Source organism: Roseovarius sp. (assembly GCF_030373445.1).
Classification (GTDB): domain Bacteria; phylum Pseudomonadota; class Alphaproteobacteria; order Rhodobacterales; family Rhodobacteraceae; genus Roseovarius.
The window spans coordinates 336756-390569 of the sequence record NZ_JAUCYU010000002.1; the positions used below are offsets into that span (position 1 = coordinate 336756).

Annotated in this window: 59 protein-coding genes, 1 tRNA gene and 2 pseudogenes (2 of these 62 running past the window's edge); 39 read left to right on the forward strand and 23 right to left on the reverse strand. The window is 66.6% G+C overall.

Going from position 1 to position 53814, the window contains the following annotated elements; genetic code table 11:
• Positions 1-781, forward strand: a pseudogene (locus QUV18_RS23550) (NAD(P)H-hydrate dehydratase) (its annotated part extends 62 nt beyond the left edge of the window); the annotation flags it as partial.
• Between the two features lie 65 nt (positions 782-846).
• On the opposite strand, the gene QUV18_RS05155 reads toward QUV18_RS23550, so the two are convergent.
• Positions 847-1347 carry a Hint domain-containing protein gene (locus QUV18_RS05155; RefSeq protein WP_300892364.1) on the reverse strand — a complete coding sequence of 167 codons (501 nt, stop codon included), beginning with the start codon at positions 1345-1347 and terminating at the stop codon, positions 847-849.
• Positions 1348-1499: 152 nt separating this feature from the next.
• On the opposite strand from QUV18_RS05155, the gene QUV18_RS05160 reads away from it, so the two are divergent.
• Positions 1500-1584 (forward strand) — tRNA-Leu (locus tag QUV18_RS05160).
• 51 nt (positions 1585-1635) lie between these two features.
• On the opposite strand, the gene QUV18_RS05165 is transcribed toward QUV18_RS05160, so the two are convergent.
• Positions 1636-3684 carry an ATP-binding protein gene (locus tag QUV18_RS05165; RefSeq protein WP_300892365.1) on the reverse strand — a complete coding sequence of 683 codons (2049 nt, stop codon included), beginning with the start codon at positions 3682-3684 and terminating at the stop codon, positions 1636-1638.
• Between the two features lie 492 nt (positions 3685-4176).
• Between QUV18_RS05165 and QUV18_RS05170 the strand changes: the two genes are divergently transcribed.
• Positions 4177-4437 carry a hypothetical protein gene (locus QUV18_RS05170; protein WP_300892366.1) on the forward strand — a complete coding sequence of 87 codons (261 nt, stop codon included), beginning with the start codon at positions 4177-4179 and terminating at the stop codon, positions 4435-4437.
• Positions 4438-4529: 92 nt separating this feature from the next.
• Here the strand turns inward: QUV18_RS05170 and QUV18_RS05175 are convergent, their stop codons facing one another.
• Both QUV18_RS05175 and QUV18_RS05180 read right to left on the reverse strand, forming a co-directional pair.
• The gene (locus tag QUV18_RS05175; RefSeq protein WP_300892367.1) at positions 4530-5177 is read right to left on the reverse strand and encodes a L,D-transpeptidase; all 648 of its coding nucleotides are present in this window, start codon (positions 5175-5177) and stop codon (positions 4530-4532) included.
• 149 nt (positions 5178-5326) lie between these two features.
• On the reverse strand, positions 5327-5776 hold the full coding sequence (locus tag QUV18_RS05180; protein WP_300892368.1) for a nucleoside deaminase: 450 nt from the start codon (positions 5774-5776) through the stop codon (positions 5327-5329).
• A 196-nt stretch (positions 5777-5972) separates the two neighbouring features.
• Here QUV18_RS05180 and tig point away from each other — a divergent pair, with 196 nt between their 5' ends.
• The gene (gene tig / locus QUV18_RS05185) at positions 5973-7304 is read left to right on the forward strand and encodes a trigger factor (protein ID WP_300892369.1); all 1332 of its coding nucleotides are present in this window, start codon (positions 5973-5975) and stop codon (positions 7302-7304) included.
• Between the two features lie 183 nt (positions 7305-7487).
• Here the strand turns inward: tig and QUV18_RS05190 are convergent, their stop codons facing one another.
• The gene (locus tag QUV18_RS05190) at positions 7488-8033 is read right to left on the reverse strand and encodes a hypothetical protein (protein ID WP_300892370.1); all 546 of its coding nucleotides are present in this window, start codon (positions 8031-8033) and stop codon (positions 7488-7490) included.
• A 182-nt stretch (positions 8034-8215) separates the two neighbouring features.
• Positions 8216-8662 (reverse strand): hypothetical protein, encoded by a 447-nt coding sequence (locus QUV18_RS05195; RefSeq protein WP_300892371.1) that lies wholly within the window; start codon positions 8660-8662, stop codon positions 8216-8218.
• A gap of 337 nt (positions 8663-8999) precedes the next feature.
• Here QUV18_RS05195 and QUV18_RS05200 point away from each other — a divergent pair, with 337 nt between their 5' ends.
• The gene (locus tag QUV18_RS05200; RefSeq protein WP_300892372.1) at positions 9000-9422 is read left to right on the forward strand and encodes a VOC family protein; all 423 of its coding nucleotides are present in this window, start codon (positions 9000-9002) and stop codon (positions 9420-9422) included.
• Between the two features lie 251 nt (positions 9423-9673).
• On the opposite strand, the gene rplI is transcribed toward QUV18_RS05200, so the two are convergent.
• Genes rplI through rpsF form a run of 3 tightly spaced genes read right to left on the reverse strand, consistent with a single transcriptional unit; the run spans position 9674 to position 10934 of the window.
• Positions 9674-10312, reverse strand: a complete 639-nt coding sequence (gene rplI / locus QUV18_RS05205) for a 50S ribosomal protein L9 (RefSeq protein WP_300892373.1) — start codon at positions 10310-10312, stop codon at positions 9674-9676.
• Positions 10313-10324: 12 nt separating this feature from the next.
• Positions 10325-10552, reverse strand: coding sequence for a 30S ribosomal protein S18 (rpsR, locus tag QUV18_RS05210; RefSeq protein ID WP_005608650.1), 228 nt, complete (start codon positions 10550-10552; stop codon positions 10325-10327).
• A gap of 28 nt (positions 10553-10580) precedes the next feature.
• Complete coding sequence (gene rpsF / locus QUV18_RS05215; protein WP_300892374.1) at positions 10581-10934, reverse strand: 30S ribosomal protein S6; 354 nt, start codon at positions 10932-10934, stop codon at positions 10581-10583.
• A gap of 241 nt (positions 10935-11175) precedes the next feature.
• On the opposite strand from rpsF, the gene QUV18_RS05220 reads away from it, so the two are divergent.
• Positions 11176-11676: a hypothetical protein gene (locus tag QUV18_RS05220; protein ID WP_300892375.1), complete on the forward strand. Its 501-nt coding sequence runs from the start codon at positions 11176-11178 to the stop codon at positions 11674-11676.
• A gap of 143 nt (positions 11677-11819) precedes the next feature.
• On the opposite strand, the gene QUV18_RS05225 is transcribed toward QUV18_RS05220, so the two are convergent.
• Entirely contained in the window at positions 11820-12239 is a 420-nt protein-coding gene (locus QUV18_RS05225) for a hypothetical protein (RefSeq protein ID WP_300892376.1), read from the reverse strand.
• Positions 12240-12510: 271 nt separating this feature from the next.
• On the opposite strand from QUV18_RS05225, the gene QUV18_RS05230 reads away from it, so the two are divergent.
• Positions 12511-13083, forward strand: a complete 573-nt coding sequence (locus QUV18_RS05230) for a YceI family protein (RefSeq protein WP_300892377.1) — start codon at positions 12511-12513, stop codon at positions 13081-13083.
• 138 nt (positions 13084-13221) lie between these two features.
• On the opposite strand, the gene QUV18_RS05235 is transcribed toward QUV18_RS05230, so the two are convergent.
• Together QUV18_RS05235 and QUV18_RS05240 are read right to left on the reverse strand one after the other, a co-directional pair.
• Positions 13222-14244 carry a TIGR00341 family protein gene (locus QUV18_RS05235; RefSeq protein WP_300892378.1) on the reverse strand — a complete coding sequence of 341 codons (1023 nt, stop codon included), beginning with the start codon at positions 14242-14244 and terminating at the stop codon, positions 13222-13224.
• A gap of 33 nt (positions 14245-14277) precedes the next feature.
• Complete coding sequence (locus tag QUV18_RS05240) at positions 14278-15501, reverse strand: cytochrome b/b6 domain-containing protein (RefSeq protein ID WP_300892379.1); 1224 nt, start codon at positions 15499-15501, stop codon at positions 14278-14280.
• A 159-nt stretch (positions 15502-15660) separates the two neighbouring features.
• Here QUV18_RS05240 and fabD point away from each other — a divergent pair, with 159 nt between their 5' ends.
• From fabD to QUV18_RS05285, 9 genes are all read left to right on the forward strand, one after another.
• Positions 15661-16602 carry an ACP S-malonyltransferase gene (fabD, locus tag QUV18_RS05245; protein WP_300892380.1) on the forward strand — a complete coding sequence of 314 codons (942 nt, stop codon included), beginning with the start codon at positions 15661-15663 and terminating at the stop codon, positions 16600-16602.
• Between the two features lie 32 nt (positions 16603-16634).
• Positions 16635-17372: a 3-oxoacyl-[acyl-carrier-protein] reductase gene (fabG, locus tag QUV18_RS05250; RefSeq protein WP_300892381.1), complete on the forward strand. Its 738-nt coding sequence runs from the start codon at positions 16635-16637 to the stop codon at positions 17370-17372.
• Between the two features lie 241 nt (positions 17373-17613).
• Positions 17614-17847: an acyl carrier protein gene (locus QUV18_RS05255; protein WP_057819526.1), complete on the forward strand. Its 234-nt coding sequence runs from the start codon at positions 17614-17616 to the stop codon at positions 17845-17847.
• A gap of 240 nt (positions 17848-18087) precedes the next feature.
• Complete coding sequence (locus QUV18_RS05260; RefSeq protein ID WP_300892382.1) at positions 18088-18831, forward strand: 1-(5-phosphoribosyl)-5-[(5-phosphoribosylamino)methylideneamino] imidazole-4-carboxamide isomerase; 744 nt, start codon at positions 18088-18090, stop codon at positions 18829-18831.
• A 117-nt stretch (positions 18832-18948) separates the two neighbouring features.
• The gene (fabF, locus tag QUV18_RS05265) at positions 18949-20208 is read left to right on the forward strand and encodes a beta-ketoacyl-ACP synthase II (protein ID WP_300892383.1); all 1260 of its coding nucleotides are present in this window, start codon (positions 18949-18951) and stop codon (positions 20206-20208) included.
• On the forward strand, positions 20208-21365 hold the full coding sequence (gene mltG, locus QUV18_RS05270) for an endolytic transglycosylase MltG (RefSeq protein ID WP_300892384.1): 1158 nt from the start codon (positions 20208-20210) through the stop codon (positions 21363-21365). The genes fabF and mltG overlap by 1 nt, the downstream gene beginning before the upstream one ends.
• Before the next feature lie 235 nt (positions 21366-21600).
• Positions 21601-21930: a hypothetical protein gene (locus tag QUV18_RS05275; protein WP_300892385.1), complete on the forward strand. Its 330-nt coding sequence runs from the start codon at positions 21601-21603 to the stop codon at positions 21928-21930.
• Positions 21839-23221, forward strand: a complete 1383-nt coding sequence (locus QUV18_RS05280; RefSeq protein ID WP_300892386.1) for a terminase family protein — start codon at positions 21839-21841, stop codon at positions 23219-23221. Before QUV18_RS05275 ends, QUV18_RS05280 begins: the two co-directional genes overlap by 92 nt.
• A 158-nt stretch (positions 23222-23379) precedes the next feature.
• Positions 23380-23742: a hypothetical protein gene (locus QUV18_RS05285; RefSeq protein ID WP_300892387.1), complete on the forward strand. Its 363-nt coding sequence runs from the start codon at positions 23380-23382 to the stop codon at positions 23740-23742.
• A 213-nt stretch (positions 23743-23955) separates the two neighbouring features.
• Here the strand turns inward: QUV18_RS05285 and QUV18_RS05290 are convergent, their stop codons facing one another.
• Positions 23956-24321 (reverse strand): hypothetical protein, encoded by a 366-nt coding sequence (locus QUV18_RS05290; RefSeq protein WP_300892388.1) that lies wholly within the window; start codon positions 24319-24321, stop codon positions 23956-23958.
• A gap of 159 nt (positions 24322-24480) precedes the next feature.
• On the opposite strand from QUV18_RS05290, the gene QUV18_RS05295 reads away from it, so the two are divergent.
• From QUV18_RS05295 to QUV18_RS05365, 15 genes and pseudogenes are all read left to right on the forward strand, one after another.
• A complete protein-coding gene (locus tag QUV18_RS05295; RefSeq protein WP_300892389.1) occupies positions 24481-25677 on the forward strand; it encodes a phage portal protein in 1197 nt (398 codons plus the stop codon).
• Positions 25667-25903, forward strand: coding sequence for a hypothetical protein (locus QUV18_RS05300; RefSeq protein ID WP_300892390.1), 237 nt, complete (start codon positions 25667-25669; stop codon positions 25901-25903). The genes QUV18_RS05295 and QUV18_RS05300 overlap by 11 nt, the downstream gene beginning before the upstream one ends.
• 95 nt (positions 25904-25998) lie before the next feature.
• Positions 25999-26553 (forward strand): HK97 family phage prohead protease, encoded by a 555-nt coding sequence (locus QUV18_RS05305; RefSeq protein ID WP_300892658.1) that lies wholly within the window; start codon positions 25999-26001, stop codon positions 26551-26553.
• A 37-nt stretch (positions 26554-26590) separates the two neighbouring features.
• Positions 26591-27772: a phage major capsid protein gene (locus QUV18_RS05310; RefSeq protein ID WP_300892391.1), complete on the forward strand. Its 1182-nt coding sequence runs from the start codon at positions 26591-26593 to the stop codon at positions 27770-27772.
• Between the two features lie 89 nt (positions 27773-27861).
• Positions 27862-28458, forward strand: coding sequence for a hypothetical protein (locus QUV18_RS05315; protein ID WP_300892392.1), 597 nt, complete (start codon positions 27862-27864; stop codon positions 28456-28458).
• Positions 28458-28796 (forward strand): head-tail adaptor protein, encoded by a 339-nt coding sequence (locus tag QUV18_RS05320; RefSeq protein ID WP_300892393.1) that lies wholly within the window; start codon positions 28458-28460, stop codon positions 28794-28796. Before QUV18_RS05315 ends, QUV18_RS05320 begins: the two co-directional genes overlap by 1 nt.
• Positions 28793-29203, forward strand: a complete 411-nt coding sequence (locus QUV18_RS05325; RefSeq protein WP_300892394.1) for a DUF3168 domain-containing protein — start codon at positions 28793-28795, stop codon at positions 29201-29203. Before QUV18_RS05320 ends, QUV18_RS05325 begins: the two co-directional genes overlap by 4 nt.
• Before the next feature lie 56 nt (positions 29204-29259).
• The gene (locus QUV18_RS05330; RefSeq protein ID WP_064258474.1) at positions 29260-29673 is read left to right on the forward strand and encodes a phage major tail protein, TP901-1 family; all 414 of its coding nucleotides are present in this window, start codon (positions 29260-29262) and stop codon (positions 29671-29673) included.
• Positions 29673-30005: a gene transfer agent family protein gene (locus tag QUV18_RS05335; protein WP_300892395.1), complete on the forward strand. Its 333-nt coding sequence runs from the start codon at positions 29673-29675 to the stop codon at positions 30003-30005. Before QUV18_RS05330 ends, QUV18_RS05335 begins: the two co-directional genes overlap by 1 nt.
• On the forward strand, positions 30002-30208 hold the full coding sequence (locus tag QUV18_RS05340; RefSeq protein ID WP_300892396.1) for a rcc01693 family protein: 207 nt from the start codon (positions 30002-30004) through the stop codon (positions 30206-30208). Before QUV18_RS05335 ends, QUV18_RS05340 begins: the two co-directional genes overlap by 4 nt.
• Positions 30195-30844 (forward strand): annotated as a pseudogene (locus QUV18_RS05345) (phage tail tape measure protein). Before QUV18_RS05340 ends, QUV18_RS05345 begins: the two are co-directional and overlap by 14 nt.
• Before the next feature lie 12 nt (positions 30845-30856).
• A complete protein-coding gene (locus QUV18_RS05350) occupies positions 30857-31486 on the forward strand; it encodes a DUF2460 domain-containing protein (RefSeq protein ID WP_300892397.1) in 630 nt (209 codons plus the stop codon).
• A complete protein-coding gene (locus QUV18_RS05355; RefSeq protein ID WP_300892398.1) occupies positions 31483-32370 on the forward strand; it encodes a DUF2163 domain-containing protein in 888 nt (295 codons plus the stop codon). Before QUV18_RS05350 ends, QUV18_RS05355 begins: the two co-directional genes overlap by 4 nt.
• Positions 32367-32810 carry a peptidase gene (locus tag QUV18_RS05360; RefSeq protein WP_300892399.1) on the forward strand — a complete coding sequence of 148 codons (444 nt, stop codon included), beginning with the start codon at positions 32367-32369 and terminating at the stop codon, positions 32808-32810. The genes QUV18_RS05355 and QUV18_RS05360 overlap by 4 nt, the downstream gene beginning before the upstream one ends.
• Before the next feature lie 3 nt (positions 32811-32813).
• Positions 32814-36815 (forward strand): glycoside hydrolase TIM-barrel-like domain-containing protein, encoded by a 4002-nt coding sequence (locus QUV18_RS05365; protein WP_300892400.1) that lies wholly within the window; start codon positions 32814-32816, stop codon positions 36813-36815.
• 105 nt (positions 36816-36920) lie between these two features.
• On the opposite strand, the gene QUV18_RS05370 is transcribed toward QUV18_RS05365, so the two are convergent.
• Positions 36921-37259 (reverse strand): TraR/DksA family transcriptional regulator, encoded by a 339-nt coding sequence (locus QUV18_RS05370; protein ID WP_300892401.1) that lies wholly within the window; start codon positions 37257-37259, stop codon positions 36921-36923.
• Between the two features lie 85 nt (positions 37260-37344).
• Here QUV18_RS05370 and cysE point away from each other — a divergent pair, with 85 nt between their 5' ends.
• Positions 37345-38151 carry a serine O-acetyltransferase gene (cysE, locus tag QUV18_RS05375; RefSeq protein WP_300892402.1) on the forward strand — a complete coding sequence of 269 codons (807 nt, stop codon included), beginning with the start codon at positions 37345-37347 and terminating at the stop codon, positions 38149-38151.
• A 111-nt stretch (positions 38152-38262) separates the two neighbouring features.
• Here cysE and QUV18_RS05380 read toward each other — a convergent pair whose 3' ends face one another.
• From QUV18_RS05380 to pdhA, 4 genes are all read right to left on the reverse strand, one after another.
• On the reverse strand, positions 38263-39030 hold the full coding sequence (locus tag QUV18_RS05380; RefSeq protein WP_300892403.1) for a hypothetical protein: 768 nt from the start codon (positions 39028-39030) through the stop codon (positions 38263-38265).
• Positions 39031-39217: 187 nt separating this feature from the next.
• The gene (locus QUV18_RS05385) at positions 39218-40558 is read right to left on the reverse strand and encodes a pyruvate dehydrogenase complex dihydrolipoamide acetyltransferase (protein ID WP_300892404.1); all 1341 of its coding nucleotides are present in this window, start codon (positions 40556-40558) and stop codon (positions 39218-39220) included.
• Positions 40559-40570: 12 nt separating this feature from the next.
• Positions 40571-41956, reverse strand: coding sequence for a pyruvate dehydrogenase complex E1 component subunit beta (locus QUV18_RS05390; protein ID WP_300892405.1), 1386 nt, complete (start codon positions 41954-41956; stop codon positions 40571-40573).
• Positions 41957-41972: 16 nt separating this feature from the next.
• The gene (pdhA, locus tag QUV18_RS05395; RefSeq protein ID WP_300892406.1) at positions 41973-42983 is read right to left on the reverse strand and encodes a pyruvate dehydrogenase (acetyl-transferring) E1 component subunit alpha; all 1011 of its coding nucleotides are present in this window, start codon (positions 42981-42983) and stop codon (positions 41973-41975) included.
• A 139-nt stretch (positions 42984-43122) separates the two neighbouring features.
• Between pdhA and QUV18_RS05400 the strand changes: the two genes are divergently transcribed.
• Together QUV18_RS05400 and QUV18_RS05405 are read left to right on the forward strand one after the other, a co-directional pair.
• Positions 43123-43932, forward strand: a complete 810-nt coding sequence (locus tag QUV18_RS05400; protein WP_300892407.1) for a crotonase/enoyl-CoA hydratase family protein — start codon at positions 43123-43125, stop codon at positions 43930-43932.
• Positions 43933-43952: 20 nt separating this feature from the next.
• The gene (locus QUV18_RS05405) at positions 43953-44777 is read left to right on the forward strand and encodes a hypothetical protein (RefSeq protein ID WP_300892408.1); all 825 of its coding nucleotides are present in this window, start codon (positions 43953-43955) and stop codon (positions 44775-44777) included.
• A 4-nt stretch (positions 44778-44781) separates the two neighbouring features.
• On the opposite strand, the gene QUV18_RS05410 is transcribed toward QUV18_RS05405, so the two are convergent.
• Positions 44782-45081 carry a septum formation initiator family protein gene (locus QUV18_RS05410; protein WP_300892409.1) on the reverse strand — a complete coding sequence of 100 codons (300 nt, stop codon included), beginning with the start codon at positions 45079-45081 and terminating at the stop codon, positions 44782-44784.
• Positions 45082-45217: 136 nt separating this feature from the next.
• On the opposite strand from QUV18_RS05410, the gene QUV18_RS05415 reads away from it, so the two are divergent.
• Positions 45218-46840 carry an acyl-CoA dehydrogenase family protein gene (locus QUV18_RS05415; protein WP_300892410.1) on the forward strand — a complete coding sequence of 541 codons (1623 nt, stop codon included), beginning with the start codon at positions 45218-45220 and terminating at the stop codon, positions 46838-46840.
• 3 nt (positions 46841-46843) lie between these two features.
• Here the strand turns inward: QUV18_RS05415 and QUV18_RS05420 are convergent, their stop codons facing one another.
• The 4 genes from QUV18_RS05420 to soxR all read right to left on the reverse strand — a co-directional run bounded on the left by QUV18_RS05420 (position 46844) and on the right by soxR (position 50916).
• On the reverse strand, positions 46844-47278 hold the full coding sequence (locus tag QUV18_RS05420; RefSeq protein WP_300892411.1) for a cytochrome c: 435 nt from the start codon (positions 47276-47278) through the stop codon (positions 46844-46846).
• Positions 47279-47399: 121 nt separating this feature from the next.
• Positions 47400-48938, reverse strand: coding sequence for a trimethylamine methyltransferase family protein (locus QUV18_RS05425; RefSeq protein ID WP_300892412.1), 1539 nt, complete (start codon positions 48936-48938; stop codon positions 47400-47402).
• Positions 48939-49181: 243 nt separating this feature from the next.
• On the reverse strand, positions 49182-50354 hold the full coding sequence (locus QUV18_RS05430) for a pyridoxal phosphate-dependent aminotransferase (RefSeq protein WP_300892413.1): 1173 nt from the start codon (positions 50352-50354) through the stop codon (positions 49182-49184).
• A gap of 91 nt (positions 50355-50445) precedes the next feature.
• On the reverse strand, positions 50446-50916 hold the full coding sequence (gene soxR / locus QUV18_RS05435; protein WP_300892414.1) for a redox-sensitive transcriptional activator SoxR: 471 nt from the start codon (positions 50914-50916) through the stop codon (positions 50446-50448).
• Between the two features lie 82 nt (positions 50917-50998).
• Between soxR and QUV18_RS05440 the strand changes: the two genes are divergently transcribed.
• From QUV18_RS05440 to cysS, 4 genes are all read left to right on the forward strand, one after another.
• The gene (locus tag QUV18_RS05440; protein ID WP_300892415.1) at positions 50999-51373 is read left to right on the forward strand and encodes a VOC family protein; all 375 of its coding nucleotides are present in this window, start codon (positions 50999-51001) and stop codon (positions 51371-51373) included.
• On the forward strand, positions 51366-52307 hold the full coding sequence (locus tag QUV18_RS05445) for a DMT family transporter (protein WP_300892416.1): 942 nt from the start codon (positions 51366-51368) through the stop codon (positions 52305-52307). Before QUV18_RS05440 ends, QUV18_RS05445 begins: the two co-directional genes overlap by 8 nt.
• Positions 52308-52372: 65 nt before the next feature.
• Entirely contained in the window at positions 52373-52750 is a 378-nt protein-coding gene (locus QUV18_RS05450; RefSeq protein WP_300892417.1) for a VOC family protein, read from the forward strand.
• A gap of 174 nt (positions 52751-52924) precedes the next feature.
• Positions 52925-53814 carry the 5' portion of a cysteine--tRNA ligase gene (cysS, locus tag QUV18_RS05455; protein WP_300892660.1) on the forward strand. It continues 505 nt past the right edge of the window, so the window shows 890 of its 1395 coding nt (coding positions 1-890); it begins with the start codon at positions 52925-52927; its stop codon lies beyond the right edge, outside the window.

Below are 53814 nucleotides of genomic sequence, written 5' to 3' on the forward strand. Positions count from 1 at the left end.
GGCGGCGAGGCTGGCGGCACGGGGGGCGTTGAGGATCGGGGCGGGGCTGGTGACGCTGGGGGTGCCGCCCTCTGCGCAGCAGGAGGTGGCCTGTCAGATCACGGCGCTGATGCTGCGGCGGGTGGCGGATGCCGAAGGCCTGGCGGAGGTGCTGGAGGACAGGCGGTTGAATGCGCTGTGCCTCGGGCCGGGGCTGGGGGTCGAGCGGGCGGGGGAGTTGGTGCCGGTGGCGTTGGGGGCCTCTGGTGAAGAGGTCCCAGGTCAGGCCCGGGACGGGGGGTGTGTTCTGGATGCGGATGCGCTGACGGCCATCGCCGGTGATCCGGAGAGGTTCTTCGGGATGTTGCACGGGGCTTGCGTGCTGACGCCGCATGGCGGGGAGTTTGCGCGGCTGTTTCCGGATATCGCCGAGAAACTGGATGCGGCGCCCACGAAGGGCCCAGCCTATTCCAAGGTGGATGCGACGCGGGAGGCGGCGGCAAGGGCCGGGTGCGTGGTGCTGTTCAAGGGGCCGGACACGGTGATTGCGGCGCCGGACGGGCGGTGTTCGGTGAACTCGGCGCAGTATGAGCGCAAGGCGCCGTGGCTGGCGACGGCCGGGGCGGGCGACGTGCTGGCGGGGTTCATCACCGGGCTGCTGGCACGGGGTTTTGCGCCGATGCAGGCGGCGGAGACCGGCGCCTGGCTCCACGTGGAGTGTGCGCGGGCTTTCGGGCCGGGGCTGATCGCGGAGGATCTGCCGGAGGAATTGCCAGGCGTTTTCAGGGGGTTAGGGCTCTAACAAGCAAAAACCCCGGGGAGAGCCCGGGGTTTTCACTTGGTTTGGAGGGTACTTTATTCGAGTGGTTAACGCTTGGTTACCGGTACTGCGCATTCCGCCATGTGGCTCGCCACCTCGAGACCGTCGACATAGAGCACGTGGGGTGTGTCGAACTCGATGTCGTATACGGTCATGGTGGCGGCCTCATGGAGGGTGACGAACTCGCCATCCACGAGCCGCGCGGCGGGTACGAGCGCCTGTTCCGCACCGAACAGGGCCTTGGCCCGCCAATCGCGCACGAGAACCGGTTGGCCGGCGGGCAGGGTCGCGTCACGCTCGGGGCGGTTGTGGCCAAGGGAGCTGGCCTTGATCCGCACCGCGCGACCCGTGATCCGGCGACGGCGGATCGATCGGAGGACCGCCATGCCAGTATCGCGGGTGATGACACGAGTGCCCGGCCGCAGGTCGGAGACACGCAATTCGCCGTCGAGCGTCATGATGAGGGCGCCCCCGGGGAGGCCCGTCTCGTCTGCTGCGACGGCTGGAGAGAGGTCAAACGTATCCTGCCGAGCCAATGCCGGTTTCATGTTCGTATCCTGCTGTAGTTCTGCCTCAATTTTTCCACTACAATATGGCAAGATTGCGTTAATGTCGCGTCCTTTCTTGGGAGGGCGGCGCGGCGCGGGCCGATTTTTTCGCTCGCATCGGCCTGTGGGCTTTGCTATTCCACAGCCTCGATGCGGGTGTGGCGAAATTGGTAGACGCACCAGATTTAGGTTCTGGCGCCGCAAGGCGTGGGGGTTCAAGTCCCTCCACCCGCACCACAGTGATCTGGCCTTGCGGTTACGTGTTTGCCGCGGCCCAGGTTCCCCTGGCTATTCCGCGGCCTCGAGCCTGTCCCGGTGTGTGGCCGGTGCCGCTCGCGACGCGGTGTCTTCGCTGGCCGGCAGCCTGAGGGTGAATTTCGCGCCTTTCCCGATGTCGCTTTCAATTTCCAGCGCGCCGTTCTGGATGGTGGCGAGACTGCGCGAAATGGCGAGGCCGAGCCCGAGGCCCGCGTGCTTGCGCGTGCTCGACGATTCCAGTTGCTCGAAGGCTTCGAATATGCGGCCCTGTTCCTCGGGCGGGATGCCGGGGCCGGTGTCGATCACCTCGAAGACGGCTTCGTCGCCGGACTGGTAGGCCTTGATTTCGACGGTTCCGCGTTCCGTGAACTTGATCGCGTTGCCCACCAGGTTGAGAAGGATCTGGGTGGTGCGCAACGGGTCGCAGTACACCTGGCCGCCCCTGGCCGTGACCTTGAACCCCAGGCCGTTTTCTTCGGCCCTGAGGCGGCTTTGTTCTGCGGCAGAAGACACGAGCGAGTCTATTTCCAGCACTTCGGGGTGGACCTTCACCTTCCGGGTTTCCGTCTTTGCGAAGTCGATCATGTCCTCGACGAGACCATGCAGGTGCTTGGCGGACCGCTCCTGTTTTTCCATCGTCTCGACGAAGTGATTGATAAGGGTGGAGACCTCGTGCCGGACCTCCGCGATATCGACTTCGGAGCCGTCGAGTTTCTCGCGCAACGACCTGGTCATGCCCAGCGTTTCGATGTTCTTGCCCAGGGAGGACAGGCCGAGGATGACCGTGATGGGGGTGCGCAATTCGTGGGACAGGGTGTCGATAAATTCCGATTTCGCGCGGCTGGCGGACTCGGCTTCGTCCAGTGCCTTCTTCAACTGGGTCGCGTCCGTCCGGACGGAGACACGCCCGCCATCGCTCAGGGCGCGGTCGGAGGCGAGAAGGTATCGGCCGTTCGACAGCTCCTGTTCGAATTCCGTGTCCGGGCCGAAGAACCCCTCGACGCGCTTCTGTATCCATTCTTCCTCGCAGCCAATCGCATCCGGGTGCTGGCCGCCTTCGACGCCCAGGCGAATGATGTCCTCGAACCTGGCGCCGTGGGTGATGCGCCTGGACGAGACCTGGTAGATCTCGGCGTACTTGGCGTTGAAGGCAACCAGCCGGCCGTCGGCGTCGAACATGGCGAAACCGTCGTCCATCGCGTCAATCGCGCTGACAAGGCGCATCTGGGCGCGCCGCTGCAGGACAGCCAGCGCCACGATGATCAGGACGACGGCAATGATCAGGATGGAGACCAGCGCTATCAGCAGGCGATCCTTGATGTAGGTGGGCGACGCCGCGGGCCACCCCCCGGCGGGGACCGCCATCATTTCCCAGTGGCCATTGGGGAAATCCAGTTCGAGGCTGACAGGCTCCATGCCCTCCACCGCGGGTTGCCCGTAGACGGTGCCGTGACGCGGGGCCTCGTCCGAGGCCGATTTGACGAGAACGTCGAAACCGCGGCTCAATTCCGACAGGCCGGTCGCAACGAGGAACCTGTCGTAGTCGGCGACCATCGACACGATGCCCCAGAGCCGCTTGCCATTCTCGGGGGACGTCCCGGGCACGTATGCCGGTTGGCGGAAGACAAACGCTCGGCCACCCTGTACGAGGCTGACAGGGCCGGTGATGGTGGCCGTGCCGCTTTCGGCAGCCCGCAAAACGCCTGGAAGCTGTTCCGGGTTGTCCCGGTAATTCAATCCGAGCGCGCGCTCGTTGCCTTCGACCGGGAAGACCATCTCGACCTTCAGATCCGGGGCCGCAGCGACATTGATGATCTTGCCCTGGTCGTACTCGAGCGATTGCAGGTAGGATGCGAACTGCTTCTGGGTCAGCGACGGGTTTTCTTCGATGAACGTCGTGATCTTCTGGAGCAGGAGGAAGTGGCCGAAGATGCTTTCCTCGATTTCCTCGCGCACCTCGATCAGCTCGATCGTGCTCTCTGTGCTGAGCTCGTTCAGATAGTTGTCATGGAGTAGCCGGTCTACCTCGACCGCCACAAACACCAGGGTGGTGGTGAGCAACAGAAAGAGTCCCACCATGAGACGGGGAAGGGAAGACGTCAGCTTCCTGGATTTGGCTCTACTCATGCTCGTTTATGTCTGCCTGTCTGACGTCGGTTACTGCTTTTTGCCCGGTTCTCATCAGGTCGGGACGCGGATGTTTTCCGCGGGGACCTGACCCGAGACCCAGCGTTCTATAGGGGTACTATGCCGATTTTTGGGCATTTTCAGGGCGTGTGTTCTGCAAAAGACCTGGGCGGGTGGATGAGCCGGGAACGGGGCAGGGCGGGGCGGGGCACCAGCGTGGCCCGCAGCGCAGCCGAAAACCGGGCACGTCTGCGCCGCGTGATCGCCCCTTACGCCGGTTTCGCGCCCATCAGCCCGATTATTGACCGGCAACCATGGCGCGCTTGCGTCACCGCGGGAGGGATTTGCGCGGGGCTGCGGATTGGCGTTGCCGTCCATCCGGCGATGTGCAAGGCAGAATCCGGGCAATTCCGCCTCAACCTCAAGACTATCGGGAGGGTATGGATGCGGCCAATAACCGCCATGCTGCCGTTGGCTTTTCTGGCTCTTGCAGCCTGTGATGACACTGTTTCAGGGGTGGCCACCGGGCCGGACGGCTATCTCGAGACCGTGCCGCCGGAAGTGGCGGCGCTTGCCGCTCCGGACCAGAACCTGCAGACGGTGCAGCTTCGCTCGGACGGGTGCTACTGGTACCTGTACGAAGGCCCGGTCGAGACGCTGATGGTGCCGCTTCGGGCCAATACCGGGGGCAAGATCTGTACCTGAGCCGTCGGGCCGGTGCGTGACCCCATGAAAAAAGGCCTTCCGCCATGCCGGCGGAGGGCCTTTTCGTTAGGTCGCCCCGGGGTGCGGCGGGCTCAGAGCACGCCGCTGGTGGGGTAGAGATAGGCCGTCGAGCCGAGCGAGACGTTCGGGTAGAGCTCGTTGATATGGGCCATGACCATGCGGATGCAGCCCGAGCTGGCGCGGCCGCCGATGGTGCGGGGTTCGGGCGTGCCGTGGATGCGCAGGTAGCTGTCGCGGCTGCCGCGATAGAGGTAGAGCGCGCGGGAGCCGAGCGGGTTGGTCGGCCCCGGTTCGACGCCGCCGGCGTGCTGGGCGTAGAGCTCGGGGTCGCGTTCGATCATGCTCTTGGTGGGGGTCCAGCTGGGCCACTTGGCCTTGCGCTTGATCGAGTAGATGCCGGGCACGTAGAGCTTGCCGCGGGCAATGGCGACGCCGTAGCGCATGGCCGTGCCGCCGGGCTCGATGTGGTAGAGGAAGCGGGCGACGCTGTCGACATGGATGTCGCCGGCCTTGAGCCCCGGCTTGGTCTCGACCCGGACGGGCAAGAAGCGCGGCTCGAGCCCCCAGGGGTTGGTGGTGGAAGGGTCGTAGCCCGGCGGGGTGACCTGGGCATCCCACATGTCCCAGTCGCCGGCGGCGGCGCTGGCCATGGAGGGCGCGACGACCGGGGCGGAGAACATGGCGGCAGTCGTGATGATGAAATGGCGCCGGGTGAGCATGGCAGGGGGCTCCTTTGATCTTGGGGCTGCGCAGCGCAGACCCGCTTATTTATCCGGAACGGTTAACGCATCAACTATAGAAATGGGTCCGAAGTTCAATCAATAAGTCTTGAAGCGTTGCAGGCTTGCAATGCCCGGGCGCCATTGCCCTATTCTTCGGCGATATCCTCGTGCCAGAGCTCGGGTTTCTCGCGGATGAAGCGGGTCATCAGGGCGATGCAGTCGGGATCCTGCAGGAGATGCACCTCGACCCCGCGGTCGCGCAGGAAGGGAATGTTGCCCTCGAATGTCTCGTTCTCGCCGATCACCACGCGGGGGATGCCGAACTGGATGATGGTGCCGGTGCACATCATGCAGGGGCTGAGCGAGGTATAGAGGGTCATGCCGCGGTAGCTGCGCTGGCGGCCGGCCTTGCGCAGGCAGTCCATCTCGCCATGGGCGATGGGGTCGCCCTGCTGGACGCGCTGGTTGCGGCCGCGCGCGATCAGCTCGTCGCCGCGCGCGAGCGCGCTGCCGATGGGGCATCCGCCTTCTTCGTAGCCCGCGAGCGCCTCGTCATAGGCGACGCGCAGAAGTTTACGATCTGTTTCGGAGAGCACTTTACGCCTCGTCTTTCTGGAAAGGGTTAACGCACGGTGCGCAGGGTGCGGCACCGGCGCGAGGATTGGAAGCGGAATCATCGCGCGCACGCCCCCAGAACCCGCTTGCACTGAGGCCCTGCCAACCCTAGAAGGGCGCGTGATTTTGACCGCCGCGGACGCCTCTGCGGCCCTTGGATGCAATGGAAGGACGAACATGCAGGTCACGGAAACCCAGAACGAGGGGCTCAAGCGCGCCTACAAGATGGTGCTGACGGCCCAGGAGCTTGACGACAAGGTCATGGACAAGCTCAAGGAGGCCCAGCCCGACATCGAGATGAAAGGCTTTCGCAAGGGCAAGGTCCCGCTGCCGCTGCTGAAGAAGCAGTTCGGCCAGCGCGTGCTGGGCGAAGCGATGCAGGAAGCCGTCGACGGCGCGATGAGCCAGCATTTCGAGGACAAGGGCGAGCGCCCCGCCGGCGAGCCGGCGGTGAAGATGGTCAACGAGGACTGGAAAGAGGGCGACGACGTCGAGGTCGAGATGTCCTACGAGGCGCTGCCGGAGGTGCCCGAGGTCGACTTCAAGTCGGTGAAGATCGAGCGGATGGTGGTGAAGCCGGATGACGGTGCCGTGGACGACGCGCTGAAGAGCCTGGCCGAGAACGCGCAGAACTTCGAGGACCGCAAGAAGGGTACCAAGGCGAAGGATGGCGACCAGGTCGTGATCGACTTCGTGGGCCGCGTCGATGGCGAGGCGTTCGAGGGCGGCAGTGCCGAGGATTACCCGCTCGTGCTGGGCTCGAACAGCTTCATCCCCGGGTTCGAGGAGCAGCTTGTCGGCGTCAAGCAGGACGAGGAAAAGGTTGTCACCGTGAACTTCCCCGACGAGTACCAGGCCGAGCACCTGGCCGGGAAGGAAGCCGAGTTCACCTGCACCGTGAAGGCGGTGAAGGCCCCGGCGCCGGCGGAGATCGACGACGACCTGGCGCAGAAATACGGCTCGGACAGCCTGGATGCCCTGAAGGAGCAGATCAAGGAGCGCCTGGAGCAGGAATACGCCGGCGCGTCGCGTGCCGTCATGAAGCGCAAGCTGTTGGACGAGCTGGATAAAAAGGTCGATTTCGAGCTGCCGCCGAGCATGGTGGAGGCCGAGGCCAAGCAGATCGCGCACCAGCTGTGGCATGACGAGAACCCCGATGTTCAGGGCCATGATCACCCCGAGGTGGAGCCCACCGAGGAGCACACCAAGCTGGCCGAGCGCCGGGTGCGCCTGGGCCTGCTTCTGGCCGATATCGGCCAGAAGGCCAAGGTCGAGGTGACCGATGCCGAGATGACGCAGGCCGTCATGGAGCAGGCGCGGCAATACCCCGGGCAGGAGCGCCAGTTCTTTGAATTCGTTCAGCAAAACCCGCAGATGCGGCAGCAGCTTCGGGCGCCGATCTTCGAGGACAAGGTGATCGACTATATCGTCGAGCTGGCCGACGTGACCGAGAAGGAAGTCACCAAGGACGAGCTTGAAAAATCGGTTGAGGCGCTGGAAGACGAGTAAGCCGTCGGACAGTGACCGGAAGAGGGAAAGGCCGTCCTTCGGGGCGGCCTTTTCTGTTGGAGAGGGGGCAAAATCCGACGTCGGTATAACGTCGGTATCTTGTCGGTATTGCGTCGGTGTTTTTGTTCGGGCGGGCGGGGCTCGTCAGCCCTTGCGGGCTGCCTCGCCGGGCGAGGGGTGGCCTCAGGGGAGGCGCCAGTGGCGTGTGTCGGGGCGGGCGCGGCGCGAGGTCGGGTCGGGGGAGAGGGTCTCGACCGTCAGCCCGGCGACCTGTTGCAGGGCCTGGCGGATGCGCGGGATCTCGGGGGCGTCGCGGTGGAGGGCGGCGAGCTCGGTGAGGTTGCCCTTGGCGTCGAGCGTGTAGAAATGGACGAACCTGTTGGCCTCCGGACCGCCGGGCCGGCGCGCGCCGCCCCGGTCGGAGGGGCCGAGGAATTCGCCCGCCGGGTGGCCGGGGGTGAGCGGGATGGTGCGGGTGCCGAACACCGTGGGCAGGATGAGCGCGTCGGGGCGGACCGTGAGCATGGGACTGCGCCAGGCATTGAGGAAAGCCAGGCCGAGCGCCACGGCGCCGAGAAAGCCCGCGAGGACGAGGAGATTGGTTGTCAGGTCGAAGCCCGCGCCGGCGAAGAGGGCGAAGCCCAGCCCGGCGCAGGCGGCGGCGATGATCAGCACGCCCATCGCGGCGAGGAGCGGGCCATCGGGTCGTCTGAAGTCGGCTGTCTGCACGGGGGCGCCTTTCCAGCGGGTGATCCAGCCTAGCAAGCGGGCGGAGATCGGCCAACGGAAAAGGGGGGTGCGCTTGCCATCCAGCCCATTGCATTTCGTGTTGTGGGCGAGGACGACGTGTCAGAGGGCAACGACCGCTTCGAGCCCAGATTAACCAATGCAGATGTACACGAGAACGTCTGCTAACCGAATGGATCGGCTGTCATGCCAACTCCAGTATCGTCTTTCTCGTAAAAGATTCCGTAGTAACAATCCGATCCAACAATCCGGTCATTGCCAAAGACGGTTGATAAGGTCACTTCACACACCTTGTCTCCTGTGGATGCTCTGTAGAACCGCCTGATGTAGTGGTTCGGATAAACTTCCTCGAAGCTTCCTGCTGGCGAAATTTCAGACATGCACTGACTGAGCTGTTCCCGAATCTCAAGATCTTTGTTGACTAGGTTCAAAGTATTGCGCGACGGAGAGCACCATCTCGCCGGGCGTTCGATTTTGCGAAGCACCGAAGCCATTTCTTCTATTCTACGATGGGCGGAATCTGGCCAAGTGAAACGGTCGCTGCTTCTGAAATCCCATATCAGTAGGCCGGCTACGGAAAGAACCCCAAGGCTTATCAGCATGCGTTTCAATGTTTTTCCTTCACGCGCGACGCTGTATTGCTCTGCCAGCTTTTAGATTAGCGTCACAAAATCTGTCAGATTTCAATGACTGCTAAAAAATCCACATCGGTCGTCTTATCGGCGGCAGTGAACGGCAGCTCGGACTACAACACGGAATGCAAAGGGCTGCGCTTGCCATGGCGGGTTCGGAGCGGGTATCATCGCGGCACCAGAAACAGGTGAGGCCGGTGCGGTTGGCCCGGCCCCCGCGAAGCGGGTCCTTTCGCGCACCGGCGGTCCGGTTGTCGCGTCCCATGGTCCAGGCGCTTGCGCATGTCGCGCAGGCGGAGTGACAAGGACTTGCGACATGCAACAGCAGATTTCTGTAATCACCCTCGGCATCGGCGACCGCGAGAGGTCGAAGCGGTTCTACCGGGAGGGTTTCGGCTGGCAGCCGGTTTTTGAGAACGCGGAGATCGCATTCTACCAGATGAACGGGTTCGTTTTCGGGACGTGGCTGAGGGCGGCGCTGGAGGAGGATGTGCGGCATGGCGGGCTGGCCACGCCGGGGGCGGTGACGCTGGCCCATAACGTGGGGGACGCGGCGGAGGTAGGGCCGCTGATGGCGCGGCTGGCGGCGGCCGGGGCGCGGGTGCTGCGGGAGGCGGATGCGCCGCCGCAGGGCGGGGTGAGGGGCTATGTCGCCGATCCGGACGGGCATACCTGGGAGATCGCGTGGAACCCGGCCTGGCCGATCGACGCGGCGGGGCATGTGACGTTCGGCGTGTAGGGGGAGCGGCCGGTTGAGCGTGGCCCCCGCGCCTCGTTCGCTGGCCGGCAGGCGGTTGCAGGCAATCGCCGAGAGGCGGGCCGCCCCGACGGTCCGGCGATGCGGCGGATGGACGCCATCAGTGGCGTTGGTTCGCCGCGCCTCTCCGGTACAACGGAATGAGCGCTATATCCGGCCTGTCCTGGACGGCATAGCCACGAAAAAGGGCCGCGCCTGGTGGCGCGGCCCCTGATCCTTGCAAGGCGGGAGGCTTACTTGTCCTCGTCGTCGCCCTGGGCGTCTTCCTCGGGAAGCACGTCTTCGACCGCGTCGGCGAGGTCTTCATCGTCGGAAGCGGCGGAGCCGATATCGTCGAAGAGTTCCGCGATCTCGTAATCGGCGGCTTCCTCTTCCTCGGCGGCGACTTCCTGGATGGTCTTGCCGGAGGCCTGAAGCTCGGCCTCTTCCGTCGAGCGGGCGACGTTGACCTTGATGATCACCTCAACCTCGGGGTGGAGGGTGATCATGACCTCGTGCAGGCCGAGCTCCTTGATCGGGCCGCCCATGGCGACCTGCTTGCGGTCGATCGAGAAGCCTTCCTCGCAGACGGCGTCGGCGGCGTCACGGGTGGTGACGGAGCCGTAGAGCGCGCCGGAATCGGAGGCCTGGCGAATCACGACGAACTGTTTGCCGTCGAGGGTTTCGGCCAGTTTCTCGGCTTCCTTGCGGGTTTCGAGGTTGCGGGCCTCGAGCTGGGCCTTCTGGCCTTCGAACTGGGCGATGTTGGCCTCGGAGGCCGTCAGCGCCTTTTTCTGGGGCAGGAGGTAGTTGCGGGCGAAGCCCGGTTTCACGTCGACGACTTCGCCCATCTGGCCAAGCTTGGCGACACGTTCGAGAAGGATGACTTGCATTGGTATTCCTCCTTACTTCACGGCGTAGGGCAGGAGCGCGAGGAAGCGGGCGCGCTTGATGGCGCGGGCCAGTTCACGCTGCTTCTTCGCCGAGACGGCGGTGATGCGCGAGGGCACGATCTTGCCGCGCTCGGAGATGTAGCGCTGCAGGAGACGGGTGTCCTTGTAGTCGATCTTGGGTGCATTCTCGCCCGAGAAGGGGCAGACCTTGCGGCGGCGGAAAAACGGTTTTGCAGCCATGGTTTAGTGTCCTTTCTTCAAGCTGGGATCAACGACGCTCGCGGCGGTCGCCGCGGTCTTCTTTCTTCTGCATCTGGATCGACGGGCCTTCTTCGTGGTCGTCGACCTTGATGGTCAGAACGCGCATGACGTCGTCATGCAGGCGCATCAGGCGCTCCATCTCGTGAACGGCCGGTGCCGGGGCATCGGTCTTGAGAAAGGCGTAGTGGCCCTTGCGGTTCTTGTTGATCTTGTAGGCCATCGTCTTGACGCCCCAGTACTCGCTGTCGACGACCTTGCCGCCGTTGTCCGCGAGGACGGTGCTGAAATGTTCGACGAGACCCTCGGCCTGGGTATTGGACAGGTCCTGGCGCGAGATGAATACATGCTCGTAAAGCGGCATGTGAGCTCCACTTCTATCTGGGCGCATTTCAAAGGCGGGCCTTTTCATCCTTTCGCGGCCCGTCCACGAGAGACTGCGCGGTTCATGCGTGATGCGAAAGGAATGCGGCCTATACGACGGATCGGCGGGCTTGGCAAGCGCCGGAGGGCGTGCCGGGATTTTGCCCACGCGCCGCCCCATTGATGGCGCCTTTGCGGGGCAGGGTGGGGCGCAACGAAGACCCAGCGAAGGACCTGCCGCGATGACTGCCCTGCCCGATACCATGACCCAGTTCCAGGCCCATGAGCGCCGCACCGCGCAGCGCGAGCCGGTGGAGATGGCGGAGGGGCCGGGCGTGCTGGCCGGGCGGGTGGCGATGGCCGGGACCGCGATGGCGCTCGTGCTGGCGGGGGTGGGCATCTGGATGTTCCCGGCGCCGGACCACGCGGTGACGCTGGTCAAGCTGGGCGCGTCGCTGGGGATGATAGGTTTCGGCGCGGTCCTGCTGGCGGCGCTGGGCGCGCGGCAGGAGATGGCGCGGGTCGAGGTCGACACGCAGCGCGACGAGATCCGGACCTATGACCGGGAGTTGCGCGGGCAGGTGTACCTGACCGGGCGCTACCGGATGTCGGAGTTTGCCGAGATCCGCCTGAACAACCGCACCTTCTTTGCGCGGGACACGGCCGGGCAACTCGTGGTGACCGTTCCGGTCCGGGGCCGGCGGCAGGAGCAGGCGCTGCGCCGGGCGCTGGCGCTGGCCTGAGCGGGCGGGTTGCGGGCCGGTTTGGGTGTAAGGGGTCGAAATCTTCAAAAGATTTCGATCCGCCTTCTTTTCGGAAACCATTGCAAAAGGGGAGCCGTTCACAACTTGCAGCCCCCTGGGACCCCGCCAATGATCAGGCTCTGTCATTCCTTGAAGTAAGCGAAAAGAGAAAGAAAGAGAGCGACGAGAACAGATTGAACCAAAATGAATGTGTATCCTCCCCGGTAAGCGCCAATTGCGACCATAACCACTATGAAAAAGGTCACCAGCGCTACGGCCGAGAGGAGCAAAAGAACCCGGCTTTCACGATTGATTCTGCGAATTCTTGCCCACCTCGCGATTGTCGGCAAGGAAATGAACGTCCAAAAGAAGTTGTAGAAGTCATAAGGCGGGCGGCTAAAAAAACCAACAGAATAGAACATCAAGAACACAGCAGCAGTTAACGCCAACACAAGGAGTGCCGTTCTAATCGACGACCCCATGAGCATTAACGAAAAGCCGTGCTTTTGGTATGCTGCGTCTACACTTAACCGGGTCGCTTCGACAATCTTGTTGCCCTGCACGTTACCGCCTCCTCGTATTCGTCACGCTTTCCGTTACTTTCTTCACCCCGAATATCATTCAAAGAGACCTCGGCGAAGCATTGAGGAGTCTTGTGCCCACCTGCGAGCGTGGCGTGCGTTTGGCCGAGGTCGTTTTCAAGAAGGCGGCGTGCACAGGCTGAGTGTTCGTTTCTCCACACGATCTGTTGATTACCGACGGATTGATCGGTCGCGTACAGGGGTTACTCTGGGATGCACGACCGATATGACACATTGTAACAGGAGTTACGCGATGAAGACGACACTGATGGCCGCAGCACTGGCCTTCGCGGCCACCGGCGCCGTTGCCGCCCCCGAGGCTTACACGCTGGATTCCAGCCACAGCCAGGTGGTGTTCAGCTACGAGCACCTCGGCTATTCCACGACCTACGGGATGTTCTCGGGCTTCGAGGGCGAGATCATGTTCGACCAGGAAGACCCGGCGAATTCTTCGGTGGAGGTGTCGATGCCCGTGCGCTCGATGCTGACCGGCTGGGAGAAGCGGTTCGAGCATTTCATGTCGGACGATTTCTTCGGCGCGGCCGAGGGCGACATGATCACCTTTACCTCGACCGGGATCGAGGTGACGGGCGAGGATACGGCGAAGATCACCGGCGACCTGACGATCGGCGACACGACGCAGGAAGTGGTTCTGGACGCGACGCTGAACCAGGCGGGCGAGCACCCGATGCAGGGCAAGGCCTGGGCCGGGTTCGATGCCACGACCACGGTTCTGCGCTCGGATTTCGGGCTGGACAAGTTCGCGCCGGCGATCAGCGACGAGGTCCAGGTGATGATCTCGATCGAGGCCGGCAAGGCGGAGTGAGCCTTTCACGGTTTTGAGAATGGAGGGCCGCCGGGGAAACCTGGCGGCCTTTTTTGTCGGTGGCGGAAATTTGCAAATTTCCGTCTCGGAAAACTGGAGTTTTCCGGCCCGTTTTCTTCGAAGAGAACGGGCTGTCGGCTAGCCCGTCACCGGCGTTCTGAGCCAGAGCAGCACCGCCAGGGCGATCAGCAGGCCCAGCCAGATGCCGCCGTTGACCAGCGTGGAGCGGCGGGCCTGTTTCTTCTCGAACCATGTGCGGGGCGTGATGCCGCGGGAGAGCATGACGACCTGGGCCGCGAGGTTGACGCAGGCGACGTTGACGCAGAGCAGGAGAAGGGCGCCGAGAGCGTAGGCGGGCAGGCCCGCGCCGAGGAAGAGGCCGATGGCGGCGGTGGGGGGCAGGAGCGCCACGGCAACCATCACGCCGACAAGCGCCGAGGAGAGGCCGGTGACGAGCGAGAGCGCCGCGGCGGCGCCGGAGGCGAGCGCGATGGCCATGCCGTCGAAGCCCACCTGGGTTCGTGACAGGAGTTCCTTTGACGAGGCATCGACCGGCCAGACCGCGCCGATGAGCAGGCTGAGCCCGAGGGCCACGGCGATGCCGGCGGCGTTGGTGGTGATGGCGCGGGCCATGAGCTTGCCGTCGCCAAGCGCCACGCCCACGGCCAGCGCGAGGTTGGGGCCGAGGAGCGGCGCGATGACCATGGCGCCCACGACGACGGCGACGTTGTCGGCGATCATGCCGAAGGCCGCGACGACCGTGGAGAGGACGACGAAGACGATGTAGTTGCGGTCGGTCTGGGCCTGTTTCCAGACGTTGTTGTAGATCTCCTCGCGCGACTGGCCGCCGCGGTTCTTGCGGGCGTCCTTCTTTTCGGCGTCTTCCTCTTCATCCTCCTCCTCTTTCTCGGGGAAGGGGATGGTGGTTTCGACCGGCAGGAGGGTGATGCGCCAGTCTTCCCGCCCGCCCATCAGCGATTGCAGGCGGTCGAGCAGGGCCTGGCGGTGGTCCTGGGTGGCGAGGATGTGGACGCAGACGTGATCGGCGTTGTGGAGGTCGGCCGTGGCCGTGGTGCTGAGCGCCTCGTGCTCTTCGGCCTGCCGGAGGATATCCGGCAGGGCGTCTTTCGGGGCGGAGACGATGATCTGGCGCAGGCTCATGGCGCCAAGTGTTAGCGCAAGCCTGCGCCGGGGTCACGGGCGATTGGCGGTCAGGTCGAAGGTTATGTCGACGGTGAAGCCGAGGGTGCCTTCGTCCTTGGTGCCGAGGCCGATGTTGAAATCGCGCCGGTCGACGGAGAGGGTGCCGTTCGCCGATGCCGTGTCGCCGTCGATGGCGAGGGTGAAGGGCAGGGTGACGGGCACGGACTGGTCCTTGATGGTGAGGGTGCCGTCGGCGACGTGGCTGTCCCCTTCGGCGAGGATATCGGCGTCGAAGGTGGCGGTGGGGTGGGTTTCGGCGTCGAAATAGTCGGGGCCCATGGCCTGGTCGGTGACGGAGCCGAGGGTGAGGGAGGGGATGGAGACGGTGACGGTGACATCGCCGTGCTTGCCCTCGGCGTCGGATTCCTCGGAATAGGCGATCTCGGCCGTCCAGTCGGAGAAGGTGCCGGAGACGTCGGAGCCCATTTGCGACACGGAGATGTCGAGCGTGCCCTCCTGTACCTGCCAGTCGCTTTCGACAGCGGCGAGGGCCGGCCCGGTGGCCTGTGCGGGACCGTGGGAGAAAAGGCCGATGGCCGCGCCGCCGCCGATGGCCGCTGCCCAGACCGCCAGTGCCGTGACGAAGGGCAGGGCGTGGCCCGGTTGCCGGTCTGTGGGATTGGCCGTGGTGTGGCCGGGCAGCATGCGGCGCAGGGTGGCGTCGCGGTCGATGACATGGTGCTTGAGGGCGCCGAGCACGTGGAGGGTGATCGCGCAGATGAGCACCCATTGCAGGATGTAGTGGAGGGTGCCGCTGATCTCGGCCACGCCTTCATCCTTGGGCACGAAGGGGAGGGACTGGCCGAAGGGCCACCAGATGGGGGCGAAGCCGGAGGTGGCGGCGTGGTGGACCCAGCCGGTCAGCGGGACGAGGACGAGGGAGCCGTAGAGCAGCCAGTGGATGGTGGACGCGAGCCACGCCTCGGCCGGCTTGTCGCCGTTGAGGAGCTTGGGGTGGGGCTGAATGATTGCCCAGAGTATGCGGAGGAGGGCCACGAAGAAGATGGCGACCCCCAGCGTCTTGTGCAGCGAGAAGAGGAGGGCGGCGCGGGCGGTATCGGCCTCGGTCGTGGCGATGTCGGGGTTGCGGACCGCGTGGGCGAGGTCGTTGGCGATCAGCCCGAGGGGGATGATGGTGAGGATGAGGAGCGCGGTGAGCCAGTGGAAGCCCTTGGCGATGGCGCCGTAGCTGTGGGTGGTGTTGGCGTAGGGCATGGGTGTCCGGTGTGTGTGGTTGGGTTGGGGCAGAGAGTAGACGTGCCGGGTGACAGCACAACAGGAATCGGCGCACAGTTCCGGTGCGCGGGGTGAGGGGCGTTGCCTCTGCCCGGCGGGCAAGGTATCGGGGGGCACGAGTTGGAGGGGACTGAGCATATGAGCCGAGCATTCGTATTTCCCGGGCAGGGGGCGCAGAGCATTGGCATGGGGCGCGAGCTGGCCGAGGCCTATCCGGCGGCGAAGGCCGTGTTCGACGAGGTGGACGAGGCGCTGGGCGAGAAGCTGAGCGCGCTGATCTGGGAGGGGGAGGCGGAGGAGCTGACCCTGACGCAGAACGCGCAGCCGGCGCTGATGGCCACGTCGCTGGCGGCGATGCGGGCGCTGGAGGCCGAGGGCGTGAGCGTGGAGGCGGCCGGAATGGTGGCCGGGCATTCGCTGGGCGAATACTCGGCGCTGGCGGCGGCCGGGGCGCTGAGCGTGGCGGACACGGCACGGTTGCTGCGGACGAGGGGCCGGGCGATGCAGGAGGCGGTGCCGGTGGGCGTGGGCGCCATGGCGGCTTTGCTGGGCATGGACCTCGAAGGGGCCAGGGCGCTGGCGGCGGACGCGGCCGAGGGGCAGGTCTTGCAGGCGGCGAATGACAACGACCCCAGCCAGGTGGTGATTTCCGGGCATAAGGAGGCGGTCGAGCGGGCCGTCGAGATGGCCAAGGAGCGGGGCGCGAAACGCGCCATGCTGCTGCCGGTGAGCGCGCCGTTCCATTGCGCGCTGATGGAGCCGGCGGCGAAGGTGATGGAAGAGGCGCTGGGCGGGGTCGAGATTGCCGCGCCGCAAGTGCCGCTGGTGGCCAACGTGCGGGCCGGGGCGGTGAGCGACCCGGACGAGATCCGGGCGTTGCTGGTGGAGCAGGTGACGGGGTCTGTCCGGTGGCGCGAGTCGGTGGAGTTCATGAGCCGCGAGGGCGTGAGCGAGGTCTGGGAGATCGGTGCGGGCAAGGCGCTGAGCGGGATGATCCGGCGGATCGACAAGGAAATCGCCTGCCGGGCCGTGGGCGCGCCGGCGGATGTGACGGCGGCGGCGGAGAGCTTGCGGGGCTAGGCCCGTGTCAATGGATGAACAGGGAGCTATAGATGTTTGATCTGACGGGAAAATGCGCGCTGGTGACCGGGGCCTCGGGCGGGATCGGCGGGGCGATTGCCAAGGCGCTGCACGGCGCCGGGGCGACGGTGGCGCTGAGCGGCACGCGGGTCGAGCCGCTGGAGGCGCTGGCCAAGGAGCTGGGAGAGCGGGCGCATGTGCTGCCCTGCAACCTGGGCGATCCGGAGGCGGTCGATTCGCTGCCCAAGCAGGCGATCGAGGCGATGGGCGGGCTCGATATCCTGGTGAACAACGCGGGCGTGACAAGGGACCAGCTGTTCATGCGGATGTCGGACGAGGACTGGCAGACGGTGCTGGACGTGAACCTGACCGCGACGATGCGGCTGTGCCGGGCCGTGGTGCGGCCGATGATGAAGGCGCGCTGGGGGCGGATCGTGAATATCAGCTCGGTCGTGGGCACCACGGGCAACGCGGGGCAGGTGAACTATGCCGCGTCGAAAGCCGGGATGGTTGGGATGACCAAGTCGATCGCCCACGAGGTGGCGAGCCGGGGCATCACCGCGAACGCCGTGGCGCCCGGTTTCATCGCCACCGCGATGACCGACAAGCTGTCGGATGCGCAGAAGGAGGCGATCAATACGCAGATTCCCGCCGCGCGCATGGGCACGCCCGAGGAAATCGCCGCCGCGGTGCTTTACCTGGCCAGTCCCGAGGCCGGATATGTCACTGGCGCGACCTTGCATGTGAATGGCGGAATGGCCATGATTTAGGGCGTGATGCCTTGTAATTTCCCCGGTAAACCCCAGTTCGGGAAAACATTTGCCAATCGCGCACCATGTGCTATAGGCGGCGCAGTTTCGAACCGGGGGCGGGCAGATGACCTGCCGGCCGACGCCCGTGATGGACGGGCCGAATGAACCGCCCAGAGGGGCATAACCGAAGGCCGCTTCCCGGTGCGGGCAGGGGCGGAAAACGGGCCAGAGCGCCCGAGACAAGATGAGGAACGAAAACATGAGCGATATCGCAGACCGCGTGAAGAAGATCGTTGTGGAGCACCTTGGCGTGGAAGAGGACAAGGTGACCGAAAACGCTTCGTTCATCGACGATCTGGGCGCAGACAGCCTCGACACGGTCGAATTGGTCATGGCCTTTGAAGAAGAATTCGGCATCGAGATTCCCGATGACGCCGCCGAAACGATCCAGACCTTCGGCGACGCGGTCAAGTTCATCAGCGAAGCCCAGTAAGCCACGCTGGAACGACCGCAGGAATGCAGGCCCCCGCTTGAAAAGGCGGGGGCCTTTTGCATGCGCCGGTTGTGGCGCGGATGGGCTGGACCGGGCCGGCGACCGCCCTATTTCGTGACCGGAGGCCGTTTACGGCGCTCATCATGCCGATTTGGAGATATACCCGAATTCGCATAGACTTCATTTTCCCCGCCGACCGCCGAGCCGGGCGGGACAAGCCGAATCAAAAGGGCTGCTACCATGATTATTTATCCCACCCTCGAACTTTATAACGGCAAGGTCGTGTCGCTGACCCGCGGGCGGCTGGAGGAGCCGGTGATCTGGCATGTGGACCCGATCGAGACGGTCCGGAATTTCGCCGCCGACGGGGCGTCGTGGGTGCATGTCACCGATATCAACGCGCTGGCCGGGGACGGCGACAACAACGAGCTGCTGGAGAAGATCATCCGGGCCGCGGGCATCCCGGTGCAGCTGGGCGGCGGGTTCCGGTCGCGCGACGGGGTGCACCGCTGGATCGACAAGGGCGCGGGCCGGATCGTGATCGGCACGATGGCGGCGCATGACCCCGACCTCGTGAAGGAGCTGGCGAAGTATCACCCCGACCAGATCGTCCTGGCCGTGGACATCTACGACGGCTCGGTCATGACCGAGGGCTGGCGGACGCGCAGCGCCTTCGTGCCGGAGACCTACGTGGCGGCCTTCGAGGAGGCGCCGCTGGCCGGGATCATCGTGACCGATATCGACGCCGATATCGAGGATACGGATGCGAGCCTCGCGGTGATTTCCGGGCTGGCGAAGGAGACCCGCCACAACGTGATCGCGCGGGGCACGGTGCGCAGCGCGGATGACGTGGCGCGGCTGAAATACATCCCCAACATTGCCGGCACGCTGATCGGGCGGGCCCTGCTTTCCAAGGACGTGGACCTCAAGCGGGCGCTGGAAATCGCCGCCGCCGAGGGTGAGCCGATCGCGGAATTCCAGTAGCCTTCGGTATGCGGAAAACGCGGGGGCGCCGACGTGGGCGCCCCTTTTTCGTTGGGCTTGCCCCTTGGGGGCAAGGCACGGTATGAGCAGCGGACAGAGTTGAGAAAGGGCATAGGTATGCGTCGTGTCGTCGTCACAGGTCTGGGACTGGTTACGCCTCTGGCGGATGGGGTCGAGGAAAGCTGGAAGCGCATACTGGACGGACAGTCCGGGGCCGGCCCGATCCAGAAATTCGATGCCAGCCGGGTGATCACCAAGTATGCCTGCGAGGTGCCCTATGGCGACGGGAGCGACGGGACGTTCAACCCCGACGCCTATCTCGAGCCCAAGGAGCAGCGGAAGGTCGATGATTTCATCCTGTACGGGATGGCCGCCGCCGACCAGGCGGTGAAGGATGCCGGCTGGACGCCCGAGGACGAGGAAAGCCGGCTGCGCACGGGCGTGATGATCGGCTCGGGAATCGGCGGGTTGCGCTCGATCGAGCAGACCACGCTTCTGATGCACGAGAAGGGCCCCAAGCGGGTGTCGCCCTTCTTCATTCCCGGCGCGCTGATCAACCTTGTCAGCGGGCAGGTGGGCATTCGCTATGGCTTCAAGGGGCCGAACCACGCGGTGGTGACCGCTTGTTCGACCGGCGCGCATGCGATCGGGGATGCGGCAAGGCTGATCCAGCATGGCGATGCCGAGGTGATGATCGCGGGCGGGGCGGAATCGGCCATCTGCGAGATCGGGATTGCCGGGTTCAACGCCTGCAAGGCGCTGTCGACCAAGCGCGAGGACGACCCGAAGGCCGCGAGCCGCCCCTATGACGTGGACCGCGACGGATTCGTCATGGGCGAGGGCGCGGGCGTGGTGGTGCTCGAGGAATACGAGCACGCCAAGGCGCGGGGCGCCAAGATCTATGCCGAGGTTCTGGGCTATGGCCTGTCGGGCGATGCCTATCACATCACCGCGCCGAGCGAGGATGGCGATGGCGGGTTCCGGGCGATGCAGGCGGCGCTGCGCAATGGCGGGCTCGATGCGTCGGAGGTGGATTACATCAACGCGCACGGCACCTCGACCATGGCCGACACGATCGAACTGAAGGCCGTCGAGCGGCTGTTGGGCAATGCGGCGAGCAAGGCGACGATGAGCTCGACCAAGTCGTCGACCGGGCACCTGCTGGGGGCGGCGGGCGCGATCGAGGCGATCTTCTCGATCCTGGCGATCCGCGACCAGGTGGCGCCGCCGACGATCAACCTCGACAACCCGGCGGTGGAGACGCCGCTTGACCTGGCGCCAAATGCCAAGCGGGAGCGGAAGATCAGCGTGGTGATGTCGAACAGTTTCGGCTTTGGCGGCACCAACGCGTCTGTCGTCATGGGAGCGCCGCGCTGATGTGGCGGAACATCGCGTCGAATTTCCTGACGTTCCTGGTTGTCGTTGTGTTCCTTGTCGCGGGGGTGATCCTGTGGGGGCAGAACGCGTATAACTCGGCCGGGCCGCTGGAGGGGTCGATCTGCCTGCGGGTGGACCGGGGCAGCAACATGCGGCGGGTCTCGGAGAACCTCGAGGAGCGGGGCGCCGTGAGCAGCAGCACGATTTTCCGCATCGGGGCGGATTACACCGGCAAGGACGGGCTGCTGAAGGCCGGTAGCTGGCTGATCCCCGAGGGGGCCACGATGGCCGAGATCACCGACCTTGTGACCCGCGGCGGGGCGAGCACCTGTGGCACGGAGGTGGTTTACCGCATCGGGGTGACGCAGGTTCAGGCGCAGGTGCGCGAACTGGACCCGGCGACGGAGGCCTATCGCGAGGTCGTGGAGTTCGACCTGCTGGGCGAGGCCGACGCGCCGGGGGAATATACCGAGGTGGTGGCGCAGAACGACACGCGGTTCCGGATCAACATCGCCGAGGGCGTGACAAGTTGGCAGATCGTGACCGCGCTCAATGCCGTGGAAGTGATGGAAGGCGAGATCGGCGGCGTGCCGCCCGAGGGGAGCCTTGCGCCGACGAGCTACGAGGTGGAGCGGGGCGACGTGCGGGCGGAGCTGCTGGACCGGATGAAGGAGATCCAGACGACGCGGCTGGCCGCGGCGTGGGAGGCACGGGACGATGACCTGCCGCTGGAGGACCCGTCGGACGTGCTGATCCTGGCCTCGATCATCGAGAAGGAGACCGGCGTGCCGGAAGAGCGCGGGCAGGTGGCGAGCGTGTTCGTGAACCGGCTGCGGCGGGGGATGCGGCTTCAGACCGACCCGACGGTGATCTATGGCATTACCAAGGGTGAAGGCGTGTTGGGCCGGGGCCTGAGGCAGAGTGAGCTTCGGCAGGCAACGCCTTACAATACCTACGTTATTCAAGGCTTGCCGCCGACGCCGATCGCCAACCCGGGCGAGGCGAGCCTGATGGCCGCGGTGCAGCCGGCAGAGACGGATTACGTGTTCTTCGTGGCCGATGGCTCGGGCGGGCACGCGTTTGCCGAGACGCTGGACGAGCATAACGAGAACGTCGCGCGCTGGCGCGAACTGGAAGCGCAGCGGCAGAACCAGTAGGCGGATCAGGCCGGGCGCGAGGGCGCCCGGCCTGCGCGCCAAACCTTAAGAAAATGTAATTATTACGGGCGGTTGGGTTGCGAGGCTCAGCCCCTTTTCATTGACTTTCGCGGTAAATGCAAGTATAGGTTGTGTTTGCGTGCCGATGGGTCAGGGGGACCGGGGCGGAAGCTGTCGGTCACAGGCAGCGAGCGTCGCCCGCCCGGAAATGAGCGCGCGTCACGAGCGGTGAAACATGATTCTGATAACACGGGACGACGGGCCTTCGGGCCTGGCGGCCTCGGTCGGGCTGATCGAACGCCAGATGGCGGAGATGCGGGCCGAGCTGGAGGTCATTCACGCACGGATCAGGGAAGGTGAGATGGAGGGCATCAGGGATGCTTCCCGGATCACGGCCGATATCCGGCACTGGTTGAAACTTGCACTGGAAGCGGAGGTGCAATTTGCAAAATTCAAAGCGAAAGACAGAGGGATTGTTCGGGATTACGCCCTCGACTTCACGGAAGCCAGAGACTCTATCCGGGGCCGCCTGGCTCGCCTCGGAAGGGGCGGCGGCGCAGGCTGAGTTTCTCGACAGTCTGAGCGACGGGGAGATCCTGGCGCTGCCCTACCTGTTCGAGTTCTGGGCGATGGCGCACCAGGTGCCGCCCGAGGGCGACTGGCGGGCCTGGGTGGCCATGGGCGGGCGCGGCGCGGGCAAGACCCGCGCCGGGGCGGAATGGGTGCGGGCGCAGGTCGAGGGGGCCAAGCCGCTCGACAAGGGGCGGTGCCGGACGGTGGCGCTGGTGGCCGAGACGGTGGACCAGGCGCGCGACGTGATGGTGTTCGGCGAGAGCGGGATACTCGCCTGTTCGCCGCCCGACCGGCGGCCGGAGTGGCAGGCGACGCGGCGGCGGCTGGTCTGGCCCAATGGTGCGGTGGCGCAGGTGTTTTCGGCCAGTGAGCCCGAGAGTTTGCGGGGGCCGCAGTTCGATTGCGCCTGGGCCGACGAGCTGGCCAAGTGGAAGAAGGGGCGCGATACGTGGGACATGCTGCAGTTCGCGTTGCGGTTGGGGGAGAGGCCGCAGGTTTGCGTGACGACGACGCCGCGCAACGTGGGCGTGTTGAAGGAGCTGCTGGCAAGGGAGAGCACGGTGGTGACGAGCGCGCCGACGGAGGCGAACGCGGCGAACCTTGCGGCGTCGTTCCTGCGCGAGGTCGAGGCGCGCTATGCCGGCACGCGGCTGGGGCGGCAGGAGCTGGAGGGGGTGTTGCTGGAGGACGTGGAGAATGCGCTCTGGACGTCGCGCGGGTTGGAGACGGCACGGGTGCCGGTGTTGCCCGATCTCGACCGGGTGGTCGTGGCGGTGGATCCGCCGGTGACGGGCAAGGCGGGCTCGGATGCCTGCGGGATCGTGGTGGCGGGCGCGGTGACGCGGGGGCCGGTGCAGGAATGGCGGGCCTATGTTCTGGCGGATTGCACGGTGTCGGCGGCGAGCCCGTCGACATGGGCCAGGGCCGCGATCCGGGCGATGGAGCGGTTCGGGGCCGACCGGATGGTGGCGGAGGTGAACCAGGGCGGGGACCTGGTGACGGAGGTGATAAGGCAGGTCGACCCGATGGTGCCGGTGAAGCAGGTCCATGCGAGCCGGGGGAAGGCGGCAAGGGCGGAGCCGGTGGCGGCGCTCTACGAGCAGGGACGGGTGCATCATTGCGGGGAGCTGGGGGCGCTGGAGGACCAGATGTGCGCGATGACGGCGCAGGGGTTCGACGGCAAGGGCAGCCCGGACCGGGTGGATGCGCTGGTCTGGGCGCTGACGGAGCTGATCGTGGAGCCGGCGGCGAAGTGGCGGCAGCCGCAGGTGCGGGCGGTGTGAAAGGGGCGGGCGCGGTCGAGAGGCGGCGCCCGCAATGCCATCCGGATGCGTGATATGGACGGCGCATGCGGGGTATGCTCTGGTAGGGGCCGGATTTGACCGGGACTATGCGGGCATTGGACAGGAAGCTCAGAGAAGAGTGCAGGCTGCTTCGCAGCATGACCTCCGAGGAGGCCTGTGACTGGCTGATCGCGCGGCACCCGACGTCTCCGAAAATCGTCGATCACCGGTCATGGGCCCCGCGGGAGCAGAACCGGCTTTTGCATTTCTATACGTTCGGAAGGCTGCCGCATGCGGCGGGGTGGGGGTATGAAAAGCTGCTGAAGATCACCTCGGTCCAGCGGTTTGCGCGAGCCATCGAGGCGGCGCTGCCTGACATCGAGGCATCGCGGATGGACCTGCTGGCCTATTGCCTCTTTCCCGCGTTAAGGGATCGGGCGCGCACACCGAAGGAGAAGGAGGTGGCGGCGCGGCTGATGGAGATCGTATCGGCCATGTCTGAGGGTGCGACACGGCATTGAGGGCGGGGCATGAGGGTGCCTCGCCTTTTTCGATTCCGGTGCTGAGACGCGGATCGCTGGGCCGTGGTGCGGCGAACCGACATCCGCGGAAGGCAATTTATCCCTGCCAAGTAGATCGAACATTCGAGCGTGCCACTTCGATTGCCAAATCGCCGTGCCGTGGGAACGGCCCTGCGATGCGCGGCGGGCTGAAGCCCTTGATTCCGCGCGGGGTTACGGCCCGGAGATGTAGGTCTTGTGCGGTGCCGGTTGTGGCGGGGTGAGGGGCAGGTTGCGGTCTTGCAGGATTTGTCGGGCGCGGTTGCGGAGTTCGGCCCAGAAGGGGGCGTGGTCGAGGGCCTCGTCTGTCCAGAACTCCGGCATGCCGGAGCGGGCGCGGATCAGGTCGTCGAGCGCGGCGATGTCGGGGTTGGCCGTAAGACAGCCGGGCCAGCTTTGGTCGAGCGCGTCACCGAAATCCTCGACCAACTCGTCAGGGACGGCGACGAAGGCGGGGAAAAGCGCGCGTTGGGTGGCGCTGTCCTGGGCCAGGGCGCGCAGGGTGCGGATCAGTTCGTTGGAGAGCACGTCGGCGGGCATGGCAGGATTAGGGGACAAATCGTCAATGAAATCAAGGATCGCGCCCACGCAACGGGCACCGTTCGGTGGCTTAGCACTCCCCTAAACCTTTCGATGTCGATTGCCTCTCGAGCGACAGGCCGGGTGACCGGCGAGCAGCAGAGCAAGGAGACCCCGCCAATGATCGTGGATTTCTTCCGTCAGCGCGGCGCAGAGCCCGCGGTGCCCGAACAGAAGGCCAGCGCCACCGGCCCGGTCATGGCCTGGCATGGCGCGGGACGGGTGGCGTGGAGCCCGCGGGACAGCGTGACGCTGACCAAGACGGGGTTTTCGGGCAACCCGGTGGGGTTTCGCTGTGTGAAGATGGTGGCGGAGGCGGCGGCGAGCCTGCCGCTGGTGCTGCAGGACAAGGCCGAGCGGTTTGCCGAGCACCCGGTGCTGGGGCTGATCGCGCGGCCGAACCCGATGCAGGGGAAGGCGGAGCTGTTCGAGGCGCTCTATGGTCAGTTGTTGTTGACCGGGAATGCCTATGTCGAGGCCGTGGGCGGCGGCGAGGGTGTGATGCCAGCCGAGCTGCATGTGCTGCGCTCGGACCGGATGAGCGTGGTGCCGGGGGCCGATGGCTGGCCCGTGGGGTATGAATATGCCGTGGGCGGGCGGCGGCACCGGTTCGACGTGGCCGAGGCGCCGGCGGTGATCTGTCACCTGAAGAGCTTCCATCCGCAGGACGACCATTACGGGCTGTCGGCCTTGCAGGCGGCGGCACAGGCGGTGGATGTGCACAACTCGGCCTCGCGCTGGTCGAAGGCGTTGCTGGACAATGCGGCGCGGCCGTCTGGCGCGGTGGTCTATCGCGGGGCGGACGGGCAGGGCACGCTGAATGCCGATCAGTATGACCGGCTGGTGTCGGAGATGGAGAGCCATCACCAGGGCGCGCGCAATGCCGGGCGGCCGATGCTGCTGGAAGGCGGGCTCGACTGGAAGCCGATGGGGTTCAGCCCCTCGGACATGGAGTTTCAGAAGACCAAGGAGAGTGCCGCGCGGGAGATCGCGCTGGCCTTCGGGGTGCCGCCGATGCTGCTGGGGATACCGGGGGATGCGACCTATGCGAACTACCAGGAGGCGCATCGGGCGTTCTATCGCCTGACGGTGCTGCCGCTGGCGATGCGGGTGGCGGCGGGTGTGGCCGAGTGGCTGGCGGGGTTCGCCGGCGGCGGGCTGGAGCTGAAGCCCGATCTGGACCAGGTGCCGGCGCTGGCGGCGGAGCGCGATGCGCAATGGCGGCGCGTGGCGGAGGCGGATTTCCTGACCGATGGGGAGAAGCGGGCGTTGCTGGGGCTGCCGGCGCTGCCTTTGGAGGGTGACGATGCCGGATGAGGGCGGGCGCTATGGGTTCGAGGCGTTCGAATGTGCGCCGGCGCTGCGGCTGGAGGCCCATGAGCGGGTGTTTCGGCTGCACCTGGAGCAGTTGACGCAGCGGCTGGACAAGATCGAGGCGTCGATCGAGCGGCTGGAGCGGCGGTTGTGGTTGGCGGTTTACGGCGTGGCGGCGGCGCTGCTGGCGCAGGCGGTGCTGCCGTTGGTGGAGCGGTTGCCGGGGTAGACGGGAGACCGGTGGGTGCCGGTGGGTGCCGGGCTGAAGCCCGGCCTACGGGGCACGGGGTGACGAGCGGCGAAGGTCGCAAGATGGGAAAGGTGATGGCGATGGATGGGCAGTTGGAACGGAAGTTCTGCCGGGTCGAGGGCGAGCTGGCGGTGCAGGACGGGGCGGTGATCGAGGGCTATGCGAGCCTCTTTGGCGACCGCGACCGGGGTGGCGATATCGTGGTGAAGGGGGCCTATGCGGCCTCCCTCAAGCGGCTTCGCGACGAGGGGCGGCAGGTGAAGATGCTGTGGCAGCATGACCCCGCCCAGCCGATCGGCGTGTGGGACGAGGTGCGCGAGGATGAGCGGGGTCTTTACGTCAAGGGCCGGTTGCTGGAGCAGGTGGCGCGGGCCAGGGAGGCCGCCGCGCTGATCGCCGAGGGGGCGATTGACGGGCTGAGCATCGGGTACCGGACGGTGAAGGCCGTGAAGAACGAGAAGGGCCGCAGGCTCTTGCAGGAACTGGAGCTGTGGGAGGTGTCGCTGGTGACGTTCCCGATGCTGCCCAGTGCGCGGGTGGGGGCGAAGGGGGAGACCCCGGATGCGCCACACATGCGTGAGTTGGCGCGGGTCTTCGACGACGCGCGCCGGGAGTTGGCGCGGGGTTAGGCGCGCCGGAAACCACCACAATCCACGAGGACAAGCGATGAGCAAGACCGGGACACAGTCTCGGGCCGGGGAAGATGCGTCTCCGGTCGCCGAGGTGAAGAACGCCGTGTCGGGTTTCGTGAGCGAATTCAAAAGCTTTCAGGCCGACATTCAACAACGGATCGAGAAACAGGAAGAGCAGATGACGAAGATGGAACGCAAATCTTCCGGGCTGAAGCGCCCGGTCCTGGCCGCCGCCGAGACGGGCGCCGCGCCGCATCAGAAGGCGTTCGACGCCTACCTGCGCTCGGGCGACGATGACGCCCTGCGCGGGCTGGAGATGGAGAGCAAGGCGATGAGCACTGCCGTTGCGGGCGATGGCGGTTACCTGGTGGATCCGCAGACGGCGGATGTGATCAAGAGCACGCTGGCCTCGACCGCGTCGATCCGGGCGATTGCCAACGTGGTGCAGGTGGAGGCCACCTCGTTCGACGTGCTGATCGACCATTCGGACGTGGGCCACGGCTGGGCCACGGAGAGCGGCAGCGTGAGCGAGACCGGCACGCCGACCATCGACCGGATCACCATTCCGCTGCACGAGCTGTCGGCGCTGCCGAAGGCGAGCCAGCGGCTGCTGGATGACAGCGCCTTCGATATCGAGGCGTGGCTGGCGGGGCGGATCGCGGACAAGTTCGCGCGGGCCGAGGCCGATGCCTTCATCAACGGCGACGGCAGCGACAAGCCGGTCGGGTTCCTGACCCATACCATCGTCGATGATGCGTCCTGGGCTTGGGACAACCTGGGCTATGTGGCGACCGGCGTCGATGGCGGGTTCGACGGGGGTGAGGCGATCATCGACCTGGTCTATGCGCTGGGGGCGCAGTACCGGGCGAACGGGACCTTCGTGATGAACTCAAAGACCGCGGGCGCCGTGCGCAAGCTGAAGGATGCCGACGGGCGGTTCCTTTGGTCGGACGGGCTGGCCGCCGGGGAGCCGGCGCGGCTGCTGGGCTACCCGGTTCTGATTGCCGAGGACATGCCGGATATCGCGAGCGATGCGATGGCGATTGCGTTCGGTGATTTCAACGCCGGCTACACCATCGCCGAGCGTCCGGACCTGCGCGTGCTGCGCGACCCGTTCAGCGCCAAGCCGCATGTCCTGTTCTACGCCACCAAGCGCGTGGGCGGGGATGTAAGCGACTTTGCCGCGATCAAGCTGCTGAAGTTCGGCCTGTCCTGATCGCGAGACGAGGCGGGCGGGGGCACCGGCCCCCGCCTGATGGGCGCGGGATTGCCGCGCGACGGGCTTGAAGTTCCTGGAGTAGGTCCATGATTTTGATCGAAGATTCACCGGTGGCACTGGCCGCGCTGCCCGTCGAGAAGTTCAAGGCCCACCTGCGGCTGGGCACCGGGTTTTCCGACGGCGATGTTCAGGATGCGGCGCTGGAAGGGTTCCTGCGGGCGGCCATCGGGGCCATCGAGGCGCGCACCGGCAAGGCGCTGATCGAGCGGGCGTTCACATGGACGCTGTCGGCGTGGCGCGACGAGACCGGACAGGTGATGCCGATTGCGCCTGTCACGGGGATTACCGGGGTGGTGATGCGCGATGCGGGTGGCTCGGAGAGCGCGGTGGAGGCCGGAGATTACCGGCTGGAGGAGAGCGCGGTGCGGCCGGTGTTGCGTCCCGTGGGCGCGCTGTTGCCGGCGATTCCGGCCGGGGGGAGTGCCGTGATCTCCTTCACCGCCGGGATGGCGGAGGAGTGGGGCGGGCTGCCGGCCGACCTGGGCCAGGCGGTGCTGCTGCTGGCGGCGCATTACCACGAATACCGGCACGAGACCGCGTTGGGCGGGGGGTGCATGCCGTTCGGCGTGACCAGCCTGATCGAGCGGTACCGGAGCATGCGGCTTTTCATGGGGTCGGCGTGATGGGGCCGGTGCGGTTGAATCGGCAGCTGATGCTGGAGGCACCCGAGCGGGTGGCCGATGGCGCGGGCGGCTGGAGCGAGAGCTGGGCGGCGCTTGGCACGCTGTGGGCCGATATCAGCGCCCGCACGGGCCGGGATGCGCGGGGCGAGACGGCGGGGGTATCGGTGGCGCCTTACCGGATCATCGTGCGGGCGGCGCCGGTGGGGGCGGTGTCGCGCCCGGTGCCGGGGCAGCGGTTGCGCGACGGGACACGGGTTTTCGCCATCCGGGCGGTGGCCGAGGCGGATAAGGGCGGGCGGTACCTGACCTGCTTTGCCGAGGAGGAGGTGGCGCTATGAGCTACGGGATGGCGGCGGCGTTGCAGGAGGCCGTGTTCGAGAGGCTGAGCGAAGATGCGGCGGTGGCGGCGCTGGTGGGCGGGGCGGTGTATGACGCGCTGCCGTCGGGGACGGTGCCGGCCTTGTACGTGGTGCTGGGCTCTGAGGATGCGCGGGCGCGGGCCGATGGGTCGGGTCAGGGCGCGTGGCACCGGTTTACCGTGTCGGTCGTGTCGGACGGGACGGGGTTTCATGCCGCAAAGCAGGTGGCGACGGCGGTCAGCGATGCGTTGGTGGATGCGGAGATGAGCCTTTCCCGGGGCCGGCTGGTGGCGCTGCATTTCTGGCGGGCGCGGGCCCGGCGGGAGGGGAGCGGGAACCTGCGGCGGATCGATCTGACCTTTCGGGCGCGGGTGGAAGAGACGTGAGCGTGCCGGGCTGAAGCCCGGCCTACGGGGACCAATTCAACTTCGGAGAGAGAGTTATGGCAGTGCAGAACGGCAAGGACCTGCTGGTCAAGATCGACCTGACGGGCACGGGCAATTTCGAGACGGTGGCGGGGCTGCGGGCGACAAGGGTGAGCTTCAACGCCGAGAGCGTGGACGTGACGAGCCTTGAATCGGCGGGGGGCTGGCGGGAGCTTTTGGCCGGCGCCGGGGTGAAGTCGGCGGCGATCAGCGGGTCGGGGATTTTCCGCGACGAGGCGAGCGACGAGCGGGCGCGGCAGATTTTCTTCGACGGGGAGACGCCGGATTTCCAGGTGGTGATCCCGGATTTCGGGGTGGTCGAGGGACCGTTCCAGGTGGGCAGCATCGAGTATGCGGGCACCCATGACGGCGAGGCGACGTACGAGTTGTCGCTTGCCTCGGCCGGGCAGCTGACCTTCACGGCGGCCTGATGGCGGGCGGGGCCAACCCCTGGAGCGGCGAGGTGGCGCTGGTGATCGGCGGGGAGCGGCATGTTCTCAAGCTGACGCTGGGGGCGCTGGCGGAGCTGGAGGCGGCGCTGGAGACCGGGACGCTGGTGGAGCTGGTGGAGCGGTTCGAGGGCGGTGCGTTTTCGACGCGGGATGTGTTGGCGCTGATCGTGGCCGGTTTGCGAGGGGGCGGCTGGCAGGGGCGGGCCGGTGACCTGGTGGCGGCCGAGATCGAGGGCGGGCCGGTGGGCGCGGCACGGGCGGCGGCGGAGTTGCTGGCGCGGGCGTTCATGCTGCCCGAGGGGGCGGGATGAGTGGCGTCGACTGGCCCGCGCTGATGCGGGCGGGGATGCGGGGGCTGGGGCTGAAGCCTTGGGAGTTCTGGGCGCTGACGCCGGCGGAGCTGGAGCTGATGCTGGGCAGGCCGGGGGGCGTGGCGCCGCTGATGCGGGGGCGGCTGGACGAGTTGATGCGGGCCTATCCCGATGGCGAGGGGGAGCGAAATGGAGACGGGTGAGCGGATGGACGATTTCGACCTGCAGGTCGAGGCGATGGAAGAGAGCCTTGGGCAGGCCACGGAGATGGCGGCGGCGTTCAATGGCGAGCTGGCACGGGTGCGGGACACGTTCGCGGGCACGGGGCAGGATGTGGCGACGCTGGAGCGCGGGATCAGTCGGGGGCTGAACAAGGCGATCCGGGGCGCGGTGCTGGAGGGCGACAGCCTGTCGGATGCGCTGCACAACCTGGCGAATTCGATGATCAACGCGGCGTTCAACGCGGCGATGCGGCCGGTGACGAGCCATATCGGCGGGCTGATCGCCAATGGCGTGGGCGCGATGGTGGGCGGGTTTTCCCCCTTCGAGAAGGGCGGGAGTTTCGCGCAAGGCCGGGTGATGCCCTTTGCCAGTGGCGGGATCGTCAGCGGGCCGGTGACGTTCCCGATGCGCGGGGGCACCGGGCTGATGGGCGAGGCCGGGCCGGAGGCGATCATGCCGCTGCGGATGGCAAGCTGGGGGTCGCCGCGCAGGGCGGGCGAGCCGTCAGCGTGGTGATGAACATCACGACGCCCGATGCCGAGGGGTTCCGCCGGAGCCGGGGGCAGATTGCCGCCGAGCTGGGCCGGGCCATCGGGCGCGGCAGCCGCAATCGTTAAGGGGGAAGAGAGATGTTTCACGAGGTACGGTTTCCGGCGTCGCTGAGTTTCGGCTCGGTCGGCGGGCCGGAGCGCAGGACGGATGTTGTGACGCTGGCCAACGGGTTCGAGGAGCGCAACACGCCCTGGCGGCATTCGCGGCGGCGGTACGATGCGGGGGTGGCGCTGCGCAGTCTCGACGATATCGAGGCGCTGATCGCGTTCTTCGAGGCGCGGCAGGGGCAGGTGTTCGGGTTCCGGTGGAAGGACTGGACCGATTACAAGTCGAGCGGGGCGAAGGCGGAGCCCGGCCCCGAGGACCAGGTGATTGCCGTGGGCGACGACGTGACGGCGGCGTTCCAGCTGGTGAAGCGGTACCGGTCGGGGCAGCAGGTCTATGAGCGGCCGATCTGCAAGCCGGTGGCGGGCACCGTGCAGGTGGCGCTGGGGGATGTGCCGCAGCAGGAAGGCGTGCATTTCGAGGTGGATACGGCCACCGGGATGGTGACGTTCCAACATCCGCCGAATGCGGACGCCGAGATCCGGGCCGGGTTCGAGTTCGACGTGCCGGTCAGGTTCGCGACGGACCGAATCGAGACCAGCCTGGCCAGTTTCCAGGCCGGGGAAGTGCCGAGCGTGCCGGTGGTGGAGGTGCGGGTATGAGCGGGCTGGGTGAGGGGCTTCAGGCGCATCTGGAGGGCGGGCACACGACGCTGTGCCATTGCTGGGCGGTGACGCGGGGCGATGGCGTGGTGATGGGGTTTACCGATCATGACGGGGCGCTGTCGTTCGAGGGGATTGCGTTTCGGGCCGATACGGGCCTGAGCGCGCTGGCGTTGCAGCAGACGACGGGGCTGTCGGTGGACAATACCGAGGCGATGGGCGCGCTGAGCGATGCCGCGATAAGCGAGGTGGATATCGAGGCCGGGCGCTATGACGGGGCCGAGGTGCGGGCGTGGCTGGTGAACTGGCAGGATGTGAGCCAGCGGCAGCTGCTGTTTCGCGGGCGGATCGGCGAGATGCGGCGCAGTGGCGGGGCCTTCGAGGCGGAGCTTCGGGGGTTGACGGATGTGCTGAACCAGCCGGAGGGGCGGGTCTATCAGAAGCCTTGCGGGGCTGTGCTGGGGGATCGGGCCTGTGGGTTCGATTTGGGGACGCCGGATTACACGGTGGAGGCGGCGCTGTCGTCGGTCGAGGAACGGCGGGTGTTTCGCTTTGCCGGGCTGGACCAGGTCGAGGACGGGTGGTTTCGCTTCGGGTCGCTGACGATGCTGGATGGGGTCGCGGAGGGGTTGACCGGCCCGGTGAAGCGGGACTGGATCGAGGGCGGCGAGCGGGTCGTGGAGCTGTGGCATCCGCTGCGCGCGGGCGTGGCCGCGGGGGATGTGGCGCGACTGGTGGCCGGGTGCGACAAGCGGGCGGAGACCTGTCGGTTCAAGTTCAACAACTTCCTGAATTTCCGGGGATTTCCGGATATTCCGGGCGATGACTGGTCCTATACCGATCCGAGCCGGGCGGGTCGGCTGGATGGCGGGAGCCGGCGATGAGCGGACCGGGAGATGAGGTGGTGCGGGCGGCGCGGGCGTGGATCGGGACGCCGTACCGGCACCAGGCATCGTGCCGGGGAGCGGGGGCGGATTGCCTCGGGCTGGTGCGAGGCGTTTGGCGCGAGATGAGGGGGGCGGAGCCGGAAGCGGTGCCGGCCTATAGCTTCGACTGGGCCGAGGCGTGTGGCCAGGAACGGCTTTGGCGCGCGGCGCTGAGGCATTTCGTGCCGGTGGAGGCGGGCGCCGAGGCGCCGGGCCACCTTTTGCTGTTCCGGATGCGCGAGGGGGCGGTGGCCAAGCACCTCGGGTTTCAGGCCGGGTGCGGCGAGGGCGCCAGTTTCATTCACGCCTATTCGGGTCATGGCGTGGTGGAAAGCCCGTTGAGCGCGCCGTGGCGGCGCCGGATCGTGGCCCGTTTCGCATTTCCGCAAGGAGTATAGACCATGGCGACAATTCTGCTTTCCGCGGCCGGGGCCGCGATCGGCGGCTCGATCGGCGGCACCGTGCTTGGCCTGTCGATGGCCGCCGTGGGCCGGTTTGCCGGGGCGATGATCGGGCGGTCGATCGACCAGCGACTTCTGGGGCAGGGCTCGGACGTGGTGGAGACCGGCCGGGTGAGCCGGCTGCGCCTGACCGGGACGGGTGAGGGCGACGCGATTGCGCGGGTGCATGGGCGGATGCGGGTGGCGGGGAATGTCATCTGGGCCACGGAGTTCCGCGAGACGAAGGCGGTGTCGGGAGGCAGCGGCAAGGGCGGGCCGCCGGCGCCCACGCAGGTGAGCTACAGCTATTCGGTGAGCCTTGCGATTTCGCTGTGCGAGGGGGAGATCGGCCATGTCGGCAGGATCTGGGCCGATGGGGTGGAGCTGGCGCGGGATGCACTGACCATGCGGGTCTATCCCGGGTCGCGGGACCAGTTGCCGGACCCGAAGATCGAGGCGGTCGAGGGGGCGGGCACGGTGCCGGCCTATCGCGGCACGGCTTACGTGGTGATCGAGGATCTGGACCTGACGGAGTATGGCAACCGGGTGCCGCAATTCACCTTCGAGGTGCTGCGCCCGGCGCCGGTGGAGTTGCCGGGCGCGGAGCTGGACCCGGCGCATGCGGTGCGCGGGGTGGCGATGCTGCCGGGGAGCGGGGAGTACGTGCTGTCGACGGAAGAGGTGAAGGCGGGGGTCAGCATCCTGGAATCGGCCTTTTCCAACGTTTCGACGCCGGCGGCGAAGGGCGATTTCAACGTCGCGCTGGAGCAGTTGCAGGGGGAGTTGCCGGCCTGCCGGGCGGTGAGCCTGGTCGTGAGCTGGTTCGGGGATGACCTGCGGTGTGGCGCGTGCACGGTGCGGCCCAAGGTGGAACGGGACACTGCCGACGGGTTCGGCCGGCCCTGGCAGGTGGCGGGGCTGACTCGGTCGAGCGCCGAGCTGGTGCCGCGCGGCGAGGAGGGCGCGCCGGTTTACGGGGGCACGCCGACGGACCAGTCGGTATTGGAGGCGATTGCCGCGCTGAAGGCGGCCGGGCAGGAGGTGATGTATTATCCCTTCATCCTGATGGATCAGCTGGCGGGGAACGGGTTGGGCGACCCCTATGGCGGGGAAGAGCAGCCGGTTCTGCCGTGGCGGGGGCGGATCACCACGTCGGTCGCGCCGGGGGGCGAGGGCAGCCCGGACGGGAGTGCGGCGGCGGCGGCCGAGGTGGACGCGTTTTTCGGCACGGCGAGTGCGGCGGATTTCGCGCTGGCGCCCGAGGAAGAGGTCGAGGAAGAGTTCAGCGAGGGCGGGGAGAACCTGGCCTATGCGCCGCTGGCCTATACCGGGCCGGTGGTGAACAGCCCGGTGCTGTATGATGGCCCCGACGAGTGGAGCTATCGTCGGTTCATCCTGCACCAGGCGATGCTGTGCCTGAAGGCGGGCGGCGTGGAGAGCTTCTGTATCGGCTCGGAAATGCGCGGGCTGACCACGATCCGGGGGGAAGGGAACAGCTTTCCGGCTGTGGCGCATCTGGTGGCGCTGGCGGCGGAGGTCAGGGCGATCCTTGGGCCGGAGGTGAAGATCAGCTATGCCGCCGACTGGTCGGAGTATTTCGGCTATGCGCCGCAGGATGGCAGCGGCGATCGGTTCTTTCATCTCGACCCGCTCTGGGCGGATGACAACATCGATTTCATCGGAATCGACAATTACATGCCGCTGTCGGATTGGCGGGATGGGGCGGATCATGCGGATGCCGGGGCCGGGGCGATTTATGACATCGACTACCTGATGGGCAATGTCGCCGGGGGCGAGGGGTATGACTGGTACTACCATTCCGACACCGCGCGGGAGGCGCAGATCCGGACGCCGATCACCGACGGGGCGCATGGCGAGCCGTGGGTGTGGCGGTACAAGGATATCCGTGGCTGGTGGGAGAACGCGCATCACGACCGGGTGGGCGGTGTCAGGGCCGAGTTGCCCACGGCGTGGGTGCCGGGGTCGAAGCCTGTTCGCTTTACGGAGTATGGCTGCGCCGCCATCGACAAGGGGACGAACCAGCCCAACAAGTTCCTCGATCCGAAATCGTCGGAAAGTTCTGCGCCGCATTTCTCGAACGGGCAGCAGGACGAACTGATCCAGTTCCAGTACCTGCGGGCGATGGCGGGTTTCTGGGGCGATCCGGAGAATAACCCGGTGTCGGAGGCGTATGGCGGGCCGATGGTGGATATGGCGCATGCCTATGCCTGGGCGTGGGATGCGCGGCCCTATCCGTTTTTTCCCAATGACGTCGAGCTGTGGAAGGACGGGGAGAATTACCTGCGGGGGCACTGGATCACCGGGCGGGTGACCGCGTGGCGGCTGGCCTCGGTGGTGGAGGAGATCTGCGGCCGGGCGGGGCTGGAGGATTGCGACACGGGCGGGCTGCACGGGCATGTGCGCGGCTACCTGGTGGAGCAGGTGGCCGAGCCGCGGGCGGCGTTGCAGCCTTTGGCGTTGCGCTATGGGTTCGATGCGGTGGAGCGCGGGGGCGCGTTGGTCTTCCGGCAAAGGGACGGGCTGGCGGATCACGTGGTCGATGTGGACCGCGTGGTGCGCGATGACGAGCGCGACGGTGCGATCGAGGAGGTGCGTGGGAGCGAGGTGGAGCTGGCGGGCCGGGTCAGGCTGCGCTTCATCGAAGCGGGGGCGGATTACGACGTGATCGCGGAAGAGGCGGTGCTGGGCGTGGATGACGCGACGGTCTCGACCTCGGAGATCCCGCTGGCGATGACGCGGGCCGAGGGGCGGCAGACGGTGGAGCGCTGGCTGTCGGAATCGCGGGTGGCGACGGACATGGTGCGGTTGACGCTGCCGCGGTCACGGCTGGCGGTTGGCGCGGGGGACGTGATCGCCTTGCCCGAAGAGGGCGGGCAGGGGCATTTCCGGGTGGACCGGGTCGAGATGCTGTCGCATGCGCAGAAGTTGGAGGCGATCCGGATCGAGCCGGAGTGCTACCGTCCGGTGCTGGTTGACCCGGAGGTGGGGCCGTTGCGCGGGTTCGATGCGCCGGCGCCGGTGACGCCCTTCTTCGTCGACCTGCCGCTGATGACCGGCGAGGAGGTGCCGCATGCCCCGCATGTGGCGGTGACGGCGCGGCCCTGGCCGGGCTCGGCGGCGGTTTACGTGGCGGACGGGGGCGAGGATTTCCGGCTGGACCAGGTGCTTGAGGCGCGGACGCCGATCGGCGTGACGGAGAGCGCGTTGCTGCCGGCGCAGGCGGGGGTGTTCGACCGGGGGCCGGCGCTTCGGGTGCGGATGCTGCATGGCGGGCTGGAGAGCGTGGGTGAAAGCCGGTTGCTGTCGGGGGCGAACTTGTGTGCCATCGGGGATGGCAGCCCGGGGGGCTGGGAATTGGCCCAGTTTCGCGATGCAGCGCTGGTGGGGGTGGATACCTACGAGATCGGGCACCGGCTGCGCGGGCAGTTGGGCACGGAGGTGGAGACGGTCTGGCCCGCGGGGTCTTACCTCGTGCGTCTGGACGGGACGCCGCGGCAGATCGGGCTGTCCGAGGGGCAGATCGGGCAGGCGCGGCATTACCGGGTGGGGCCGGCGAACCGGCCGGTGGATGACGCGGCCTATGTGCATACGGTGCTGGCCTTCGAGGGCGCGGGGTTGCGGCCGTTGAGCCCTGTGCATTTGTCCGTGAGCGGGGTACCCGGGGCGGACATGGCGTTCGGCTGGGTGCGGCGGACGCGGATCGGGGGCGACCGGTGGGAGACGCCGGAGGTGCCGCTGGGCGAGGAGGCGGAGCGGTATTTGGTGCGCGTCGTGCAGGGGGAGAGCGTGCTGCGCGAGGAGATGGTGAGCGCGCCGGGCTGGATTTACACGGCGGCGCAGCAGGGCGCGGACGGGCTTGCGGGGGCGTTCGAGCTGCGGGTGGCGCAGGTTTCCGCGCTGGTTGGCGCGGGGCGGTTCGGGGTGTTGGGGCTGGTGGCGTAGGTAACCCAACGCTCGCTTTTGCCGTCAGGGAGGTGGGTTTGCACCCACCCAACGGCGGGGTGAGGTCCCGGCTCGGGGGCCGGGACGGGGAGGAACCGGGTGTCGTTACCCGCTGGCGCAGTCGACGCAGCGGGTGGCGGCGGGGTCGAGCTGCAGGCGGGCGAGCGCGATGGCGTCGCCGCAATCCTCGCAATAGCCGAACTCGCCCTCGTCCATTCGGGCGAGGGCCGCCTGCAGCCGGGCGCGTTCGGTCTTCCGGCGGGTGGCATTGGCCCGGGCCATCGCCTGGTTTTGCAGGGCGTCCATGCGGCTCAGCCGGCCGACGGCCTGTTGGTCGAGTTCGACCGTGGCCTGGCCCGCTTCGCCCATCTGGTCCTCCGCGTCCAGTTCGGCCAGCCGCGTGGCGATCAGGTCGCGAAAGGATTTCTGGCTTTCTTCATTCATTCTTGTGAAAGCTCCCATCACGCCTTTGCATTTTACGCGCCGTGCCTAAATGGTATAGTCCGGCATGCCCATGAGGAGCAATGACATGGCTGAAACCCGTACCAAACTGGCCGAGCTCGACCCGGTCTGGGCCCGGATCCGGTCCGAGGCCGAAGAATCCGTCGAGCATGAACCGCTTCTGGGCGGGGTCGTGCATTCTTCGATCATGCATCACAAGACACTGGAATCGGCGCTGGCTTACAGGGTGTCGATGAAGCTGACCTCGAACGAGATGTCCGAGCAGATCCTGCGGGAAATCTGCGACATGGCCTATGCCGACGACGACAGCCTAGGGCTGGCGGCGCGGGCCGATATCGTGGCGGTCTATGACCGCGATCCGGCCTGCGACCGGTTCCTGCTGCCGATGCTGTTCTTCAAGGGGTTCCAGGCGATCCAGGCCTACCGCGTGGCGCATTGGCTGTGGCGGAAGGGGCGGCGCGACATGGCGCGATTCTTCCAGATGCGCGGTTCGGAAGTCTTTGGCGTGGATATCCACCCGGCCGCCCGGATCGGCAAGGGGATCATGATCGACCATGCCCATTCGATCGTCATCGGCGAGACGGCGGTGGTGGGTGACAACGTGTCGATGCTGCATTCGGTCACGCTGGGCGGGACCGGCAAGGAAGAGCAGGACCGGCATCCGAAGATCGGCGACGGTGTGCTGATCGGGGCGGGCGCAAAGGTGCTGGGCAACATCAAGATCGGCCATTGCAGCCGGATCGCCGCGGGGTCGGTGGTGCTGCAGGAAGTGCCGCCGTGCAAGACCGTGGCCGGCGTGCCCGCGAAGATCGTGGGCGAGGCGGGGTGCGACCAGCCCTCGGTGAACATGGACCAGTTGCTGGGCGTACGCTGAAAATGGTTACGTCCCGGGCGTGGTCCGGGCCTCTGGCAGCGTGTCATTCCTGGAAAACAATAAAGCCCCGGAGGATGTCCGGGGCTTTGTCGTGTCGGGTCCTTTAGGAAATCAGAAGGTCGAGTTGAGGGCCGTCTTCTCGGCTTCCCGTTTCTTCTGGGCGCGCTTGTAGGCGAAGACCTCGTCGCGCGGGGTCCAGTTGTAGCGGGTGTCCTTGCGGACGATTTCCCAGAACAGGTCGCCGGCGTTGCGCCACGGGTCGAGGACGATGCTGTCTTCCATCCGGTCGCCGCGGCGGCCGAGGATCGTGCTCGAATGCTCGAGCCGGAGGTTGTTGTAATTGGCGATGGCGCGGTGAATCTCGAGCGTCTTGAACCGTTCCATCTGCAGGCGAATGTCGAGGTCATGTGCCCAGTGCCAGCACAGGCCGCGGGGTTTCTGGCCGAAATTGACCTTGGTGTTGTGGGCCAGAGGGCTGCTGTCCTCGATCTGGTACTCGATGACGAGCTGGTCGACATAGGTGTAGACGACGCGGGCGGCGCGGGCCGCTTCCTCGGGGTCGACGCCGGGGCCGAGGTTGAGGAAGGCCTGCCGCAGCTTGTCGATTTCGGCGGCGTGTTTCTGGGCCGAGGCATCGCGGAACGCCTGGTCGAACAGCTTGGGGGCCGGAACGGTGCGTACCTTGCGGGTGCCGGTGGCGGTTTCGATTTCCCTGAGCGTGCCATTCGTTGCCGTGCTGCTGCCGGGGGCGAGGCTGTTCACGTTGTCCGAGAAGCTGGCCGAGGTAACGGGCGCGCGCACATCGTTGGGTGCGTCGACGCACCCCATGGCAAGCAGGAGAAGCGGAACGGTGGCAAACCGTTTGGCGGTCGAGATCATGTACACGGAATCCAATCGTCGTTGGCACTTTCCCGGGAAGCTAGTCTCGGCGGTGGGGGAAGTCGATAGAAGGGCGCAGATTGTGTGCCGGGGGTGGCCGCGGCGCATCAGTTCGCGATCACGATTTCGTTAGGTGCCGCGCTGCCCCCCGCCGGTGTGGCGGGAGGCTTGTGTGCGCACGGCCGGGTCAGGCCAGCATGAGCATCGGGTTCTCGAGGTTCTGGACGATCTGTTCCAGAAGCTGCGCGCCGAGCGCGCCGTCGATGACCCGGTGATCGACCGAGAGGGTGACCGACATGACCGTGGCGACCGTCAACTCGCCATCCTCTCCGACAACCGGTTTCTTCACGCCCGAACCCACGGCAAGGATACCGCCATGGGGCGGGTTGATGACGGCGTCGAAATTGTCGATCCCGAACATGCCGAGGTTGGAGATGGCAAAGCTGCCGCCCTGGTATTCCTGGGGGCTGAGCTTGCGGTCGCGGGCGCGGGTGGCGAGATCTTTCATCTCGGCCGAGAGGGTCGAGAGCGACTTCATGTCGGCATCCTTCAGCACCGGCGTGAAGAGCCCGCCCTCGATCGCCACGGCGACGGCCACGTCGGAGGCCTTCATCTTCAGCACCCGGTCGCCCGCCCAGACGGCGTTGGCATCCGGCACGGCCTGAAGCGCGAGCGCGCTGGCCTTGATGATGAAGTCGTTGACCGACAGTTTGACGCCGCGGCTTTCGAGCTGCTTGTTGAGCTGGCTGCGGAATTTCAGCAGCGCATCAAGCTTGATATCCCGGCGCAGGTAGAAATGCGGGATAGTCTGCTTGGCCTCGGTCAGGCGGGCGGCGATGGTCTTGCGCATGCCGTCGAGCTTGACCTCTTCGTACTCGCGGCCCTCGTACATGGCGGCGACGGCATCGGCGGAGGGGCCGACGGGCGCGGCGGCCGGGGCTGCGGCGGGTGCGGCCTTGTCCTCGGCCTTGGCAGGGGCGGCGCCGGGTTTGGCGTCTTCCACGTCGGCCTTGACGATGCGGCCATGGGGGCCGGAGCCCTTGATCTGGCCGAGGTCGAGCCCTTTCTGCGCGGCGATCCGGCGGGCCAGGGGGGAGGCGAAGATGCGCTCGCCCTTGGAGTCGGTCGGGGCGGCGGGGGCCGGGGTGTCGGGCTTGGCGTCGGGCGCGCCACCGCCGCCGCCTTCGGGCGTGGCGGCGGGTTTCTCGGCCTTGTCGTCGCCGGCACTGCCGCCGCCGGCGGGTGCCGATTTCGGGGCGGATGTGTCGATGTCGGAGGCGTCCTCGCCCTCTTCCAGCAGCACGGCGATGGGGGTGTTGACCTTCACCCCCTCGGTGCCTTCCTCGATCAGGATCTTGCCGATCGTGCCTTCGTCGACGGCTTCGAACTCCATCGTGGCCTTGTCGGTCTCGATCTCGGCCAGCAGGTCGCCGGAGCTGACGGTGTCACCTTCCTTGACCAGCCACTTGGCCAGCGTGCCCTCTTCCATGGTCGGAGACAGGGCGGGCATGAGAATTTCGGTAGGCATTCCTAGATCTCCTTACCGGTAGGTGACTTGGCGAACCGCCTCGAGCACTTCGGCGGTCGAGGTCAGGGCCAGCTTTTCGAGGTTGGCGGCATAGGGCATCGGCACGTCCTTGCCCGTGCAGTTGATGACCGGCGCGTCGAGATAGTCGAAGGCGCGTTCCATCAGCGTGGCCGAGATGTGGTTGCCGATGGAGGCGACGGGCCAGCCTTCCTCGACCGTGACGCAGCGGTTGGTCTTCATGACCGACTTGATCACGGTGTCGTAGTCGATGGGGCGCAGGGTGCGCAGGTTGATGACCTCGGCGTTGACGCCATCCTCGGCCAGCTTCGCGGCGGCCTCCATGGCGTAGGTCATGCCGATGCCGAAGCTGACGATGGTGACGTCGTCGCCGGCGCGTTCGATACGGGCCTTGCCGAAGGGGATGGTGAAATCATCCAGCACCGGCACCTCGAAGCTCTTGCCGTAGAGGATCTCGTTCTCGAGGAAGATCACCGGGTTGGGATCGCGGATGGCGGTTTTCAGCAGGCCCTTGGCATCGGAGGCCGAGTAGGGCTGAACCACGCGCAGGCCGGGGACCTGGGCATACCAGGCGGCGTAGTCCTGGCTGTGCTGGGCGGCCACGCGGGCGGCGGCGCCGTTGGGGCCGCGGAACACGATGGGCGAGCCCATCTGCCCGCCGGACATGTAGAGCGTCTTGGCCGCCGAGTTGATGATCTGGTCGATCGCCTGCATGGCGAAGTTGAAGGTCATGAACTCGACGATGGGCCGCAGACCGCCCCAGGAGGCGCCGACGCCGATGCCGGCGAAGCCGTGCTCGGTGATGGGGGTGTCGACCACGCGCTTGGCGCCGAACTCGTCGAGCAGGCCTTGGGTGATCTTGTAGGCGCCCTGGTACTCGGCCACCTCCTCGCCCATGATGAAGACGGTGTCGTCGCGGCGCATCTCCTCGGCGATGGCGGTATTGATGGCCTCGCGCACGGTGATGGTCTTCATCTCGGTGCCTTCGGGCCAGTCGGGGCTGGCGTCGGGTTCGGGGGCGGCGGGGGCGGCAGCTTTGGCCGGGGTTTTCTCCTCGGACTTGGCGTCTTCCTTGTCGTCGGCTTCGGCCGGTGCGGCGGCGGGGGAGGTTGCGCTTTCGACGTCAGAGGCGTCTTCGCCCTCTTCCAGCAGCACGGCGATAGGCGTGTTCACCTTCACGCCCTCGGTGCCTTCCTCGATCAGGATCTTGCCGATCGTGCCTTCGTCGACCGCCTCGAACTCCATCGTGGCCTTGTCGGTTTCGATCTCGGCGAGGATATCGCCCGAGCTGACTTCATCGCCTTCCTTGACCAGCCACTTGGCCAGCGTGCCTTCTTCCATCGTCGGCGACAGGGCGGGCATGAGAATTTCGGTTGCCATCGTTCTTATCTCCTTCTCACGCGTTCTGCGGGGCGACATCGGTGATGATGTCTGTCCAGAGCTCTTCGGTCGCCGGCTCGGGGCTGTCCTTGGCGAAATCGGCGGAGGCGTTCACGATGCCCTTGATTTCCTTGTCGATCGCCTTGAGGTCCTCCTCGGTGGCGTGGTCACCGGCCAGCAGCAGGTCGCGCACGTGTTCGATGGCGTCTTTCTCCTCGCGGATCTTTTGCACCTCCTCGCGCGTCCGGTACTTGGCCGGGTCCGACATGGAGTGGCCCCGGTAGCGGTAGGTCTTGACCTCGAGGATGTAGGGGCCCTTGCCGTCGCGGCAGTGTTTGACCGCCTTCTGCCCGGCTTCCTTGACGGCCAGCACGTCCATCCCGTCGACCGCCTCGCCGGGGATGCCGAAGGCCTCGCCGCGGGTGTAGATGTCGGGGGTGGAGGTCGAGCGTTTCTGCGAGGTGCCCATGGCGTACTGGTTGTTCTCGATCACGAAGACCACGGGCAGTTTCCACAGGGCGGCCATGTTGAAGGTCTCGTAGACCTGGCCCTGGTTGGCCGCCCCGTCGCCGAAATAGGTGAAGGTGACGCGGCCGTTCTCGAGGTACTTGTCGGCGAAGGCGAGGCCGGCGCCGAGCGGCACGTTGGCGCCGACGATGCCGTGGCCGCCGTAGAAGTGCTTGTCGGTCGAGAACATGTGCATCGATCCGCCCTTGCCCTTGGAATAGCCGCCCTCGCGACCCGTGAGCTCGGCCATGACGCCGTCGGGGTTCATCCCGCAGGCCAGCATATGGCCGTGGTCGCGATAGGTGGTGACCCGCTTGTCACCTTCCTCTGCCGCGGCCTCGAGCCCGACGACCACGGCCTCCTGGCCGATGTAGAGGTGGCAGAACCCGCCGATCAGGCCCATGCCGTAAAGCTGGCCGGCCTTCTCCTCGAATCGCCGGATCAGCAGCATGTCGCGGTAGTATTGTTTCAACTCGTCGGCAGAAATATTTGGCTTCTTTGTGGTTTTCCGGGCAGCCATGGGTGGCGTTCTCCTCCGCTCACAATATAGTTTAGTGTTAAACTATCCATAACATGCCAAGGGCCTTTCTGGCGAGGGAGAATTTGCCGCAGGGGCTTCTGGCATTTGCGCGGAGGCGGTGTAGGCTGCGAATGCCTGCATGGGAGAGACGCGGATGGTGGTAAGGATCGAGAAGGACGGGCCGGTCTGGACGGTCATCAATTCACGGATGGAGGCGCGCAACGCGGTCGATCCGGAGACGGCACGGGCGCTTTACGACGCGTTCCTTGCCTTCGAGGCGGAGGAGAGCGCGGCGGTGGCGGTGTTCTGGGGCGAAGGCGGAGCGTTCTGCGCGGGGTGGGACCTGAAGCGGGCGGCGACCCTGTCGGAGCCGGACGCCATCGATGCCTATGATTTCACCGACGCGCCCACGCCGCCGATGGCGCCGATGGGGCCGAGCCGGCTGGACCTGTCGAAGCCGGTGATCGCGGCGGTGGCGGGGCCGGCGGTGGCGGGCGGCATGGAGCTGGCGATGTGGGCGGATATCCGGGTGATGGAGGAAAGCGCCTTCATGGGGGTGTATTGCCGGCGCTGGGGCGTGCCGCTGATCGACGGGGGGACGGTCAGGCTGCCGCGGCTGGTGGGCAAGGGGCGGGCGATGGACCTGATCCTGACCGGGCGCAAGGTGGAGGCGGCCGAGGCGATGCGGATCGGTTTGTGCGAATACGTGGTGCCGGAGGGCGAGGCGCGGGCCCGGTCGGAGGCATTGGCGCGGGACATTGCGCGATATCCGCAAAGCTGTGTCCGGGCCGACCGCCGGTCGGCGCGGGGACAGGCGGGGCTGTCGGAGCGTGACGCGCTGCGGGCCGAGTGGGCGGGCAGCAAGGGCGAGGTTGCGGCGGCGGGGGTTGCAGGCGCCGGCCGGTTCGCGTCGGGCAAGGGCCGGGGCGGCGATTTCGGGGATATCTGAAGGGTCGGAGGTGGTCCCGCATGGTTGAAACCCCTTATTACGCGGCGCTGCGGGACAGCGTCGAGGCGGCCTATGCGGCGGCGCCGGAGCGGGTGTCGGCCGGGCTGGAGGTTTGCGATTGCCCGGTCTGCATGACCGAGGAGGCGCGGCAGGAGATGATCGCCACACCCTGCCGGGAACTGAAGGCCTGGCTGATCGCGGAGTATAGCAATTCGGCGCATGGCGTACCCTCGAGGCTCGACGATCTGGCGGCGCTGTTGCCGCGGTATCTCGACCTGATGGCCGAGGGGGCGGAGACGGATTCGCTGGGGATCGGGGTGGAGTTGACGCGTTTCGGCGGGGCGGTGGCCGTGTCCGAAGGGGCGTTTCCGCCGCTGAAGCTGAGGGCGGCCTATCACGCGTGGGCCGAACTGATGGTGCTGCATGGCGGCTGGCTGCGGGCGACGTCGGGGGCGCGGGAAGGTATCGGGGAAGACCGGCTGTCGCCTTTCTACCTGTTCCAGGCCATCGCGGCAGGGGGCGTGCCGACCGAGGTGGTGACGGGGGCGGCGGATTCGCTTTTCGCCGATCCGGAGGTCGGGCGGGTGGCCAAGATGCAGTTCTTTGCCGCCTTGGGTCATGCGTGGAACGGGCGGCGGTTCGATCTCTACGCGCTGAAATACATCATGGAGGACAGGCGCGCGGCGCTGGCGGACTGGTTGCAGCGCTGGCTGTCGTCGTGGGAGCTGGAGGAGATGCTGACCGATCCGGGCGTGATAGGCCCGCCGTTCTGGGCCGAGCGGGTGCAGGCGGCGATCACCAACCGGGAGGCGCTGACACCGGAGGCGCTGTCGGACGAGCGGTAGGGGGTTAGCGGATCACGATCTCGTCGGAGCGGATCATGCCGAGCACGTCGCGGGCCTGCTGGTCGAGGAGGTCGAGGTCGAGGAACCCGTCGGAGAGGCGCTTGGTGAGGTTCTCCATTCGGGCGACCTGTGTTTCGATCTGGTCGAGCTGGGCCTGCAGAGCCTTTTCCTCGGCCTCGATCTCGGCCCGGCGGAAGAGTCCATAATCGCCCTGCACCGCGGCGAAGGTGAAATAGCCGCACATGGCGAAGGCGATCATGAAGTAGACGAGCGCGCCGAAGGCGGGACGTTTGCGGGTGGACATGTTGGGTCTGCTCTGCCTTTCGTTGCCACCTCTTTCCGGGCGGTCGAGAGTATCCTGCCACAGGCGAATCGCTTTGTGAATCCCCTTTCGTTCACAAGGTTTTGCGGGCTAGGATTAGGGGTGAGGAGAGTCTTTCATGCCACATCTGCCACCCCGGTCCGACCTGCCGACGCACGAGGTGACGAACCAGCCGCCGGCGCGGGGCGATATCGACCTTTGGGCGAGCGATCCGGCGCTGCAGACCCATGCCGGGGCGGCGGGGGCGGATGCGGCACACCTGGCGGGTTACGGCGCCAAGATCGGGACGGAAGAGATGCAGGCGGCGGGGCGTGTGGCCAACCGGCAGGTGCCGGAGCTGGTGCAGTTCGACGCGGGCGGGCGACGGCTGGACGAAGTTCGGTTTCACCCCGCTTACCATCGGCTGATGGAGGCGGGGGTCGGGGCGGGCTATTCCGCCATCGCCTGGGAAGGCGCAACGGGCGGGCACGCCACCCATGCGGCGATGGTGTATCTCACCAGCCAGATCGAGCCGGGTGTCTGCTGCCCGATGACGATGACCTATGCCGCCGTGCCGGCGATGCGGGCCGACGAGGGGCTGTTCGGGGAATGGGTGCCGAAGTTGACCTCGCGGGTCTATGACGGCTCGGCCCGGCCGCTGGGGCGCAAGCCCGGGGCGACGATGGGCATGGCGATGACCGAGAAGCAGGGCGGGTCGGACGTGCGGGCGAATGCGACGGAGGCCACCCGCGATGGCGAGGCCTATCGGCTGCACGGGCACAAGTGGTTCTGCTCGGCGCCGATGTCGGACGGGTTCCTGACGCTGGCGCAGGCGGAGGGGGGGCTGACCTGTTTCCTCGTGCCCCGGTGGCTGGAGGAGGGGCGGAATGCCATCCGCATCCAGCGGCTGAAGGACAAGCTGGGCAACCGGTCGAACGCTTCGTCGGAGATCGAGTACGAGGGGGCGGTGGCGTACCGGCTGGGCGAGGAAGGCGCGGGGGTGCGCACGATCATCGAGATGGTGCACCACACACGGCTCGATACGGCGATGGCGCCGGCCGGGCTGATGCGGGCGGCGCTCGATCATGCGTGGTACTGGGCAAGGCACCGAACGGCGTTTCAGAAGCAGTTGAGCGACCAGCCGCTGATGCGGGCGGTGCTGGCCGATCTGGCGCTCGACTGGGAGGGCGCTTTGGCGCTGGGGATGCACGTGGCGCGGAGCTTTGACAGCCAAGGTGAGGGGCACCGCGCCTTTGCCCGGCTGGGGGTGGCACTGGCCAAGTTCCTTGGCAACAAGCTGTGCCCCAACGTGGTGTACGAGGCGATGGAGTGCCTTGGCGGCATGGGCTATGTCGAGGAAACGCCGATGCCGCTGCTCTATCGCGAGGCGCCGCTCAACTCGATCTGGGAAGGGTCGGGGAACGTGATCTGCCTCGATATCCTGCGGACGCTGCGCAAGGCGCCGGAGGCGGGGGAGGTGCTGGCCGCGGAGTTAGGCCGCGCCACGGGGCAGGATGCGCGGTTCGATGCCGGGCTGAAGGCGCATATGGAGCGGTTTCCGAAGCTGCCCGAGGAGGGGCAGGCGCGGTGGTACGTGGAAAGCCTGGCGTCGCTGTTGACGGCGGCGGTGCTGATCCGGAATGCGCCCCGGCCAGTGGCCGAGGCCTATGCCGCGACGCGGCTGGGGGCGCCGCGGGGCCGGGTAGCGGGGGCGATTTCGGGCGTGGACACGGGCGCTGTACTGGCGCGGCTGGGGGAATAGCCCCTAGTTTATCCCGTTCTCGCGCTGCACGGCGCGGACATAGGCGACAATGTTCTCGATATCCGCGTTGGTCAGGCCCTCGACTGGTGGCATGTCGCCGAATTTCCAGTGATGCGCGCGGACACCCTGACGCGCGGCCATCAGGAAGGCGCCGTCGCCGTGGTGGCTGGGTTCGTAGATCTTGTGGATGAGCGGCGGGCCCTTGCCGACGAGGCCAGTGGCGTTTTCCCCGTGACAGGTGGCGCAGTTGTTCTCGAAGGCCGTTCTGCCAAGGGTTTGTTGCTCCGTGAATTCGGCGGGCAGCGTGACCTCGACCATCTGAACGCCATCGGAGGCCGGGCTTGCCGTCTCCGGGGAAGACTGATCGCTTTGCGTGAGCAGGTAGGTGCTGCCCGCGAGCAGGATCGCCGCGAGAAGCCAGAGGAGTCGGGAATTCATGTGTCGTATTCTTCCTTGCCAGTCAGGCCGGCGGGCGCCCGGTGGTGGCCGGACGCGCGCCGTGCCCGCCTGCTATGCGGGTTCCAGCAGGAGGAAGGTCAAGCGCGAATTCGTGCCGCTCTCACGCGGGCAGGTGGATGCGGAACCGGTCGCGGATGGCCTTGTCGGTCAGCGGATCGAACCGGGCGGCGGAGCTTTCCGAGAGGATCGCCTCCTTCCGCCGGATGGCGCTCTGGTTCAGGTCGGGCCTGTCCTTCTCGACCCATTCCTTGGGCGACATGCGTTCGCCCGTGGTCGGGTACACGTAGTCGGACTGCATCCGCGCGAGCGTCTGGCCCATGCCGAGATAATGGCCGGGCCCTTGCAGGCAGACCTCTCGGATCTGTTCGACGGCGAGCGTTTCGTCATCCACCTCGATGCCGCGCACGCAGCGCAGGGCGTGGCCGATGAGGTCGTCGCCGAGGATCAGCGACTCGTGGCAGAAGCCCAGGAGCGAGGCGTGCATGCCGGCGGCCTCGTAGACCATGTTGAGCCCCGAGAGCCCGGCCATGACGTTCGAGCACATGGCTTCCCAGCCGGCCTGCATGTCGGGCAGCTTGGCGTCGGTGATGCCGCCCACGGCGCCGCCGGGCAGGCCGTAGAACTTGTGCATCTGGGCGCAGCCGGCCGAGAGGAGCGCCTGTTCGCCCGAGCCGCCCGTCATCGCCCCGCTGCGCAGGTCGAGGCCGAAAGGCCAGGTGCCGAAGATCGCAGGCGCGCCGGGGCGCACGGCGTTGACGTAGACGAGCCCGGCGAGGCATTCGGCGACCGATTGCACGATGGCGCCCGCGATGGTTGACGGCGTCGTGGCACCGGCCATGCCGGCCGAGAGCAGCAGCACGGGCATGCCGCCCTCGATGCAGGCCTCCATCGTCTGGCAGGCCTCGGTGGCGAATTTCATCGGCGGGACGACGAAGCAGTTGGAGTTGCTGACGAAGGGGCGCGCGCGCCATTCCGCCTCGCCCCCGGCGATGAGGTGCAGCATGTCGAAGGCATCGGCCACGTGCGAGGGGTCGGAGAAGGACACGCCGATGTGTTTCGTGGTGCCCGAGCAGCAGGCGTAGATGGTGTTGAGGTCCATCTCGCGGTTGTCGGGGACGTCGCGGGCCACCATCGGGCGCTGCAGGAAGTGGATGTTGTCCAGCCGGTCGGTGATGCGGGCGGCGTCGTGCAGGTCCTGAAGGGTGCTGTCGCGGTAGTTGCGGCCCTCGACATCGACCATGCTGACCGCGGCGCCGGCGGTGCCGTAATGCACGCGGTTGCCGGAGAGTTCGAGATCGTGCCTGCCATCGCGGCTGTAGAGCATGATCTGCCGGTTGGCATTCGCCACCGTATCCTCGACCAGCGCGCGGGGGAAGCGGATGCGCCCGTCGGCCCCGTGAATGGCGCCGGCGCGGGTGAGGTGGTCGATCCCGCTTTGCGGGGCGTCGGCGAGGCCGATCTCCTCGAGCACCTGGAGGGCGGCGTTGTGGATTTTCAGGATATCCGCCTGTGACAGCACCTTGAGGGCGTCACATTCCATACCCGGGCGTACGGGGCGGACGGCGTCATCGAGCGGGGCGGCACGGCTGGCACGGCGAGCGGCGCGGCCACCGGTGCGGCGCGGGGGGTTGTCTTTCATGGTCTTGATCCTTGATCGTGAAGGTCGTGGAATGGGGTTTGGGGAAGTTCAGAACCTTCCCGGCCTTCCACGTGCGGCGCGCCCGCGCACGGCGCCTATCGTATAGATCACAAGGGCGATCTTGCAGCTTGGCGACATGGGCCAGCTCCTCCCGAAAGTGGGAGGAGAGGACCATGATTCCATGCCGCGGTCTGTCTCAATTGCGACTTGTGTCGCTTTCAGACCCTGAAGGGGCGATTAGGGTCAGGCTGCCAGTTCTGTGGCCAGCTCGATCAGCAGGCCGATGGCGCCGGCAAGCCGGTCGTCGTCGACGGTGAGGGCCACCCGGATATGGCCGGCCGCGGCCTTTCCGAAGCTTTCGCCGGGCATGACCCCGACAAGGTGCTCGGTGAGCAGGCGGTCGGCGAAGTCCTCGCCCGACAGGCCGGTGGCGCGCACGTCGAGCATGACGAACATGCCGCCATCGGCGGGGATGGCGCGGACGGCGTTCTGGCCTTCCAGCATGTCGATCACCAGGTCGCGGCGGCGGCGGAAGGGCTGGGATATGCCGGTCTCGAAAGCGTCGCCTTGGGAGAGCGCGAAGGTCGCGGCCTCCTGCACGAAGCCGGCGACGCCGTAGGTAGTGTGGGTCGAGAGGTTGCCGAGATGCTCGATCGCTTCTTCCGGGCCGATGATCCAGCCGATGCGGCTTCCGGTCATGGCGTGGCTTTTCGACATCGAGCCCACGACCAGCGTGCGCTCGGCCATGCCGGGAAGGGTGCGGGGGCTGACATGTTCGCCCTGCCAGATCATGGTGTCGTAGACCTCGTCGGAAATAAGCCAGAGGTCATGCTCCTGGCAGACGCCGGCGATGCCCTCCATCGTATCACGGGTGTAGATCACGCCGGTGGGGTTGTTGGGCGTGTTGATGAGCAGGGATTTCGCTTGCGGTGCCACGGCGGCGATTTCTGCCGGATCCGGCTGGAAGTTGCGCTCGGGCCGCGCGAAAACGGGTTGCGCCTTGGCGCCGACGCCGCGGATCGTGCCGGGGTAGGTGGCGTAATACGGGTCGATATAGAGCGCGGTGTCGCCCTCGTCGCAGGCGGCGTGATGGGCGGCGAAGAGGCCGGCCTGGCCGCCGGGCACGACAAGCACGTTGTCGGGCGTGGTGGGCACGCCGGTGCGGGCGGTGACGCGGGCCGCCACGGCCTCGCGCAGGTTGAGATTGCCGTTGAACATGGAATAGCCGACATGGCCGCCCACGGCGGCGGCATGCATGGCGTCGATGATCTTGCGGTCGGTGCCGATATCGTGCTCGCCGATGGTGAGCTGCACCACCGGCTGGCCGGCGGCCAGCATGTCCTTGGCGCGGTAATACACGTCCCACCCGTCCGAGCCGCCGGCGGTCAGCCCGGTGATCCTGCGCGACAGTTGCATGGCCTGCCTCCCATTGTCTGAAGTCCCGTTCGCGGCGCCAGATGGCCCGGCGGACAGGGGCAAGTCAAGCAGGTCGCCGGGAGGGGGCCTGTCAGATCTCGTCGGAGCGGTCGCCCATCACGTAGCGGGGACCCTGGCCGCGGGTGCGGGCCTTGTCTTTCGGGTTGTAGAGCGAGCAGGTCTTCAGCGACAGGCAGCCGCAGCCGATGCAGCCGTCGAGGCGGGCGCGCAGGGCCTGCATCTGTTCGATGCGGTCATCCAGCACCTTGCCGAAGCGGCGGGAGATGCGGGCCCAGTCGCCCTTGTTGGGGGTGCGGTTCTCGGGCAGGTCGGTGAGCGCCTCGCGGATCTCGGAGATGGTGAAGCCCAGCCCTTGCGAGATCATCACGAAGGAGAGCCGCCTGATGTCGGAGCGGTCGTAACGGCGGTGGCCGCTGTCGTTGCGGTCGGGGGTGACCAGCCCCTCGTCCTCGTAATAGCGGATGGCCGAGGGGGCGAGGCCCGTGCGGTCGGCGATATAGCCGATGGTCAGGCCGCGTTGTCGCAAGGCACTGGACGGCATGGAGATTTTCCCTATTGGCTTCAAGCTTACTTGAAGAATTACGTTGAATTCAGAACGGAATCAACACTGGAAGGAACGACCCATGCAGATCGAACACGTGAACATCACCGTCCCGGACCCCAAGGCGAGCGCCGCCAAGCTGTGCGAGCTTTTCGGCTGGCACATCCGCTGGCAGGGCGATGCCCTTAACGGAGGGTTTACGGTGCATGTCGGCGACGACGACAGCTATCTCGCGCTTTATGCCCCGAAACCGCCGCTGGAACCCATGGGCGTGACCTATGGCCGGGTGGGCGGCCTTAACCACGTCGGCGTGGTGGTCGACGACCTGCGCGGGACCGAGGCGAAGGTGAAGGCGGCCGGGTATAAGCCGCATAACCATGCAGATTATGAACCCGGCGAACGGTTCTATTTCGACGGGCCCGACGGGATAGAGTTCGAGGTCGTGCATTATGGCTGAGGCAGGGGGGAACGGGCGGGCCATCGGGCTGTTGCTTTATACCGGGGCGTTGCTGGGGGTGAACCTTCCCCTCGGCAAGCTGGCAGCGCAGGGGGGCGTGCCGCCGCTTCTGTGGGCGATGGTTGTCTCGGCCGGGGCGGCGGGGTTGATGATCCCGGCGCTGGTGGTGCGGAAACGGTTCACCGTGCCGCGGGGGCGGATGCTGCGCTACACGGTCATTTCCGGCCTGCTGAGCTTTGCGGCGATCAATGCGCTGCTGTACCTGCTGATCCCTCGCGTGGGGGCGGGGTATGCCGGGCTGATGTTCGCGCTGTCGCCCGTCGCCACCCTGGGGGTGACGGCCCTGGCGGGGCTGAAGACGCCGCCGCGGCTGGGTGTGATCGGCATCGGGTTCGGGCTGGCGGGCGCCGCGGTGGTGGCGCTGACGCGCAGCGGGAGCGGCGGGGCCGAGGGGCTGATCTGGCCGCTGGTGGCCTTTGCCCTGCCGGTGATCCTGGCACTGGGCAACGTCTACCGCACGATCGACTGGCCCGAGGGCCGGCATCCGGCGGCTCTGGCGGTGTGGAGCCACGTCTTCGCACTGATGGGGCTGGCCGGGTTGCAGGTGGCCACGACCGGTGAGCTGCCGCTCCATCACCTGCGCGAGGTGCCCGGGTTGGTGCTGGCGCAGGCGGTGGTGGCGGGGCTGACCTTCCCGGCCTATTTCGCCCTGCAGAGGGCCGGCGGGCCGGTGTTGCTGAGCCAGATCGGCTATGTCGCGGCGGCGGTGGGGCTGGCGACCGGGACGCTGTTCCTGGGCGAGGTCTATGCGCCGCTCACATGGGCCGGGGCGGCGGTGATCGCGGTGGGCATCGCGCTGACCATCCGGGCACAGGTGGCACCGCGTCGGGTGGTTGCCCCCGAGGCGACGGCCGCGAGTCGCTGCGCCGCCTGAGACAAGGCGCCGCCGTCCGATCCGGGCGGCGGCGTTTTACGTGGCAGGACGAGGAGGAGAGGCCCATGCAGGTCGAGACGTTCGGCATCATACTGAACACCGAGCATTACGCGGCCTGCGTGGGGTTCTACCGAGACGCGCTGGGCCTGAAGGTGATGTTCGAGAAGGCCACCGGGGAGGAGCGTCTGACCTGTTTCGACATGGGCGGGGCCTATTTGATGGTCGAGCCGGGCGGGCGGGCGTCGACGGGGGGCAAGCCTCCGGACGAGTGCCCCTCCAAGCTGCGGTTCAACGTGGCGGATGTGGAGGCGGCGGTGGCGGAGCTGGCCCGCCGGGGGGTGCAGGCGGAGGTTCGGCGCAGGCCCTTGGGTGTCACGGCGGAGTGCTTTGATCCCGATGGCAACCGTTGCGCGCTGCGCGGGGTGGCGGGGTTCGGTGAATGAGACGGCTTGACCGGGCCGGGGCACGCCCATATGGTCGCCGCCATGAAGATCGCAACCATCATCATGTGCTGCATTACCCGCTGACATAGTCAGGCGGGCCGGTCTTCTATTCCAAATTCGAAACCGAGTTGATAAGCCCGCCGCGGGGAACGCATGCCTGCGCAAGAGGGGCCTATGACCGAGATCACGCTCTACAACACGAAGTCGCGGAAGAAGGAGCGGTTCGCGCCGCTTAATCCGGAGAATGTGCGCATGTATGTCTGTGGGCCCACGGTCTATGACCGGGCGCACCTGGGCAATGCGCGGCCGGTGGTGGTGTTCGACGTGCTCTACCGGTTGCTGCGGCATGTCTACGGGGCAGAGCACGTGACCTATGTGCGCAACTTCACCGACGTGGATGACAAGATCAACGCGCGGGCGAAGGAGAACGTGGGCGAGGGCGGCGACGTGAATGCCGAGATCGGCCGGCTGACGGCGCAGACGACGCAGTGGTTCCTGGATGACATGGGGGCGCTGGGGGCGTTGGAGCCTGACCAGATGCCAAGGGCGACGCAGTTCATTCCGCAGATGGTGACGATGATCGGAGAGCTGATCGAGAAGGGTCACGCCTACGAGGCCGAGGGGCATGTGCTGTTCGCCGTCGATAGCTGGAAGGAGCGCTACGGCAACCTGTCGGGGCGGTCGGTGGACGACATGATCGCAGGCGCAAGGGTGGAAGTGGCGCCCTACAAGCGGAACCCGATGGATTTCGTGCTGTGGAAACCGTCGAGCGATGATTTGCCGGGGTGGGAAAGCCCTTGGGGCCGGGGCCGGCCGGGCTGGCATATCGAGTGCTCGGCCATGTCCCATGAATTGCTGGGGGACAGCTTCGACATCCACGGGGGCGGCAACGACCTGATGTTCCCGCACCACGAGAACGAGATCGCCCAGTCCTGCTGTGCCCATCCGGAGGGGGAGTTCGCCCGCGTCTGGATGCATAACGAGATGCTGCAGGTGGAAGGCAAGAAGATGTCCAAGTCGCTGGGCAATTTCTTTACCGTGCATGACCTGCTGGAGCAGGGCTA

Bases quoted from the DNA above. Each gene is read 5' to 3' on its own strand.
- QUV18_RS05155 (WP_300892364.1), bottom strand. From the start codon at position 1,347: ATGAAACCGGCATTGGCTCGGCAGGATACGTTTGACCTCTCTCCAGCC.
- QUV18_RS05165 (WP_300892365.1), bottom strand. From the start codon at position 3,684: ATGGTGGGACTCTTTCTGTTGCTCACCACCACCCTGGTGTTTGTGGCG.
- QUV18_RS05170 (WP_300892366.1), top strand. From the start codon at position 4,177: ATGCGGCCAATAACCGCCATGCTGCCGTTGGCTTTTCTGGCTCTTGCA.
- QUV18_RS05175 (WP_300892367.1), bottom strand. From the start codon at position 5,177: ATGCTCACCCGGCGCCATTTCATCATCACGACTGCCGCCATGTTCTCC.
- tig (WP_300892369.1), top strand. From the start codon at position 5,973: ATGCAGGTCACGGAAACCCAGAACGAGGGGCTCAAGCGCGCCTACAAG.
- QUV18_RS05200 (WP_300892372.1), top strand. From the start codon at position 9,000: ATGCAACAGCAGATTTCTGTAATCACCCTCGGCATCGGCGACCGCGAG.
- rplI (WP_300892373.1), bottom strand. From the start codon at position 10,312: ATGCAAGTCATCCTTCTCGAACGTGTCGCCAAGCTTGGCCAGATGGGC.
- rpsR (WP_005608650.1), bottom strand. From the start codon at position 10,552: ATGGCTGCAAAACCGTTTTTCCGCCGCCGCAAGGTCTGCCCCTTCTCG.
- rpsF (WP_300892374.1), bottom strand. From the start codon at position 10,934: ATGCCGCTTTACGAGCATGTATTCATCTCGCGCCAGGACCTGTCCAAT.
- QUV18_RS05220 (WP_300892375.1), top strand. From the start codon at position 11,176: ATGACTGCCCTGCCCGATACCATGACCCAGTTCCAGGCCCATGAGCGC.
- QUV18_RS05230 (WP_300892377.1), top strand. From the start codon at position 12,511: ATGAAGACGACACTGATGGCCGCAGCACTGGCCTTCGCGGCCACCGGC.
- QUV18_RS05235 (WP_300892378.1), bottom strand. From the start codon at position 14,244: ATGAGCCTGCGCCAGATCATCGTCTCCGCCCCGAAAGACGCCCTGCCG.
- QUV18_RS05240 (WP_300892379.1), bottom strand. From the start codon at position 15,501: ATGCCCTACGCCAACACCACCCACAGCTACGGCGCCATCGCCAAGGGC.
- fabD (WP_300892380.1), top strand. From the start codon at position 15,661: ATGAGCCGAGCATTCGTATTTCCCGGGCAGGGGGCGCAGAGCATTGGC.
- fabG (WP_300892381.1), top strand. From the start codon at position 16,635: ATGTTTGATCTGACGGGAAAATGCGCGCTGGTGACCGGGGCCTCGGGC.
- QUV18_RS05255 (WP_057819526.1), top strand. From the start codon at position 17,614: ATGAGCGATATCGCAGACCGCGTGAAGAAGATCGTTGTGGAGCACCTT.
- QUV18_RS05260 (WP_300892382.1), top strand. From the start codon at position 18,088: ATGATTATTTATCCCACCCTCGAACTTTATAACGGCAAGGTCGTGTCG.
- fabF (WP_300892383.1), top strand. From the start codon at position 18,949: ATGCGTCGTGTCGTCGTCACAGGTCTGGGACTGGTTACGCCTCTGGCG.
- mltG (WP_300892384.1), top strand. From the start codon at position 20,208: ATGTGGCGGAACATCGCGTCGAATTTCCTGACGTTCCTGGTTGTCGTT.
- QUV18_RS05275 (WP_300892385.1), top strand. From the start codon at position 21,601: ATGATTCTGATAACACGGGACGACGGGCCTTCGGGCCTGGCGGCCTCG.
- QUV18_RS05285 (WP_300892387.1), top strand. From the start codon at position 23,380: ATGACCTCCGAGGAGGCCTGTGACTGGCTGATCGCGCGGCACCCGACG.
- QUV18_RS05290 (WP_300892388.1), bottom strand. From the start codon at position 24,321: ATGCCCGCCGACGTGCTCTCCAACGAACTGATCCGCACCCTGCGCGCC.
- QUV18_RS05295 (WP_300892389.1), top strand. From the start codon at position 24,481: ATGATCGTGGATTTCTTCCGTCAGCGCGGCGCAGAGCCCGCGGTGCCC.
- QUV18_RS05300 (WP_300892390.1), top strand. From the start codon at position 25,667: ATGCCGGATGAGGGCGGGCGCTATGGGTTCGAGGCGTTCGAATGTGCG.
- QUV18_RS05305 (WP_300892658.1), top strand. From the start codon at position 25,999: ATGGCGATGGATGGGCAGTTGGAACGGAAGTTCTGCCGGGTCGAGGGC.
- QUV18_RS05310 (WP_300892391.1), top strand. From the start codon at position 26,591: ATGAGCAAGACCGGGACACAGTCTCGGGCCGGGGAAGATGCGTCTCCG.
- QUV18_RS05315 (WP_300892392.1), top strand. From the start codon at position 27,862: ATGATTTTGATCGAAGATTCACCGGTGGCACTGGCCGCGCTGCCCGTC.
- QUV18_RS05320 (WP_300892393.1), top strand. From the start codon at position 28,458: ATGGGGCCGGTGCGGTTGAATCGGCAGCTGATGCTGGAGGCACCCGAG.
- QUV18_RS05325 (WP_300892394.1), top strand. From the start codon at position 28,793: ATGAGCTACGGGATGGCGGCGGCGTTGCAGGAGGCCGTGTTCGAGAGG.
- QUV18_RS05330 (WP_064258474.1), top strand. From the start codon at position 29,260: ATGGCAGTGCAGAACGGCAAGGACCTGCTGGTCAAGATCGACCTGACG.
- QUV18_RS05335 (WP_300892395.1), top strand. From the start codon at position 29,673: ATGGCGGGCGGGGCCAACCCCTGGAGCGGCGAGGTGGCGCTGGTGATC.
- QUV18_RS05340 (WP_300892396.1), top strand. From the start codon at position 30,002: ATGAGTGGCGTCGACTGGCCCGCGCTGATGCGGGCGGGGATGCGGGGG.
- QUV18_RS05350 (WP_300892397.1), top strand. From the start codon at position 30,857: ATGTTTCACGAGGTACGGTTTCCGGCGTCGCTGAGTTTCGGCTCGGTC.
- QUV18_RS05355 (WP_300892398.1), top strand. From the start codon at position 31,483: ATGAGCGGGCTGGGTGAGGGGCTTCAGGCGCATCTGGAGGGCGGGCAC.
- QUV18_RS05360 (WP_300892399.1), top strand. From the start codon at position 32,367: ATGAGCGGACCGGGAGATGAGGTGGTGCGGGCGGCGCGGGCGTGGATC.
- QUV18_RS05365 (WP_300892400.1), top strand. From the start codon at position 32,814: ATGGCGACAATTCTGCTTTCCGCGGCCGGGGCCGCGATCGGCGGCTCG.
- QUV18_RS05370 (WP_300892401.1), bottom strand. From the start codon at position 37,259: ATGAATGAAGAAAGCCAGAAATCCTTTCGCGACCTGATCGCCACGCGG.
- cysE (WP_300892402.1), top strand. From the start codon at position 37,345: ATGGCTGAAACCCGTACCAAACTGGCCGAGCTCGACCCGGTCTGGGCC.
- QUV18_RS05380 (WP_300892403.1), bottom strand. From the start codon at position 39,030: ATGATCTCGACCGCCAAACGGTTTGCCACCGTTCCGCTTCTCCTGCTT.
- QUV18_RS05385 (WP_300892404.1), bottom strand. From the start codon at position 40,558: ATGCCTACCGAAATTCTCATGCCCGCCCTGTCTCCGACCATGGAAGAG.
- QUV18_RS05390 (WP_300892405.1), bottom strand. From the start codon at position 41,956: ATGGCAACCGAAATTCTCATGCCCGCCCTGTCGCCGACGATGGAAGAA.
- pdhA (WP_300892406.1), bottom strand. From the start codon at position 42,983: ATGGCTGCCCGGAAAACCACAAAGAAGCCAAATATTTCTGCCGACGAG.
- QUV18_RS05400 (WP_300892407.1), top strand. From the start codon at position 43,123: ATGGGAGAGACGCGGATGGTGGTAAGGATCGAGAAGGACGGGCCGGTC.
- QUV18_RS05405 (WP_300892408.1), top strand. From the start codon at position 43,953: ATGGTTGAAACCCCTTATTACGCGGCGCTGCGGGACAGCGTCGAGGCG.
- QUV18_RS05410 (WP_300892409.1), bottom strand. From the start codon at position 45,081: ATGTCCACCCGCAAACGTCCCGCCTTCGGCGCGCTCGTCTACTTCATG.
- QUV18_RS05415 (WP_300892410.1), top strand. From the start codon at position 45,218: ATGCCACATCTGCCACCCCGGTCCGACCTGCCGACGCACGAGGTGACG.
- QUV18_RS05420 (WP_300892411.1), bottom strand. From the start codon at position 47,278: ATGAATTCCCGACTCCTCTGGCTTCTCGCGGCGATCCTGCTCGCGGGC.
- QUV18_RS05425 (WP_300892412.1), bottom strand. From the start codon at position 48,938: ATGAAAGACAACCCCCCGCGCCGCACCGGTGGCCGCGCCGCTCGCCGT.
- QUV18_RS05430 (WP_300892413.1), bottom strand. From the start codon at position 50,354: ATGCAACTGTCGCGCAGGATCACCGGGCTGACCGCCGGCGGCTCGGAC.
- soxR (WP_300892414.1), bottom strand. From the start codon at position 50,916: ATGCCGTCCAGTGCCTTGCGACAACGCGGCCTGACCATCGGCTATATC.
- QUV18_RS05440 (WP_300892415.1), top strand. From the start codon at position 50,999: ATGCAGATCGAACACGTGAACATCACCGTCCCGGACCCCAAGGCGAGC.
- QUV18_RS05445 (WP_300892416.1), top strand. From the start codon at position 51,366: ATGGCTGAGGCAGGGGGGAACGGGCGGGCCATCGGGCTGTTGCTTTAT.
- QUV18_RS05450 (WP_300892417.1), top strand. From the start codon at position 52,373: ATGCAGGTCGAGACGTTCGGCATCATACTGAACACCGAGCATTACGCG.